The sequence below is a fragment of the Agromyces mediolanus genome, assembly GCF_044917495.1.
Taxonomy (GTDB): domain Bacteria; phylum Actinomycetota; class Actinomycetes; order Actinomycetales; family Microbacteriaceae; genus Agromyces; species Agromyces mediolanus_B.
This window is the reverse complement of sequence record NZ_JAVSSI010000003.1, coordinates 171684-227302: the sequence shown is the minus strand read 5'-3', so window position 1 is coordinate 227302 and position 55619 is coordinate 171684. Positions and strand designations below refer to the sequence as shown.

At 71.9% G+C, this 55619-nt stretch carries 53 protein-coding genes, 3 tRNA genes and 1 other RNA gene (2 of these 57 cut by a window edge); 19 read left to right on the top strand and 38 right to left on the bottom strand.

The window, feature by feature from the left end; translation table 11 throughout:
• Positions 1-168, bottom strand: partial view of an RDD family protein gene (locus ROT00_RS06400; RefSeq protein ID WP_404773265.1) — the 5' end (the start) only. Its footprint begins 270 nt before the window's first position; only the first 168 of its 438 coding nucleotides appear in the window; the start codon lies at positions 166-168; its stop codon lies off the left edge, out of view.
• A gap of 147 nt (positions 169-315) precedes the next feature.
• Between ROT00_RS06400 and glnA the strand changes: the two genes are divergently transcribed.
• Positions 316-1740, top strand: a complete 1425-nt coding sequence (glnA, locus tag ROT00_RS06395; RefSeq protein ID WP_404773263.1) for a type I glutamate--ammonia ligase — start codon at positions 316-318, stop codon at positions 1738-1740.
• A 99-nt stretch (positions 1741-1839) separates the two neighbouring features.
• On the opposite strand, the gene ROT00_RS06390 is transcribed toward glnA, so the two are convergent.
• Positions 1840-2217 (bottom strand): cupin domain-containing protein, encoded by a 378-nt coding sequence (locus tag ROT00_RS06390; protein ID WP_404773261.1) that lies wholly within the window; start codon positions 2215-2217, stop codon positions 1840-1842.
• Between the two features lie 138 nt (positions 2218-2355).
• On the opposite strand from ROT00_RS06390, the gene ROT00_RS06385 reads away from it, so the two are divergent.
• A complete protein-coding gene (locus ROT00_RS06385) occupies positions 2356-2532 on the top strand; it encodes a YegP family protein (protein ID WP_404773260.1) in 177 nt (58 codons plus the stop codon).
• A gap of 70 nt (positions 2533-2602) precedes the next feature.
• On the opposite strand, the gene ROT00_RS06380 is transcribed toward ROT00_RS06385, so the two are convergent.
• Both ROT00_RS06380 and ROT00_RS06375 read right to left on the bottom strand, forming a co-directional pair.
• Positions 2603-5653, bottom strand: a complete 3051-nt coding sequence (locus ROT00_RS06380; protein WP_404773258.1) for a bifunctional [glutamine synthetase] adenylyltransferase/[glutamine synthetase]-adenylyl-L-tyrosine phosphorylase — start codon at positions 5651-5653, stop codon at positions 2603-2605.
• 4 nt (positions 5654-5657) lie between these two features.
• Positions 5658-6995, bottom strand: coding sequence for a glutamine synthetase family protein (locus ROT00_RS06375; protein ID WP_404773256.1), 1338 nt, complete (start codon positions 6993-6995; stop codon positions 5658-5660).
• Between the two features lie 75 nt (positions 6996-7070).
• Between ROT00_RS06375 and panB the strand changes: the two genes are divergently transcribed.
• The gene (gene panB, locus ROT00_RS06370; protein WP_404773254.1) at positions 7071-7913 is read left to right on the top strand and encodes a 3-methyl-2-oxobutanoate hydroxymethyltransferase; all 843 of its coding nucleotides are present in this window, start codon (positions 7071-7073) and stop codon (positions 7911-7913) included.
• Between the two features lie 66 nt (positions 7914-7979).
• On the opposite strand, the gene ROT00_RS06365 is transcribed toward panB, so the two are convergent.
• A complete protein-coding gene (locus ROT00_RS06365) occupies positions 7980-8165 on the bottom strand; it encodes an SPOR domain-containing protein (protein WP_189086408.1) in 186 nt (61 codons plus the stop codon).
• Positions 8166-8176: 11 nt separating this feature from the next.
• On the opposite strand from ROT00_RS06365, the gene map reads away from it, so the two are divergent.
• Entirely contained in the window at positions 8177-9040 is an 864-nt protein-coding gene (gene map / locus ROT00_RS06360; protein WP_404773252.1) for a type I methionyl aminopeptidase, read from the top strand.
• Positions 9041-9093: 53 nt separating this feature from the next.
• Entirely contained in the window at positions 9094-9846 is a 753-nt protein-coding gene (gene ppgK, locus ROT00_RS06355) for a polyphosphate--glucose phosphotransferase (protein WP_404773251.1), read from the top strand.
• 34 nt (positions 9847-9880) lie between these two features.
• On the opposite strand, the gene rnpB is transcribed toward ppgK, so the two are convergent.
• From rnpB to ROT00_RS06335, 4 genes are all read right to left on the bottom strand, one after another.
• Positions 9881-10256: RNase P RNA component class A (gene rnpB / locus ROT00_RS06350), an RNA gene on the bottom strand.
• Between the two features lie 70 nt (positions 10257-10326).
• Positions 10327-11064 carry a zinc ribbon domain-containing protein gene (locus ROT00_RS06345; protein WP_404773249.1) on the bottom strand — a complete coding sequence of 246 codons (738 nt, stop codon included), beginning with the start codon at positions 11062-11064 and terminating at the stop codon, positions 10327-10329.
• A gap of 40 nt (positions 11065-11104) precedes the next feature.
• Positions 11105-11923: a Nif3-like dinuclear metal center hexameric protein gene (locus ROT00_RS06340; RefSeq protein ID WP_404773248.1), complete on the bottom strand. Its 819-nt coding sequence runs from the start codon at positions 11921-11923 to the stop codon at positions 11105-11107.
• Positions 11924-12126: 203 nt separating this feature from the next.
• Positions 12127-12456 carry a YciI family protein gene (locus tag ROT00_RS06335; protein ID WP_404773247.1) on the bottom strand — a complete coding sequence of 110 codons (330 nt, stop codon included), beginning with the start codon at positions 12454-12456 and terminating at the stop codon, positions 12127-12129.
• A gap of 237 nt (positions 12457-12693) precedes the next feature.
• Here ROT00_RS06335 and ROT00_RS06330 point away from each other — a divergent pair, with 237 nt between their 5' ends.
• Positions 12694-13161: a winged helix-turn-helix transcriptional regulator gene (locus ROT00_RS06330; RefSeq protein WP_404773245.1), complete on the top strand. Its 468-nt coding sequence runs from the start codon at positions 12694-12696 to the stop codon at positions 13159-13161.
• 14 nt (positions 13162-13175) lie between these two features.
• Here ROT00_RS06330 and ROT00_RS06325 read toward each other — a convergent pair.
• Positions 13176-13248, bottom strand: a tRNA-Val gene (locus ROT00_RS06325).
• Between the two features lie 65 nt (positions 13249-13313).
• On the opposite strand from ROT00_RS06325, the gene ROT00_RS06320 reads away from it, so the two are divergent.
• The gene (locus tag ROT00_RS06320) at positions 13314-14045 is read left to right on the top strand and encodes a hypothetical protein (protein ID WP_404773244.1); all 732 of its coding nucleotides are present in this window, start codon (positions 13314-13316) and stop codon (positions 14043-14045) included.
• A 45-nt stretch (positions 14046-14090) separates the two neighbouring features.
• Here the strand turns inward: ROT00_RS06320 and ROT00_RS06315 are convergent, their stop codons facing one another.
• A complete protein-coding gene (locus tag ROT00_RS06315) occupies positions 14091-14549 on the bottom strand; it encodes a peroxiredoxin (RefSeq protein WP_404773242.1) in 459 nt (152 codons plus the stop codon).
• A gap of 161 nt (positions 14550-14710) precedes the next feature.
• Between ROT00_RS06315 and aceE the strand changes: the two genes are divergently transcribed.
• The 6 genes from aceE to ROT00_RS06285 all read left to right on the top strand — a co-directional run bounded on the left by aceE (position 14711) and on the right by ROT00_RS06285 (position 22390).
• Complete coding sequence (gene aceE / locus ROT00_RS06310) at positions 14711-17437, top strand: pyruvate dehydrogenase (acetyl-transferring), homodimeric type (RefSeq protein ID WP_404773241.1); 2727 nt, start codon at positions 14711-14713, stop codon at positions 17435-17437.
• 13 nt (positions 17438-17450) lie between these two features.
• Positions 17451-18668, top strand: a complete 1218-nt coding sequence (locus tag ROT00_RS06305; RefSeq protein ID WP_404773239.1) for a PucR family transcriptional regulator — start codon at positions 17451-17453, stop codon at positions 18666-18668.
• Between the two features lie 125 nt (positions 18669-18793).
• Entirely contained in the window at positions 18794-19714 is a 921-nt protein-coding gene (locus ROT00_RS06300; protein ID WP_404773238.1) for an ACP S-malonyltransferase, read from the top strand.
• Positions 19715-19755: 41 nt separating this feature from the next.
• Positions 19756-20760: a beta-ketoacyl-ACP synthase III gene (locus tag ROT00_RS06295; RefSeq protein ID WP_404773236.1), complete on the top strand. Its 1005-nt coding sequence runs from the start codon at positions 19756-19758 to the stop codon at positions 20758-20760.
• A 67-nt stretch (positions 20761-20827) separates the two neighbouring features.
• A complete protein-coding gene (locus tag ROT00_RS06290) occupies positions 20828-21076 on the top strand; it encodes an acyl carrier protein (protein ID WP_189086421.1) in 249 nt (82 codons plus the stop codon).
• Between the two features lie 78 nt (positions 21077-21154).
• Complete coding sequence (locus ROT00_RS06285) at positions 21155-22390, top strand: beta-ketoacyl-[acyl-carrier-protein] synthase family protein (protein WP_404773235.1); 1236 nt, start codon at positions 21155-21157, stop codon at positions 22388-22390.
• 148 nt (positions 22391-22538) lie between these two features.
• Here the strand turns inward: ROT00_RS06285 and ROT00_RS06280 are convergent, their stop codons facing one another.
• Positions 22539-23060, bottom strand: coding sequence for a DUF3145 domain-containing protein (locus ROT00_RS06280; RefSeq protein ID WP_404773233.1), 522 nt, complete (start codon positions 23058-23060; stop codon positions 22539-22541).
• 212 nt (positions 23061-23272) lie between these two features.
• Here ROT00_RS06280 and ROT00_RS06275 point away from each other — a divergent pair, with 212 nt between their 5' ends.
• Positions 23273-23932 carry a PadR family transcriptional regulator gene (locus ROT00_RS06275; RefSeq protein ID WP_404773232.1) on the top strand — a complete coding sequence of 220 codons (660 nt, stop codon included), beginning with the start codon at positions 23273-23275 and terminating at the stop codon, positions 23930-23932.
• Here ROT00_RS06275 and ROT00_RS06270 read toward each other — a convergent pair.
• Positions 23911-25734: a bifunctional 3'-5' exonuclease/DNA polymerase gene (locus ROT00_RS06270; protein ID WP_404773504.1), complete on the bottom strand. Its 1824-nt coding sequence runs from the start codon at positions 25732-25734 to the stop codon at positions 23911-23913. The two genes, ROT00_RS06275 and ROT00_RS06270, sit on opposite strands and share 22 nt — an antisense overlap.
• Positions 25735-25774: 40 nt before the next feature.
• On the opposite strand from ROT00_RS06270, the gene ROT00_RS06265 reads away from it, so the two are divergent.
• From ROT00_RS06265 to ROT00_RS06255, 3 genes are all read left to right on the top strand, one after another.
• Entirely contained in the window at positions 25775-26527 is a 753-nt protein-coding gene (locus ROT00_RS06265; RefSeq protein WP_404773231.1) for a hypothetical protein, read from the top strand.
• A 183-nt stretch (positions 26528-26710) separates the two neighbouring features.
• Positions 26711-27181: an NfeD family protein gene (locus ROT00_RS06260; protein WP_404773229.1), complete on the top strand. Its 471-nt coding sequence runs from the start codon at positions 26711-26713 to the stop codon at positions 27179-27181.
• An 89-nt stretch (positions 27182-27270) separates the two neighbouring features.
• Positions 27271-28734, top strand: a complete 1464-nt coding sequence (locus tag ROT00_RS06255) for a flotillin family protein (RefSeq protein ID WP_404773228.1) — start codon at positions 27271-27273, stop codon at positions 28732-28734.
• 74 nt (positions 28735-28808) lie between these two features.
• On the opposite strand, the gene ROT00_RS06250 is transcribed toward ROT00_RS06255, so the two are convergent.
• The 4 genes from ROT00_RS06250 to ROT00_RS06235 all read right to left on the bottom strand — a co-directional run bounded on the left by ROT00_RS06250 (position 28809) and on the right by ROT00_RS06235 (position 31651).
• On the bottom strand, positions 28809-29159 hold the full coding sequence (locus ROT00_RS06250) for a metallopeptidase family protein (RefSeq protein ID WP_404773226.1): 351 nt from the start codon (positions 29157-29159) through the stop codon (positions 28809-28811).
• Positions 29160-29239: 80 nt separating this feature from the next.
• A tRNA-Ile gene (locus ROT00_RS06245) sits at positions 29240-29313 on the bottom strand.
• Between the two features lie 9 nt (positions 29314-29322).
• Entirely contained in the window at positions 29323-30573 is a 1251-nt protein-coding gene (locus ROT00_RS06240) for a glycosyltransferase (RefSeq protein WP_404773224.1), read from the bottom strand.
• 160 nt (positions 30574-30733) lie between these two features.
• On the bottom strand, positions 30734-31651 hold the full coding sequence (locus ROT00_RS06235; RefSeq protein WP_404773223.1) for a DMT family transporter: 918 nt from the start codon (positions 31649-31651) through the stop codon (positions 30734-30736).
• A 41-nt stretch (positions 31652-31692) separates the two neighbouring features.
• On the opposite strand from ROT00_RS06235, the gene def reads away from it, so the two are divergent.
• Positions 31693-32259 (top strand): peptide deformylase, encoded by a 567-nt coding sequence (gene def, locus ROT00_RS06230; protein ID WP_404773221.1) that lies wholly within the window; start codon positions 31693-31695, stop codon positions 32257-32259.
• Positions 32260-32279: 20 nt separating this feature from the next.
• Here the strand turns inward: def and ROT00_RS06225 are convergent, their stop codons facing one another.
• The 13 genes from ROT00_RS06225 to ROT00_RS06165 form a co-directional block, all read right to left on the bottom strand.
• A complete protein-coding gene (locus tag ROT00_RS06225; RefSeq protein WP_404773219.1) occupies positions 32280-32585 on the bottom strand; it encodes an AzlD domain-containing protein in 306 nt (101 codons plus the stop codon).
• Entirely contained in the window at positions 32582-33289 is a 708-nt protein-coding gene (locus ROT00_RS06220) for an AzlC family ABC transporter permease (RefSeq protein ID WP_404773502.1), read from the bottom strand. The genes ROT00_RS06225 and ROT00_RS06220 overlap by 4 nt, the downstream gene beginning before the upstream one ends.
• Positions 33290-33391: 102 nt before the next feature.
• Positions 33392-34273, bottom strand: a complete 882-nt coding sequence (locus ROT00_RS06215) for a DUF1684 domain-containing protein (RefSeq protein WP_404773218.1) — start codon at positions 34271-34273, stop codon at positions 33392-33394.
• 70 nt (positions 34274-34343) lie between these two features.
• Positions 34344-35681, bottom strand: coding sequence for an acyl-CoA thioester hydrolase/BAAT C-terminal domain-containing protein (locus ROT00_RS06210; protein WP_404773216.1), 1338 nt, complete (start codon positions 35679-35681; stop codon positions 34344-34346).
• On the bottom strand, positions 35678-36670 hold the full coding sequence (locus ROT00_RS06205) for an Ldh family oxidoreductase (RefSeq protein WP_404773214.1): 993 nt from the start codon (positions 36668-36670) through the stop codon (positions 35678-35680). The genes ROT00_RS06210 and ROT00_RS06205 overlap by 4 nt, the downstream gene beginning before the upstream one ends.
• 11 nt (positions 36671-36681) lie before the next feature.
• Entirely contained in the window at positions 36682-37560 is an 879-nt protein-coding gene (locus ROT00_RS06200) for an ABC transporter permease (RefSeq protein WP_404773212.1), read from the bottom strand.
• Positions 37557-38327: an ABC transporter ATP-binding protein gene (locus ROT00_RS06195; protein WP_404773211.1), complete on the bottom strand. Its 771-nt coding sequence runs from the start codon at positions 38325-38327 to the stop codon at positions 37557-37559. Before ROT00_RS06195 ends, ROT00_RS06200 begins: the two co-directional genes overlap by 4 nt.
• Positions 38324-39370 carry an ABC transporter substrate-binding protein gene (locus ROT00_RS06190; RefSeq protein WP_404773209.1) on the bottom strand — a complete coding sequence of 349 codons (1047 nt, stop codon included), beginning with the start codon at positions 39368-39370 and terminating at the stop codon, positions 38324-38326. Before ROT00_RS06190 ends, ROT00_RS06195 begins: the two co-directional genes overlap by 4 nt.
• Before the next feature lie 251 nt (positions 39371-39621).
• Complete coding sequence (locus ROT00_RS06185; RefSeq protein ID WP_404773208.1) at positions 39622-40191, bottom strand: hypothetical protein; 570 nt, start codon at positions 40189-40191, stop codon at positions 39622-39624.
• 62 nt (positions 40192-40253) lie between these two features.
• Entirely contained in the window at positions 40254-41018 is a 765-nt protein-coding gene (locus ROT00_RS06180; protein ID WP_404773206.1) for an amino acid ABC transporter ATP-binding protein, read from the bottom strand.
• Positions 41015-42016, bottom strand: coding sequence for an amino acid ABC transporter permease (locus ROT00_RS06175; RefSeq protein WP_404773204.1), 1002 nt, complete (start codon positions 42014-42016; stop codon positions 41015-41017). The genes ROT00_RS06180 and ROT00_RS06175 overlap by 4 nt, the downstream gene beginning before the upstream one ends.
• A 7-nt stretch (positions 42017-42023) precedes the next feature.
• The gene (locus ROT00_RS06170; RefSeq protein WP_404773202.1) at positions 42024-42938 is read right to left on the bottom strand and encodes an ABC transporter substrate-binding protein; all 915 of its coding nucleotides are present in this window, start codon (positions 42936-42938) and stop codon (positions 42024-42026) included.
• 57 nt (positions 42939-42995) lie between these two features.
• Entirely contained in the window at positions 42996-44669 is a 1674-nt protein-coding gene (locus tag ROT00_RS06165) for an amidohydrolase (protein ID WP_404773201.1), read from the bottom strand.
• 165 nt (positions 44670-44834) lie between these two features.
• On the opposite strand from ROT00_RS06165, the gene ROT00_RS06160 reads away from it, so the two are divergent.
• The gene (locus ROT00_RS06160; RefSeq protein WP_404773199.1) at positions 44835-45824 is read left to right on the top strand and encodes a LacI family DNA-binding transcriptional regulator; all 990 of its coding nucleotides are present in this window, start codon (positions 44835-44837) and stop codon (positions 45822-45824) included.
• A 335-nt stretch (positions 45825-46159) separates the two neighbouring features.
• Here ROT00_RS06160 and ROT00_RS06155 read toward each other — a convergent pair.
• The 8 genes from ROT00_RS06155 to dnaG all read right to left on the bottom strand — a co-directional run.
• A tRNA-Asn gene (locus ROT00_RS06155) sits at positions 46160-46232 on the bottom strand.
• 69 nt (positions 46233-46301) lie between these two features.
• Positions 46302-47333 (bottom strand): NAD(P)-dependent oxidoreductase, encoded by a 1032-nt coding sequence (locus ROT00_RS06150; protein ID WP_404773198.1) that lies wholly within the window; start codon positions 47331-47333, stop codon positions 46302-46304.
• Between the two features lie 10 nt (positions 47334-47343).
• On the bottom strand, positions 47344-48198 hold the full coding sequence (locus tag ROT00_RS06145) for an ATP-binding cassette domain-containing protein (protein ID WP_404773500.1): 855 nt from the start codon (positions 48196-48198) through the stop codon (positions 47344-47346).
• A gap of 2 nt (positions 48199-48200) precedes the next feature.
• Positions 48201-49889: an ABC transporter ATP-binding protein gene (locus ROT00_RS06140; RefSeq protein ID WP_404773196.1), complete on the bottom strand. Its 1689-nt coding sequence runs from the start codon at positions 49887-49889 to the stop codon at positions 48201-48203.
• On the bottom strand, positions 49886-50965 hold the full coding sequence (locus ROT00_RS06135; protein WP_404773195.1) for an ABC transporter permease: 1080 nt from the start codon (positions 50963-50965) through the stop codon (positions 49886-49888). The genes ROT00_RS06140 and ROT00_RS06135 overlap by 4 nt, the downstream gene beginning before the upstream one ends.
• Position 50966: 1 nt before the next feature.
• Entirely contained in the window at positions 50967-52058 is a 1092-nt protein-coding gene (locus ROT00_RS06130; protein WP_404773194.1) for an ABC transporter permease, read from the bottom strand.
• A gap of 96 nt (positions 52059-52154) precedes the next feature.
• Entirely contained in the window at positions 52155-53789 is a 1635-nt protein-coding gene (locus tag ROT00_RS06125) for an ABC transporter substrate-binding protein (RefSeq protein ID WP_404773192.1), read from the bottom strand.
• Between the two features lie 201 nt (positions 53790-53990).
• Positions 53991-55619, bottom strand: the 3' portion of a protein-coding gene (gene dnaG, locus ROT00_RS06120) for a DNA primase (RefSeq protein WP_404773191.1). 261 nt of this gene lie beyond the right edge of the window; only the last 1629 of its 1890 coding nucleotides appear in the window; its start codon lies beyond the right edge, outside the window; it ends in the stop codon at positions 53991-53993.

Genomic DNA, 55619 nt, shown 5'->3' with positions numbered 1-55619 from the left:
CACGAGCAGCGCGAGGAGCATCGCGCTCGCCCAGTCGATGACGAGCGCGGCGATGCGGCGACCCACCCGGGCGACCGAGCCGCGGCCCGATTCGGGGAGCCCGAGCCGCTCCCCCGGCCATCTGCTCGGCTGGAGGTCTCCGAAGGTGGTGGGCTTCGCGTCGGGCATCCTTCGATCCTAGCGATGGCCGGCTGTGTAACATGCCGGAAACATTCGCGTCACGGCGGGGAAACCGCCCGCGGATACCGTCGGTGACGGCTGCTGGCCGCCCCGGAGATTCCGGACTTCCCGCCCGCCCCCTTGGAGAGTCGTCGCATGTTCACTGATTCGTCTGAAGTCCTCAAGTTCATCACGGAGACCGAGGTCAAGTTCCTCGACATCCGGTTCACCGATCTCCCGGGCGTGCAGCAGCACTTCAACATCCCGGCGTCGACGGTCGACGAGGACTTCTTCACCGTCGGGCAGCTCTTCGACGGCTCCTCGATCCGCGGCTTCGCGTCGATCCACGAGTCCGACATGCAGCTCATCCCCGACGTGTCGACGGCGTACATCGACCCGTTCCGCGCCGAGCGCACGCTCATCATGATCTTCGACATCTACAACCCTCGCACGGGCGAGATCTACGCGAAGGACCCGCGCCAGGTCGCGAAGAAGGCCGAGAAGTACCTCGCCTCCACCGGCATCGCCGACACCGCCTACTTCGCCCCCGAGGCCGAGTTCTACATCTTCGACGACGTCCGCTACGAGGTGAACCAGCACACGAGCTTCTACTCGGTCGACTCCAGCGAGGGCGCCTGGAACTCGGGCCGGGTCGAGGAGGGCGGCAACCTCGCCAACAAGACCCCCTTCAAGGGCGGCTACTTCCCCGTCTCGCCGGTCGACCAGCACGCCGACCTGCGCGACGACATCTGCCTGAAGCTGATCGACGCGGGCCTCCAGCTCGAGCGCAGCCACCACGAGGTCGGCACCGCCGGCCAGGGCGAGATCAACTACAAGTTCGACACGATGGTCCACTCGGCGGACGACATCCTGAAGTTCAAGTACATCGTGAAGAACACCGCCAACGAGTGGGGCAAGACGGCGACGTTCATGCCGAAGCCGCTCTTCGGCGACAACGGCTCGGGCATGCACACGCACCAGTCGCTCTGGAACGACGGCAAGCCGCTGTTCTACGACGAGGCCGGCTACGGCGGCCTGTCGGACATCGCCCGCTGGTACATCGGCGGCATCCTGAAGCACGCCCCGGCGCTCCTCGCCTTCACGAACCCGACGGTGAACTCGTTCCACCGTCTCGTGCCCGGCTTCGAGGCCCCCGTGAACCTCGTCTACTCGGCGGGCAACCGCTCGGCGGCCATCCGCATCCCCATCACCGGGACGAACCCGAAGGCGAAGCGCATCGAGTTCCGCGCCCCGGACGCCTCGGGCAACCCGTACCTCGCGTTCGCGGCGCAGCTCATGGCGGGCATCGACGGCATCAAGAACCGCATCGAGCCGCACGAGCCGGTCGACAAGGACCTGTACGAGCTCCCGGCCGAGGAGGCCAAGTCGATCCCGCAGGTGCCGGGCTCGCTCGACGCCGTGCTCGACGCGCTCGAGGCCGACCACGACTTCCTCCTCGAGGGCGGCGTGTTCACCAAGGAGCTCATCGAGACCTGGATCGACTACAAGCGCGAGAAGGAGCTGAAGCCGCTGGCTCAGCGCCCGCACCCCTTCGAGTTCGAGCTGTACTACGGCGTCTGAGCTCCGGCTCGGTCGCGACGAACGCCCCGCACGCTTCGGCGTGCGGGGCGTTCTCCGTTCGGCGGATGCTCCGGCGGCGGTGGAGCGGCGGCCGAGCCGTCAGGCGGACGACGCAGGGATCTCCCGCACCTCTGCGGTGCGCGCTCCCCCGGCATCGCCGGTGTTCACTGTGCCCTTTGGTTCGATGAGGACCGCGTGCACCTCCGCGTCGGCTCGGGGGCAGTGCTCAACGCCCTTCGGCACCACGAACACGTCGTTCGGGCCGAGGACGACGTCGAGGTCGCGGAGCTGGATGGTCAGCTCGCCCGAGACGACGAGGAACAGCTCGTCGGTCTCGGGGTGGCTGTGCCAGACGAACTCGCCGAGAAGCTTCACCACCTTCACGTCGTAGTCGTTGATGCTCGCGAGGCGGTGCGGCTGCCAGGGCTCGCCGACCGCGGCGAGGGCGGTCAGCACGTTGCGGACGTCGTCGTTCATGTCGCCATCGTAGGGGGCGGCGCGAAGTGGCGGGGATGCCGCTGCCGCGCGTTTGCCCCCTTGTGCGCGAACGGCACTGGACGCCACGATGTGAGCAGGTCGGCGATCGCCGGCGCTCGTTTCGAGAAGGGGCCGCTGATGGCTGGGAAGTTCGAGCTCTACACCGACGCGCGAGGCGAATGGCGCTTCCGTCTGAAGGCCGGAAACGGCGAAACCATCGCGGTCTCCGAGGGCTACAGCTCGAAGTCCGCCGCTCAGAACGGCATCGAGTCGGTCAAGAAGAACGCGCCCGACGCGCCCGTCGTCGAGGTCTGAATCCCGGACTCCGGAACCCCGCGCCGCCCCATGCCGCGCGGGGTTCCGGCCCGTCGGGAGTCGGGTGCCATCAGCGCGTCGGCTCGCGCCCGGGTTCGACCCCGTAGAAGTCGCGGTCGAAGATCGCGCGCGACCTCCTCGTGAGCTGCAGGTAGTCCTGCTCGAGCTGCGCGGCGGAGCCGGGCGGATAGCCCATGAGCCGCGCCACGCCCTCGAGCTGCGTGCGCTCGACGGGCAGCACGTCGGTCGTGCGATCGAGCCAGAGGGTGAGCGCCGACCGGGCGCGGGAGGCGAAGATCCAGGCCGCGCGGAGCGTCTCGGCGTCGTCGGCGCCCACGAGCCCGGCCTCGACTGCCGCCTGCAGCGCGTCGAGCGTCGACGTCGTGCGGAGCGCCGGCACCGCGGCGGCGTGCTGGAGCTGGATGAGCTGCACGAACCACTCCACGTCGCTCAACGAACCGCGGCCGAGCTTCAGGTGCCGGGACGGATCGGCGTTCTGCGGCAGCCGCTCGTTCTCGACCCGCGCCTTGATGCGCTTCACCTCGCGCACGGCCTGCTCGGCGATCGACGCCGGGTAGCGCACGCCGTCGGCGAGCTCTCGGAAGTCGTCGAGCAGCGCGGAATCCCCCGCCACCCCGCGCGCCCGGAGCAGTGCCTGCGCCTCCCACGTCAGCGACCAGCGGGCGTAGTAGGCCCGGTAGGCGTCGAGCGAGCGCACCATCACCCCGTTCCGGCCCTCCGGGCGGAGGTCGGCGTCGAGCTCGAACGGGAGACGGGCGTCCTCCGTGAGGCGGCCGAGCTCGGAGACGATCTTCAGCGCAACCCGGTGCGCGGCGTCGCCCTCCAGCGCCGCCGGACGGTAGACGTAGATGACGTCCGCGTCGGAGGAGATGCCGAGCTCGCGCCCGCCGAACCGGCCCATGCCGATCACCGCGAACTCGATGCCGTCGCCCACCGCGCCCGTGGGCGCGTTCGCGGATGCCTCCGCGGCCCCCGCCCGACGGATCACGGCCACCATCGCCGCCAGGTGATTCTCGGTGACGTCGCTCAGCCCGTGGCCGAGCTCCTCGACGCTGCAGACGTCGAGGATGCCGGCGAGGGCGAGGCGCAGGACCTCGCGCCGGCGGATGGCGCGCAGCACGGTCGCCGCCGCATCCGCCTCGCCGTGCCGGGCGAGCACCGCCGCCGTCTCGTCGCGGAGCGCGGTCAGGGTACGCGGCCGCAGCTCGTCGAGGTCCTCCAGCCAGGCGACCGCCTCCGGCGTGCGCTCGAGCAGCTCGCCGACGAAGCGCGAGCCGGAGAGCACCCGGGTGAGCCGCGACGCGGCGTCGGAGGAGTCCCGGAGCAGCCGCAGGTACCAGTGCGTCGTGCCGAGCGTGTCGGAGAGCCGCCGGAAGGCGAGCATGCCGTAGTCGGGGTCGGCGCCTTCGGCGAACCACGAGATCAGCACCGGCATGAGGTGGCGCTGGATGGTGGCGCGGCGGGAGACGCCCGCGGTGAGCGCCGCGATGTGGCCGAGCGCGCCGCGCGGGTCGCGGAAGCCGATCGCCGCGAGACGGGCCTCCGCCTGCGCGCTCGTCAGCTCGAGCCCGCTCGCCGGCAGCGCCGCCACGGCCGAGAGCAACGGGCGGTAGAACAGGCGCTCGTGCAGGCCCCGCACCCGCTGCCGGGTCGCCTGCCACAGCGCGACGAGGTCGGGCGCGTTGCGGGCCAGCCCGCTCGCCCGGGCGAGCACCCGGAGCTCCCCCTCGTCGCGCGGCATGAGGTGAGTGCGACGCAGGCGAGAGAGCTGCAAGCGGTGCTCCAGCACGCGGAGCAGCCGGTAGTCGTGAGCGAACTCCCCCGCCTCCTCGCGCCCGACGTAGCCCCGGTCCGCGAGCGCGGCGAGCGCCGACAGGGTCGCCCGCTGGTGGATGCCGTCGTCGCTCGCCCCGTGCACGAGCTGCAGGAGCTGCACGGTGAACTCGATGTCGCGCAGCCCACCGGGGCCGAGCTTCAGCTGCACGTCGACCTCGTCGGCCGGGATGTGCTGCGTCACGCGCTCGCGCATCTGCTGCACCGACTCGACGAAGCCGTCACGACCCGAGCTCGCCCACACCATCGGGGCGAGCGCCGCGACGTAGCGCTCGCCGAGCCCCGCGTCGCCCGCGAGCGGGCGGGCCTTCAGCAGCGCCTGGAACTCCCAGCTCTTGGCCCAGCGCTCGTAGTACTGCACGTGCGACTCGAGCGTGCGCACGAGGGCGCCGTCCTTGCCCTCGGGCCGGAGGTTCGCGTCGACCTCCCAGAGCGGCGGCTCCACCGCGGCGTCGTCGATGAGCCGGCTCGCGACGACCGCGAGCCTCGTCGCGATCTCGACCGCGCGCCCGTGCGGCACGGCGTCGGCGTCGGCGGACTCCGCGACGTAGATCACGTCGACGTCGCTCAGATAGTTCAGTTCCCGCGCTCCCGCCTTGCCCATGCCGATGACGGCGAGGCGGGTCGCGCGCACGTCCTCCGCCGGGTAGCGCCCCGGCGCCGCGGGCTCGCCGTCGCGGCGTCCGACGAGCCGGCGGGCCGCTACGAGCGCCGCGTCGAGCGCGGCGCCGGCGAGGTCGGCGAGGCCCGCGGCGATCGTGTCGACCGCTTCGAGGGCGCTCACCCGCGTCAGGTCGTACGCCGCGACGCCGACGAGCAGTCGACGGTAGCGGAGGCGGATGGCCCGTGCCGCCGCGTCGGCGTCGAGCGGACCGGGGCCGAGCTCGTCGATCGCCGCGACGAGCACCGCGCGCGCCTCGGACTCGCCGAGCGGCGGCTCCGGCTCGCGCTCGAGCACGTGGAGCTCGTCGGGATTGCGCAGCAGGAACTCGCCGAGGCCGCGCGACGCCCCGAGCACGCGGGCCGCACGCTCGGCGACCGCGGGCCGTTCGAGGAGGCGGCGGACCGCGGCCGGTGCGCGCTCGTGCAGCCGCTCGAGCGCGGCGAGCGCCTCATCGGGGTCCGCGGCGGCGGCGAGGGCGTCGAGGAGCGCGGGGAGCTCCACCTCCGCCGCCTCGGACAGCCGCGACAGTCCCGCGCGGGCGCGCTCGAAGTCGTCGAAGCCGGCCCGGGCGAGCCCGCTGTACGGCGCCGCCTGCCGAGTCATCCGGTCAGAGGATCTCGAGGTTGCGCGTGAGCTCGAACGGCGTCACCTGCGAGCGGTAGTCCTGCCACTCGGCCCGCTTGTTGGCGAGCACGTAGCGGAACACCTCCTCGCCGAGGGTGTCGGCGACGAGCTCGGAGCGCTCCATCTCCTCGATCGCGTGGTCGAGGCTCGCCGGCAGCGGGCTGTAGCCGAGCGCCCGGCGCTCACGGTCGCTCAGCATCCAGACGTCGTCCTCGGCCTCGGGCGGCAGCTCGTAGCCCTCCTCGACGCCCTTGAGCCCGGCGGCGAGCAGCAGCGAGAAGGCGAGGTACGGGTTCGCGGCGGAGTCGATCGCGCGGTACTCGACGCGCGCGCTCTGCCCCTTGTTCGGCTTGTAGAGCGGCACGCGGACGAGCGCGGAGCGGTTGTTGTGCCCCCAGCAGACGAAGCTCGGCGCCTCGCCGCCGCCCCAGAGCCGCTTGTAGGAGTTCACGAACTGGTTCGTGACGGCGGAGATCTCGCCCGCGTGCCGGAGCAGGCCCGCGATGAACTGACGGCCGATCTTCGACAGCTGGTACTGCGCACCGGGCTCGTAGAAGGCGTTCTGGTCGCCCTCGAAGAGCGAGAGGTGCGTGTGCATGCCGCTGCCCGGGAACTCGGAGAACGGCTTCGGCATGAACGTCGCGTAGACGCCCTGCTCGATCGCCACCTCCTTCACCACGGTGCGGAAGGTCATGATGTTGTCGGCCGTCGTCAGGGCGTCGGCGTATCGCAGATCGATCTCGTTCTGCCCGGGCCCGGTCTCGTGGTGGCTGAACTCCACCGAGATGCCGAGGTCTTCGAGCATGCGGACGGAGCGGCGGCGGAAGTCGTGCGCCGTGCCGCCCGGGACATTGTCGAAGTAACCGGCCGAGTCGACCGGCTGCGGCCCCTCCGGCCCGTACTTCGAGGACTTCAGCAGGTAGAACTCGATCTCGGGGTGCGTGTAGAAGGTGAAGCCGCGATCGGCCGCCCGCGCGAGGGTGCGCTTCAGCACGTTGCGGGGGTCGGACACCGCCGGCTCGCCGTCGGGCGTCGTGATGTCGCAGAACATGCGCCCGGTGGGGTCGATGTCGCCGCGCCACGGGAGCGTCTGGAACGTCGACGGGTCGGGGTACGCGAGCAGATCGGACTCGTAGGTGCGGCTGAGCCCCTCGATCGCCGAGCCGTCGAAGCCGATGCCCTCGGTGAAGGCGCCCTCGACCTCCGCGGGCGCGATGGCGACCGACTTCAGGGTGCCCACGACGTCCGTGAACCACAGCCTGATGAACTTGACCCCTCGTTCTTCAATGGTCCGGAGAACGAAGTCGCGCTGCTTATCCATCCACACCCTCTCTCGCACCTCTCAGCGTACTGGGTCGGGCCGGGCGGGACCGGCGGGCTGTGACAGACTGACGGCATGTCAGAGCAGAACCCCTACGGCGGGGCATCGGCCTCGGGCGGGCCCAAGCGCGTGCGCACCCGGCACTTCCACAACGCCAAGCGCGACGGCATCAAGATCACGGGTCTCACGAGCTACGACCAGCTCACGGCGCGCATCTTCGACGAGGCCGGCATCGACTTCCTCCTCGTCGGCGACTCGGCCGGCAACAACGTGCTCGGCTACGAGACGACGCTCCCCGTGACCGTCGACGAGCTCATCCCCCTCACCCGCGCGGTCGCCGGAGCGGTGCAGCGCGCGTTCGTCGTCGCCGACATGCCCTTCGGCTCGTACGAGAACGGGGCCGAGGAGGCGCTGCACACCGCGGTCCGCTTCATGAAGGAGACGGGGGCGCACGCGGTGAAGCTCGAGGGCGGCGAACGCAGCCACAAGCAGATCCGGCGCATCGTGCAGGCGGGCATCCCGGTGATGGCGCACATCGGCTACACGCCGCAGAGCGAGCACGGCCTCGGCGGACACATCATCCAGGGTCGCGGCGACGGGCTCGAGCAACTGCTCGCCGACGCCGTCGCCGTGCAGGAGGCGGGGGCGTTCGCGGTCGTGCTCGAGATGGTGCCCTCCGAGGCGGCCCGCCAGGTCACCGAGCGGCTCGAGATCCCCACCATCAGCGTCGGCGCCGGCCCGCACACCGACGGGCAGCTGCTCGTCTGGACCGACTGGGCCGGACTCACCCCGGGCCGCATCCCCAAGTTCGTGAAGCAGTACGCGAATCTGTCGGGCATCCTCGGCGACGCGGCGCAGGCCTGGCGGCAGGATGTCTCGGCCGGGGTCTATCCCGGACCCGAGCACTCGTACGAGTAGCCCGAGCCCGAGCAGGCTCGGAGACGAAGGAAGGGCGGGCGCTTCGGCGCCCGCCCTTCCGCGGTCTCAGTCCTCCGCGGCGTCCTCCGCGGCCCACTTCTCGCTGTTGGCGCGCAGCTTCTCGAGCGCGTGCTCGGCCTCTTCGCGGGTGTCGAACGGACCGACGCGATCCGCCGACTGGGAGACGAAGCCCTGCTCGACCTCGCCCGTGCGCATGTTGTACCAGAACCGGTGCTCGATGTCCTCCGTCATAGGCTGATCCTATGCCCAAGGACCCCGCCGGCCATCTGATCCCCGGCCGACTGCCCGCGCCCCGTCAGGTGCCCGCCGCGATCGTCCGCCCCGAGTACGTCGGGCGCGCGGCACCGCGGCCGAACACCGGCGGCGACCGCTACTCCCCGGAGGAGGTCGAGCGGATCCGCGCCTCCGGTCGCATCGCCGCAGGGGCCATCGAGGCGGCGTCCGCGGCCATCCGTCCCGGCGTGACGACCGCCGAGCTCGACCGCATCGTCCACGAGTACGTCATCGGCCACGGCGCCTACCCGTCGACGCTCGGCTACCGCGGCTTCCCCGCGTCGAGCTGCACCTCGGTGAACGAGGTCATCTGCCACGGCATCCCCGACGACACGGTGCTGGACGAGGGCGACCTCGTGAACCTCGACGTCACCGCCTACCTCGACGGCATGCACGGCGACACGAACGCGACCTTCCTCGTCGGCGATGCCGCAGAGGAGACCCGCCTCCTCGTCGAGCGCACCCGGGAGGCCCTCGCCCGGGCGATCAAGACCGTGGCCCCCGGCCGCCGCGTGAACGTCATCGGCCGCGCGATCGAGGCCTACGCCAAGCGCTTCGGCTACGGCGTCGTCCGCGACTACACCGGGCACGGCGTCGGCCGCGCGTTCCACACCGGGCTCGTGATCCCCCACTACGACGCGCCGGAGCACGACACGATCATGGAGCCGGGGATGGTGTTCACGATCGAGCCCATGCTGACGCTCGGCACCACCGAGTGGGATCTCTGGGCCGACGACTGGACGGTCGTGACCCGTGATCGCTCGCTCACGGCGCAGTTCGAGCACACCCTCGTCGTGACCGAGCGCGGCGCGGAGATCCTCACACTGCCCTGATCGGCGTGCCGCCATCGGGCCGCACCCGGCCGTGCCGCGATAGTGTGAACGCCATGACGCAGGACCTCGCGATCGGCATCGACATCGGCGGAACCGGCATCAAGGGGGCCGTCGTCGACCTCGCGAGCGGCGAGCTCGTCTCGCCCCGCCGCAAGGTCGCGACCCCCGAGGGCGGGCGCCCGAGCGACATCGTCGAGGCGACGAGCGCCCTCCTCGAGGAGTTCTCCGACGCCGGCGGCGACGGGCTGCCGCTCGGCGTCTGCTTCCCCGCGGTGGTGAAGCGCGGACTCACCCTGTCGGCGGCGAACGTGTCGCACGAGTGGATCGGCCTGCACGCCGAGGAGCTCTTCGAGCAGGCGCTCGGCCGGGACATCCACTTCATCAACGACGCGGATGCCGCGGGCGTCGCGGAGCTCCGATACGGTGCCGCGCGCGGGGTGGAGGGCCTCGTCATCCTGACGACGCTCGGCACCGGCATCGGCTCGGCGTTCCTCTCCGACGGCGTGCTCGTGCCGAACACCGAGCTCGGGCACCTCGAGCTCGACGGCGACGACGCGGAGCACCGTGCCGCGTACTCGGCGATGGAGCGCGAGGAGCTCGACTGGGCCGAGTGGGCGGCGCGCCTGCAGCGCTACTACGCGCACCTCGAGATGCTCTTCTCCCCCGACCTCTTCATCGTCGGCGGGGGCGTCTCGAAGCACCACGAGCAGTTCCTGCCGCTGCTCGACCTCACGACGCCGATCGTGCCCGCCGTGCACCGGAACAACGCCGGGATCCTCGGCGCCGCATCGCTCGCGGCCGACTGAGCAGCGCCGCCCCTGCGCCCGGGTGGAAGTGGTGCGAGCGGGCCGGCTGATACGCCGGGTTCTGTTCACCGGGCGCTTGCGCGGCACCGGCTGGACGGCCATCTCTCTCGGGACTGCGTTGCCGCAGCCCTCTAGCGGCCTACCCGGGAACGGGACGGGCAGCCCCATCGTTCCCTGTCTGGCCTTGCTCCGGACGAGGTTTACCGAGCCGACCGCGTCACCGCGGCCGCTGGTGGGCTCTTACCCCACCGTTTCACCCTTACCGCGGGCCGAAGCCCGAGGCGGTCTGTTTTCTGTGGCACTGTCTCGCGGGTCACCCCGGGTGGGCGTTACCCACCGTCCTGCCCTGCGGAGCCCGGACGTTCCTCGGCGCCCGATCGCTCGGGCGACGCGACCGTCTTGCCGACCCGCTCGCCGGGCCAGTCTACCGGGCGGCGTCCGACGCAGGTCACCCGGGCCGGATTCAGCCGCCGGATCCGGTCAGAGCCCGGACTCCTCGGTGCGGACGAGGATGCGGTCGCACTCGGGGCACTGCACGACGTCGTCGGGCGCGGAGCGCCGCACCGCCTCGAGGTCGCTGCCGGTGAGCGTCATCGTGCAGCCGCTGCACGTGCGCTGGCGCAGCAGCGCGGCGCCGACGCCCGCGCCGCGCTCGCGTCGCTGCTCGTAGAAGGCGAGGAGCGCCTCGGGGACCTCCGCGGCGACCGTGCCGCGGTCGCGGACGGCGTGCTCCCGGTCGGTCTCGATCCCGGCGGCGGCCTCCGCGCGCTCGGTCTCGAGCCGCTGGAGCTCCACCGCGATGCCCGCGCGCTCGTCGTCGATCGCGGCGACCGCCGACTCGGCGCCCTCGACGCGTTCCATGACGACGAGCTCCTGGTCCTCCAGGTCGGAGAGCCGTCGACGGAGCGAGACGAGCTCGGACTCGAGCGCCGCGACATCCTTCACCGAGGAGGTGTGGGTCAGCCGCTCACCGTCGCGGGCGATGCGCGCCTCGACCATCTCGACGTCGGACTCGAGCCGCTTGAGCTCCGCCCGGGCGTCTTCCAGCACCCCGAGCGCCTCGGCCCGCGACCGTCGGACGCCGTCGTCGCGGCTCGCGAGCTCGGCGAGCGGCGCCGACTGCGGGAGGCTGCCGAGGCGGTGCGTCAGCTGGGCGATGCGGGTGTCGATCGCCTGGAGGCGCAGCAGCGTCTCCTGTTCGGCGGGGCTGGCCTTCACGTGGTGCTCCTCGTGGGATCTGCGGTCGGGGTGGGGTGGATCACTGGACCACCTGGAAGTCCCAGGGGTCGGTGCGGAGTTCGGAGACGACGACGTCGAGCTCGGGCAGCGCCTCGCGCAGCTCGGCGGCCGCGCGGTCGAGCCACAGCCACTCGCTCGCCCAGTGCGAGACGTCGAGGAGGGCGGGGCCGCCGGCGAGGAGGGCCTGCTCGCGGGCCTCGGAGGCGGGGTGGTGGCGGAGATCGGCGGTGACGTAGACGTCGGCGGCGCGGACGGCGGGGTCGGCGAGCAGCGAGTCGCCGGCACCGCCGCAGACGGCGACCGTCTCGACCGGGTCGTCGAAGCCGCCCGATGCGCGCACGCCGGTCGCGGTGGGCGGCAGCAGTTCGGCGAGCTGCCGGGCGAGTCGGCCGAGCGTCGTCGGCTCGGCGAGGCGACCGACCCGGCCGAGGCCGGTACGACCGTCGGCGGACGGCACGATCGGCCGGAGGTCGAGCAGCCCGAGCCGCTCGGCGAGGACGGCGGAGGTGCCGGTCTCGACGACGTCGACGTTCGTGTGGGCCGCGAGGAGCGCGCAGCCGCCGCGGATGAGCCGGGCGAGGATCGCGCCCTTGTAGCGGTCCTCGGCCACGGTGGTGACGCCGCGGAGCAGGAGGGGGTGGTGCGAGATCACGAGGTCGAAGCCGCCCTCGAGGGCTTCGTCGATGGTCGCCTGCACGGCGTCGACGACGAGCAGGATGCGCCGGACCGGGGCCTTCGGGTTGCCGGCGACGAGCCCCGCGGCATCCCATGGCTCCATGCCGGCGATGGGCCAGCGGCGCTCGACGACCTCGAGCACCTCGCCGAGCGTGCGCGTCATACGCGGGCGACCCGGCGCTCGGTGCCGGTGATGATGGCGGGGTCGCGATCGTCCACGGTCGTCCTCACCTTCCCGGCCGCGCCGGATACGCGGGCCCGTGCCTCGGACCATCGTATCGTCAGCGCGAAGGGCTCACTCCGACGGCGCCGGGTCGGCGCACGCCGGGGTGATCCTGCCGCGTCGTCGTCCCGTCGGCGCAGCCGTCAGCTTCCGCTGAGCGGCCAGACCTCCACGACGCCGTGGGCGACGGCGCACGGAGTGTCCGCGACCATGGCGACGGCCTGGTCGAGGCTGTCCGCCTCGATGAGCATGAAGCCCGCGAGCGGCAGTTCGGCACTCATGAAGGCGCCGTCCTGACGCTGAACCCCGCTTCCCTCGGGGTTTCGAACCTGCACCGGGTTCCCCGCGCGTCCGATCCGGGCTCCGCCGCGGCTGAGTCGTTCGTCGTGGGCGTGCGCCTCGTCGCGAACGGATGGCGCCGTCCGGTCGTACCCCGCTTGATCGCCGTACCCGATCGTGATGAATGTCGCCATGGGTGATCAGCCTCTCTGCTTCTCCGCCGTTGATGGACGGGTGCTCGTGGAATCGGAGGGGCATGGATCGACCGCGTCGTCGAGCGGCACCAGACCGTCACCGAACCCGGCATCTGATTGCTGTCTGCAATCGGTAGCAGCGTACCCTACACTGGTTGCATGCCGCTATCGGTTTACGGAGACGCGCCGGTCGAGCACCTCACGGTGCCGGGCGGGCGATCGGGATGCCCCGTCAACATGACCGTCGAGCTGCTCGGGGATCGCTGGTCCCTGATCGTCCTGCGGGACATCATCTTCGGAGGCCACCGGCACTTCCGGGAGCTCCTCGACAATTCGCTCGAGGGGATCGCCTCGAACATCCTGTCCTCCCGCTTGACCAAGCTCGTGGAGGCGGGTCTCCTCACCCGCAACGAAGACCCGAGCCACCGGCAGAAGATCGACTATCGGCTCACCGAAGCGGCGATCGAGTTGATCCCGGTTCTCGCGCAGCTCGGCGAGTGGGGTGCCCGCTGGCTGCCCACGGCGCCGGAACTCGCGATCCGTGCGCAGATCCTCGCCGATGGCGGTCCCGACCTGTGGGACCGCTTCATGGACGAGCTCCGCGACGTGCATCTCCGCGGGAAGCCATCGCCGGCCGGCGGCGTGATGGCGGAGATCTCCGGCGCCTACGCACGCGCGGCGGCGGACGCCTCCGCAGCGGTCTGAGCGACGAGGTGCGGTGGGCCCGGCCGGGCTCGAACCGACGACATCCACGGTGTAAACGTGGCGCTCTACCAACTGAGCTACAGGCCCGCACGCGAAGCGCGGCGAGGCCCAATCCTACCGGCCGGCGCGGCGCCGGGTCGTACACTCGCGGTATGCGCAGCGACGCCGACGACGCGACCGCCTCGACCGACGACGCCCCGGCATCCGTCGCCCAGGAGCGGCGCGCCGAGACCCGGTGGCCGGCGTTCGCCGGCATCGTGGTCGCCGCGGTGCTCACCGCCCTGGTCCAGCAGCCCGAGACGGCCGTCGGCCGGACGATCGGCCTCATCGCGCTGGCGGCGATGGCGGTGCCCCTCTTCGTCATCAACCCGCACCGGCTCGACCGCCAGACCGAGTGGTCGCGGGTGCTCGCGATCGTGTTCTCCGCGGTGCTCGTGCTGGTGAATCAGCTCGGCGTCGCGAACGTCGTCGTCCGGCTCGTGGACGGCAGCGCCGACGGCGCCTCGGTGCTGCTCGAGGCCGCCCAGGTCTGGGTCACGAACGTCATCGCCTTCGGCCTCCTGTACTGGGAGCTCGATCGCGGCGGCCCGGTCGCGCGCGGCACGCTCGCGCGCAGTGCGCTGCCGGCGGCGGACTTCGCGTTCCCGCAGGACGACGAGGAGGACGCCTCCCACGAGGTCGCGGTCGCCTCGTCGAGGCGCGGCGACTGGCGCCCGGGGTTCGTCGACTACCTCTACGTCTCGCTCACGAACACGATGGCGTTCAGCCCGACCGACGCGATGCCGCTGCGCAGCCGGACGAAGCTCCTGATGTCGGTGCAGGCGCTCACGGGATTCGTGCTGCTGGCGCTCGTCATCTCGCGGGCGGTGAACATCCTCGCCTGACAGCCGTCGCTCCGATCCGCCGTCGGGCCGGGACGCCGTCGCGACTCAGAGCCCCGCGATCGCCTCGCGATACGCGGCGAGCGGCCGCGCCTCCCCCGGTGCGCTCGCGAACGAGGCGCGGATCCGGCCGTCCCGCTCGATCACGAAGCTCGCACGCGACGCGGTGCCGGCATCCTCGCGGAACGCGCCGTAGGCACGGGCGACCTCGCCGTGCGGCCAGAAATCCGCGAGCAGCGGGAAGTCGAACCCCTCCTGCTCCCCCCACGCCCGCAGCGCGAACTTCGAGTCGACCGACACGCCGACGAGCTCGACCTTCGCGTCGCGGAAGAGCGGGAGGTGGTCGCGGAGCTCGCAGAGCTCCCCCCGGCAGATGCCCGAGAACGCGAGGGGGAAGAAGACCAGCGCGACCGGCGCGCGGGCCGTCAGGGCGGCGAGCGAGACGGGTGCGCCGTACTGATCGGGCAGGGTGAAGTCGGGCGCCTGGGCCCCGGACGGCAGGATCATTGATAGCGTCGCTTTCGGTGATGGCGCCCGAGCCATGGCCGGTCGGACCGGCAGGCGGCGGGCATAGAATCACTAGGATGGCGTGGTGCCGCTCGGGCGAGGAGTCCGCTCGGCGCGCACACGCACGAACCGCTTCATGAGACTACTGAAAGAGGTCGAGTGTGACTGTCAACGACCAGGACCCTTACTCGGTCGACGCCATGGACTCCGATCCCGAAGAGACGGGTGAATGGGCTGAATCCCTCGACGCGCTCGTCGAGGCGAAGGGCCACCAGCGGGCTCGCGAGATTATGCTGAGCCTGCTCAAGCGCTCCAAGGAGCTGCACCTCGGCGTGCCGATGGTGCCCACCACGGACTACCTCAACACGATCGCCCCGGAGAACGAGCCCGAGTTCCCGGGCGACGAGGAGATCGAGCGCCGCTACCGCGCCTGGATCCGCTGGAACGCCGCCGTGCTCGTGCACCGCGCCCAGCGACCGAACATCGCCGTCGGCGGCCACATCTCGACCTACGCCTCGAGCGCGGCCCTCTACGAGGTCGGCTTCAACCACTTCTTCCGCGGCCAGGACCACCCGGGCGGCGGCGACCAGATCTTCTACCAGGGCCACGCCTCCCCCGGCATGTACGCCCGCGCCTTCCTCGAGGGCCGCCTGAGCGGCGACCAGCTCGACGGCTTCCGCCAGGAGAAGTCGCACGCCCCGAACGGCCTCTCGAGCTACCCGCACCCGCGCCTCATGCCCGAGTTCTGGCAGTTCCCCACGGTGTCGATGGGGCTCGGCCCGATCAACGCGATCTATCAGGCGCAGCTCAACAAGTACCTGACGAACCGCGGCATCAAGGACGCCTCGGACCAGCATGTCTGGGCCTTCCTCGGCGACGGCGAGATGGACGAGGTCGAGAGCCGCGGTCAGCTCCAGGTCGCCGCGAACGAGGGCCTCGACAACCTCACCTTCGTGATCAACTGCAACCTGCAGCGCCTCGACGGCCCCGTGCGCGGCAACGGCAAGATCATCCAGGAGCTCGAGAGCTACTTCCGCGGCGCCGGCTGGAACGTCATCAAGGTCATCTGGGGCCGCGAGTGGGACGACCTCCTCGCCCGCGACCACGAGGGCGCCCTGCGCAACCTGATGAACGTCACCCCCGACGGCGACTACCAGACCTACAAGGCCGAGTCCGGCGCCTACGTGCGCGAGAACTTCTTCGGCCGCGACCCGCGCGCCCTCGACCTCGTCACGCACCTGAGCGACGACGAGATCTGGGGCCTGAAGCGCGGCGGTCACGACTACCGCAAGGTCTACGCCGCGTTCAAGGCGGCGACCGAGCACAAGGGCCAGCCGACCGTCATCCTCGCGAAGACGATCAAGGGCTATGGCCTCGGGCCGGCGTTCGAGGGCCGCAACGCGACCCACCAGATGAAGAAGATGACGCTCGAGAACCTGAAGACGTTCCGCGACTCGATGCGCATCCCCATCACCGACGCCCAGCTCGAGGAGAACCCCTACCTCCCGCCGTACTACCACCCGGGCGGCGAGGACCAGGCGATCCAGTACCTGCACGAGCGCCGGCGCGACCTCGGCGGCTACACCCCGGAGCGCCGCACCTCGCACACCGCGATCTCGCTGCCCGACGACTCGGCGTACGCGATCGCGAAGAAGGGCTCCGGCACCCAGGAGATCGCCACGACCATGGCGTTCGTGCGGCTCCTGAAGGACCTCATGCGCTCGAAGGACTTCGGCCACCGCATCGTGCCGATCATCCCCGACGAGGCCCGCACCTTCGGCATGGACGCGTTCTTCCCGAACGCGAAGATCTACAACCCGAACGGCCAGCACTACACCTCGGTCGACCGCGAGCTCCTCCTCGCCTACAAGGAGAGCCCGCAGGGTCAGATCATCCACGTCGGCATCAACGAGGCCGGGGCGCTCGCCGCGTTCACGAACGTCGGCACCTCGTACTCGACGCAGGGCGAGCCGCTGATCCCGATCTACGTGTTCTACTCGATGTTCGGCTTCCAGCGCACGGGCGACGCGATCTGGGCGGCCGGCGACCAGATGGCGCGCGGCTTCATGATCGGCGCGACCGCGGGCCGCACCACGCTCACCGGCGAGGGCCTGCAGCACGCCGACGGCCACTCGCTGCTCCTCGCGGCGACGAACCCCGCGGTCGTCTCGTACGACCCGGCCTACGGGTACGAGATCGGGCACATCGTGCGCTCGGGCCTCGAGCGCATGTACGGCGGCGCGCACCCCGACCCGAACGTCATGTACTACCTCACGGTGTACAACGAGCCGATCGTGCAGCCCGCCGAGCCCGAGGGGGTCGACGTCGACGGCATCGTCCGCGGCATCCACCGCATCTCGCAGTCGCAGGTGCAGGGCCCGAAGGCCCAGCTCCTCGCCTCCGGCGTCGCCGTGCCGTGGATCCTCGAGGCGCAGCAGCTCCTCGCCGAGGACTGGGGCGTCGCCGCCGACGTGTGGAGCGTCACCAGCTGGTCGGAGCTCAACCGCGACGGCCTCGCAGCCGACTCGCACAACTTCCTGAACCCCGACGCCGAGCGCCGCGTGCCGTACCTCACGCAGAAGCTCTCGGGCGCGGCCGGACCGTTCGTCGCGGTGTCCGACTTCATGCACGCCGTGCAGGAGCAGATCCGCCCGTACGTGCCGGGTCAGTACGCCACGCTCGGCGCCGACGGCTTCGGCTTCTCGGACACCCGCCCGGCGGCCCGTCGCTTCTTCAAGATCGACGGCCCCTCGGTCGTGGTCCGCACGCTCGAGCTCCTCGCGGAGCGCGGCGAGGTCGACCGCTCGCTCGCCGCTCAGGCGATCGAGAAGTACCGTCTGCACGACGTCAACGCCGGCACCACGGGGTCGGCCGGCGGCGAGAGCTGACGGGCGAGCTGCATTGGCGACGAGGCCCCGGACGAAGGCGGAAACGCTCGCGTGGTTGCGCACCATCTCGGGCGAGCTGGCCACTCAGACGCTGAAGCGTCTGGAGGACACGCTCCCCTGGTACGGTGACATGCCGCCGAGCCGCCGTTCGGCCGTGGGCCTCGTCGCGCAGGCGGGCATCACCTCGTTCATCTCGTGGTTCGACGACCCGCGCTCGACGCCCTGGATCGCCGCCGACGTCTTCGGCGCGGCCCCTCGGGAGCTCCTCCGCTCGGTGAGCCTGCAGCAGACGCTGCAGCTCATCCGCGTGGTCGTGGAGGTCGTCGAGGAACGGGTGAAGGACGGCGGCGAGCCGCTGCGCGAGGCGATCCTGCTGTACTCGCGGGAGATCGCGTTCGCCGCGGCGGACGTCTACGCGCGCGCGGCCGAGGCACGCGGCCTCTGGGATGCCCGGCTCGAGGCCCTCGTCGTCGACTCGATCCTCTCGGGCGAGTACGACGACGAGCTGCCGAGCCGGATCGCCGCGCTCGGCTGGCACGGGCACGGCGAGGTCGCGGTGCTCGTGGGCACGGCGCCGAAGCAGTTCGATGTCGACCAGATCCGTCGCGCGGCCAGGCACATGCACGCCGACGTACTGATCGGCGTCCAGGGCAATCGGCTCGTCGTCGTGATCGGGCGCGCCGACCCGCAGGCCCGCGAGGGCGGCGAGGAGACGATCGGCACCGCTCCCGCGCTGAGCTTCCTCGAGATCGCGACGCAGCTCGAGCCGCAGTTCGGCGCCGGGCACCTCGTGCTCGGTCACGAGGTGCCGAACCTGGTGGATGCCTCGAAGAGCGCGAAGGCGGCGCTCGCGGGCTTCGCCGTGGCGCGCTCGTGGCGGCACGCCCCGCGCCCAGTGCACGCCGACGATCTGCTTCCCGAGCGGGCGCTCGCGGGCGACCCGCTCGCCCGGGCGACCCTCGTGCACCGCATCTACCGGCCGCTCCAGGCGCACTCCACCGAGTTGTTGACGACGCTCTGGAGCTACCTCGACAACGGCCGCTCGCTCGAGGCGACCGCGCGCGAGCTCTTCGTGCATCCGAACACGGTGCGCTATCGCCTGAAGCGCGTCTCCGATGTGATCGGCTACGACGCCACCGGCGCCCGTGAGGCGCTCATCCTGCAGTCGGCGCTCATCGTCGGCTCGATGAGCGATCACGAGGCCCAGCCGCGCCGTCGCGCCTCGAGCTGAGCCCGGCGTGCGATCGGATGAGCCCGGCCGCCATCGAAGCTTCTGTACCCCGCGCACAAGGGTTCTTCGCAGACCTTGTGGCGTGTGCACACCCATGACCGTCCAGGCGTTGGCAGACTAGTCGGGTGATCGTCGTCGTCTGCCCTGGACAGGGCTCGCAGACCCCCGGATTCCTCACCCCCTGGCTCGAGGACCCGGCGCGCGCCGCGCGCCTGGCCGAGCTCTCGGCCGCCGCCGAGCTCGACCTCGCCGAGCACGGCACGGTGAGCGACGCCGACACCATCCGCGACACGAAGGTGGCGCAGCCGCTCATCGTCGCGGCCGGCATCCTGACGCTCGAGGCGCTCTTCGAGGGCGGCCGGGCGAGCGGCGTCGGCGGCATCGCCGGGCACTCGGTCGGCGAGATCACCGCGGCCGCGGGCAGCGGCGTGCTCGACGCCGCCGAAGCGATGCGTTTCGTGGCGGCGCGCGGTCGGGCGATGGCGGATGCCGCGGCCGAGGTCGCGACCGGCATGAGCGCCGTCCTCGGCGGCGACGAGCAGGAGCTGCTCGCCCGCCTCGCCGAACTCGGTCTCGAGCCGGCGAACTACAACGGCGGCGGGCAGATCGTCGTCGCGGGCGCGATCGACGCGCTCGAGCAGCTGAAGGCGGAACCGCCGGCCGGCTCGCGGGTGATCCCGCTCCAGGTCGCGGGCGCGTTCCACACCCGCTACATGCGACCGGCCGTCGACCGGCTCGCCGAGGTCGCCGCGACGCTCGCGCCCGCCGACCCCGCCCTCCCGCTCTGGACCAACCGCGACGGCAGCGCGGTCGCGTCGGGCTCCGAGTTCGTGGAACTCCTGGTCGGGCAGGTCTCCTCCCCGGTGCGCTGGGACCTCGACATGGCCGCGTTCGCCGAGGCCGGCGTCACGGGCATCATCGAGCTCGCCCCCGCCGGTGCCCTCGTCGGTCTCGCGAAGCGTGCGCTGAAGGGCGTGCCGACCGTCGCGGTGAAGACGCCCGACGACCTCGCCGCCGCCGCCGAGCTCATCGCCCAGGCCTCCTGAGCCCCGACCCCCCGAGTAGAAGCAGAGAAGAGCCGAACCGCATGACCAAGCCGACCCTGCAGCAGTCGCACGGCCCCGCCTACACGCGGATCTACGCGATGGGCGCCGCCCGCGGCGAGCACGCGGTGCCGAACGACGAGCTGATCGGCCCGATCAACTCCTCCGACGAGTGGATCCAGCAGCGCACCGGCATCGTCACCCGCACCCGGGCGAGCGCCGCGGTGAGCGCCCTCGATCTCGCGACCGAGGCCGCGGAGGAGGCGATCGCCAAGTCCGGCATCTCCCCCGAGCTCATCGACCTCGTCATCGTCGCGACGATCTCGAACGTGCAGCAGACCCCGTCGATGGCCGCCGTGCTCGCCGACCGCGTCGGGGCGAACCCCGCGGCCGCGTACGACACGAACGCGGCCTGCGCGGGATACGCCTACGCCGTGGCCCAGGCCGACGCCCTCATCCGCACCGGCGTCGCCCACTACGCGCTCGTCATCGGCGCGGAGAAGCTCTCCGACGTCGTCGACCCGACCGACCGCAGCATCTCCTTCCTCCTCGGCGACGGCGCCGGCGCCGCAGTGATCGGCCCGAGCGACTTCCCCGGCATCGCACGCACCGTCTGGGGCTCCGACGGCTCCAAGGCGGGCGCGGTCGGCATGAACCGCACCCTCGTCGAGTTCCGAGACGGAGACGGCGAATGGCCGACGCTCCGCCAGGAGGGCCAGACCGTCTTCCGCTGGGCGGTGTGGGACATGGCGAAGGTGGCGAAGCAGGCGCTCGACGCCGCCGGCGTCACGAGCGCCGACCTCGCCGCGTTCATCCCCCACCAGGCGAACATGCGCATCATCGACGAGTTCGCCAAGCAGCTGAAGCTGCCCGAGTCGGTCGTGATCGCCCGCGACATCGCGACGACGGGCAACACCTCGGCCGCATCCATCCCGCTCGCGACGCACCGCCTGCTCGAGGAGCACCCCGAGCTCTCCGGCGGCCTCGCGCTGCAGATCGGCTTCGGCGCCGGACTCGTGTTCGGCGCCCAAGTGGTGGTTCTTCCCTGAACCACCGGTCCCAGTCCCTCTAGACTGTGTCTCGGTCAAACGAGACACCCCTGCAAGGAGAAGAACCATGGCATTGTCCAACGAAGAAGTGCTGGCCGGCCTGGCCGAGCTCATCAACGACGAGACCGGCATCGCGACCGACACGGTGGAGCTGGACAAGTCGTTCACCGATGACCTGGACATCGACTCCATCTCGATGATGACGATCGTCGTCAACGCCGAGGAGAAGTTCGACGTCAAGATCCCCGACGAAGAGGTCAAGAACCTCAAGACCGTCGGCGACGCCGTCAGCTTCATCGTCAAGGCTCAGGCCTAGGCATCGCGACGAGCGGGCCGCTTCCGGCGGCCCGCTCGCACGGTCCTCGTCCCGTTTCCTCCCCGGAGTGTTTTCGTCATGACCAAGAACATCGTCGTCACCGGCATCGGTGCGAGTTCCCCGCTCGGCGGCACCGCGCCCGAGAGCTGGGACGCCCTGCGCGCCGGCGTGTCCGGCGCCCGCAGTCTCGAGCACGAGTGGGTCGAGAAGTACGAGCTTCCCGTCACCTTCGCGGCCGAGGCCATCGTGCGCCCCGAGGCCGTCCTCGAGCGCCCCGTCGCCAAGCGACTCGACCCCGCCTCGCAGTTCGCGCTCATCGCCGCCAAGGAGGCGTGGGCCGACGCCGGTGCGCCGGAGGTCGACCCCGAGCGCCTCGGCATCGACTTCGCGACCGGCATCGGCGGCGTCTGGACGCTCCTCGACGCCTGGGACACGCTGCGCGAGCGCGGCCCCCGCCGGGTGCTCCCGATGACCGTGCCCATGCTGATGCCGAACGCCGCCGCGGGCAACCTCTCGCTGCACTTCGGCGCCCGTGCGTACGCGAGCACCTACGCGAGCGCCTGCGCCTCGAGCACCGAGTCGCTCGTGAACGCCGTGAAGCACCTCCGCGACGGCCTCGCCGACATCGTCATCGCGGGCGGCACCGAGTCCGCCATCCACCCGATCACGATCGCCTCGTTCGCCTCGATGCAGGCCCTCTCGCGGCGCAACGACGACCCGGCGCACGCCTCGCGGCCGACGAGCGTCGACCGCGACGGCTTCGTCATGGGCGAGGGCGCGGGCGCGCTCATCCTCGAGACCGAGGAGCACGCGAAGGCCCGCGGCGCGAAGATCTACGCCTACGTGGTCGGCGGCGGCGTCACCGCGGACTCGTACCACATCACCGCCAACGACCCCGAGGGTCGCGGCGCGGCTCGTGCGGTGGAGCTGGCGCTCGCCCAGGCGGGCGCCTCGCCGGACGAGGTGACGCACATCAACGCCCACGCGACGTCGACCCCGGTCGGCGACCCGAACGAGTACCAGGCGCTGAAGACCGTGTTCGGCGACCGCATCGACGACATCCCCGTCTCGGCGACGAAGGCCTCCACCGGCCACCTCCTCGGCGGCACGGGCGCGCTCGAGGCGATCTTCACGATCCTCGCGATCCGCGACCGCCAGGCGCCGCCGACGATCAACCTCACCGAGCAGGACCCCGAGGTCCCGTTCCGGGTGTCCGGCGAGCTGCAGGACCTCGGCGCGACGGACCAGCTCGCGATCTCGAACTCCTTCGGGTTCGGCGGGCACAACGCGGTCGTCGCGTTCCGCTCGGCGTAGCACCTCCGCCTCGACCGAGGCGCATGACGAAGGCCCCGGTGGGTTCCCACCGGGGCCTTCGTCATCGGGTCGCCCGCTTCGCTCGTACGGCCGCCGGGATTCCTCGTCCGACCTCCGCGTCGCGCCGCGAGCGACCCGCGGCATCCGCTCATCCCACCTGGTGCATCCAGACGACGGGAGCGAAGTCGCTCGCATGGCGGAAGGGCTCGAGCTCGTCGTCCCACGCCTGCCCGAGCGCGAGCCGGAGCTCGCGGTGCAGCTCGAGCGGGTCGTGGCCCGCGAGTTCCATGGCGTAGCGCACGCGGTCCTCGGGGACGACCGCGTTCCCGGCGCTGTCGGTCTGTGCGAAGTGGATGCCGAGCGCGGGCGTGTGCATCCAGCGGGCGCCGTCGCTGCCGGGCCCCGGGTCCTCGCTCACCTCGAAGCGGACGTGGTCCCAGCCGCGCAGCGCGGAGGCGAGCCGCGCGCCGTCGCCCTGGGCGCCCTCCCAGACGAACTCGGCCCGCATGCTGCCGCGCAGGACCGGCTGCTCCTGCCAGTCGAAGTTCACGGGCACGCCGAGGGTGCGGCCCGCCGCCCACTCGAGGTGGGGGCAGATCGCTCGAGGCGAGGAGTGCACGAACAGCACGCCTCGCGCGGCGCGCGTGGCCCGCGTGAGCTGTTCAGCCATCTCTACTCCGTTCTCTAGGTGCGTCTTCCCCTACGACCTCGGAACGAAACGGGTGGCTTCTTCGATTGTGCGACGGCATGGCCGTCACCCGCGATTATGCCCCGCATCAGGGCGGAAGACAAGAATCACGGCGCGTCGCGCGGGAAGCGCGCCCTCGGCCGGTGAACTGTATGCTCGGTGAGGAGTTCTCTCACCTCGATCGGAGGCGCACGATGGCCGTTCGCGAAGCACTCCTCGCGATCCTCGGACTTGGTCCCGCCTACGGCTTCGCGCTGCACGGCGGGCTCGCCGAGCGCACGGGCGGACGGCGGGCGATCAACGTCGGCCAGACGTACGCCACCCTCGACCGCGCCACGAAGTCGGGGCTCATCGCACCCGCCGGCACCACCGACGACGGCCTCCCGCTGCACGCCCTCACTCCGGCCGGGCAGGCCCTCGCGGACGCCTGGGTGTCGGGCGCCGACGCCGCCGGCGCGGACGCCTGGGACGAGACCGTCGACCGCGTCCTCATCGCCGCGTCGCTGCCGGGGACCGCGCTCGCGCCCATCGTCACCGCGGAGCGGGAGCGGTGGCTCCGACGACTCGAGACCGCGCACGCGGATGCCGCGGCGGCGTCGGGCGCGGACAGCTCCCCCGCGACCGAGGCGCCGGGCGATCCGGAAGCGACCTCGCAGGCGCACTCGGCGAAGTTGCGGGGGCTCGCCGCGGCTGCGGATGCCGCACGCGCCCGGGCGGCACTCGCCTGGCTCGACGAGGTCGCGGCCGTCGCGGCATCCGGCGATCCAGCGTTCGCGCCGTCCCTCGTGCGTCCGCGACGCGGCCGCCGACGCACGGCGACCCGCGAGGACGTTCAGCCCTCCGCCAGCGCGTAGCTCTCGACGACGGCGAGATCCAGCGGGAAGTCGATCGGGAAGTCCCCGAACAGAAGCCTGCCGGCCTCCGCGGCGCAGGCGGCGACCGCGGCGGCGACCTCGTCGACGCACTCGGCCGGGGTGTGCACGATGATCTCGTCGTGCAGGTAGTAGACGAGGTGCGGGACCGCCGCGAACACGGGCCCGGACGCCTCCGCGCGCCGGCCGCCGGGCGCCATCGCGGCCAGCCGGGAACGGAGTGCCGCCATCCAGCACAACGACCACTCGGCCGCGCTGCCCTGGACTACGAAGTTGCGGGTGAACCGGCCCCAGTCCCGTGCGGAGCTGCGGGCACGCCGTTCATCGCTCGGACTCGCGTCCGGCTCGCTGGCCCGGTGCTGCACCTCGCGCCAGCTCGACGGCGGAAGCGGGGACGAGCGGCCGAGGTTGGTCGTCACGGCGGCGCCGCGCTCCCCCTGCGCCGCCGCCCGATCGACGAGCGCCATCGCCCGCGGGAAGGCCCGAGCGAGCCGGGGCACGAGTCGTCCGCTGTCGCCCGTCGTGGCACCGTACATGGCGCCGAGCACCGCGATCTTCGCCTGATCGCGCTCCTCGACGACGCCGGCTTCGACGATGCCTCGGTAGACGTCGCGGCCGCGTGCCGCGTCGGCCATCGCCTCGTCATGGGCGAGCGCCGCGAGCACGCGCGGCTCGAGCTGCGCGGCGTCGGCGACGACGAGCCGCCAACCGGGATCCGCGACGACGGCGCTGCGCACGAGCTTCGGCAGCTGCAGGGCCCCGCCCCCGGACGTCGCCCAGCGGCCGGTCGCGGTGCCGCCCGGCACGTAGTCGGGCCGGAACCTGCCGTCGACGATCCACTCGTCGAGCCAGGCCCAGCCGTTCGCACTCGCGAGGCGCGCGAGCTTCTTGTAGGCGACGAGCGGCTCGATCGCGGGGTGCTCGTGCTCGCGCAGCTCCCAACGGCTCGTGGACTCGACGGGGATGCCCGCCGCGCGGAGGGCGCGCAGCACCTCGACCTGGGAGTCGAGGTTCAGCCCCGGCGCCTCGAGCTCCCGGCGGACCTCGACCGCCAGCCGCTCCATGCGCTCGGGCTTCATCCCGGGCCGCGGCCGTGGCCCGAGCGCGCTCTCGAGCACCGCTTCGTGCACGTCGCGGCTCCACGGCAGCCCGGCGGCGTGCAGTTCGGCGCCGATCAGCGCCCCGGCCGACTCCGCCGCGAGGAGGAGGCGCATCGCCCGCGGCCTGGCGCTGCCGGCGGCGAGCCCGCGCTGCCGCACGTCCTCGGCGAGCACCTCCTCGATGCTCGGCCCGGTCGACGCGGTGCCGCGGTCGCCCCCGTCGAAGTCGTCGAACTCGAACAGCGCCGTCCCCGCGGCGACCGGAGCGGGGGCGAGCTGACCGGCGCGGAGCCGGGCGATCCAGGCGGGAGCGGGGGGCGAGCCGGCCTCCCGAGCGGCCGCCGTGTCCGTCGAGTGGTCGAGGATCGCGGCGGAGAGGAGGAGGTCGTCGCAGCGTTCGACGCGCACGCCGGCCGCGAGGAGCTTCGGGTACCACTGCCGGGTGTCGCTCCAGACCCAGCGCGGCGAGGCATCCCGCTCGAACGCGGCGACGGCCGTCGCGAGCTCCGCCGCCGCGACCACCGCGAGCGGCGCAGCGGGCGCGTCGGGGTCGACGAGGGCGATCAGGCCGTCGTCGCGGGGGCCGATCGCGATGCGCACCTCCCCAGTGTGGCGGACGCCGGCGACATCGGCCCGCCGCCGCGACCCTCCGCGCACCGGGCGCGTGTCGGCGGTCGGAGGCATCATGTCCGCATGACGACGAGCGCGAACCCGGAGGCCGGGCATGGCTGAGGTGAGCTTCCGCTGCGGCCACGGCGGCGACCCCGAGCGGGGCGCCGTGCGCCTCTCCCGCGTGTGCCCGCTGTGCATGCTGATCGCCGAGACCCAGCGCTCGCGCGGCGAGCTGCTGCGCCGGGCGGCACCCCCGGAGCGCGCGCGGCTCGGACGCGAGACGCGCATCGGGGCCGAGTACGAGTGGCGGTGCGAGCGCGGGCACGACCGCTACCGGGCGACCGTGCGCGAACAGCTCACCGGCACCGCGTGCGCGAAGTGCCGGAGCAGCGCCGGAGCGCCCGCGGCCCGCCGAGAGGCCGGTGTCGCGTTCATGAACCCGGGCCTGCGCACCCGCACCTCGATGACGGAGCAGCGGCTCCGGGCCCTCCTCGGGGCGCGCATCCGGCTCCACCACCGGGTGAACGCCGTCCGGGTCGCGCGCACCTTCTTCGGGCGCAGCGAGGTCTGGCCCGACATCCTCGTGCCCCAGCTGCGCATCGCGATCGAGTACGACGACCCCGGGCGCTCGCGTCGCGCCCACCTGGGGCTGAAGGAGGCCTCCGACCGGGAGAAGGACGAGGCGCTCGCCGAGGTCGGCTGGGACGTCATCCGGGTCCGCGGCGGCGGGCTCGAGGCGCTCGGCCCGAACGACGTGGTGTGCCGCACCGTCGACGCCCGTGTGGCCGACGAGATCGTCGCCCGCATGGTGGGCCTCCGCGGTGCCGCCGCCGTCGACGCGCTCGCCGTGGCGGAGTCCGCGTGACGCGGGTGCAGGCACGGGTGCGGCCGTGGGTGCGGCCTGACGCGACCGCGGCCGCGGGCGCCGTCGCGGGCGCGGGCGCGGGGGTCATTCGCGCCGGCTCGTCCGATGAGCGATGCGGCGGGTGACCGGTGCCGATAGGGTGAACGCACTCCCGTTTCCCTGCCAGCCGAGAGGTTCCGCGACGTGCTGCTCCCCTTCCTCATCGTCGGAGGCGTCGGGCTCGCCCTCCTCCTCGTCTCGCTGATCCTCGGCGACATCCTCGACCACTTCGAGATCGGCGACGGCGCGATCTCCGGCACGGCCCTCGCCGTCGGTCTCGTGGTCTTCGGCGCTGCCGGCACGCTCACCGCGTCGCTCGGCCTCGAGCTCGTGTGGGCCTACGTGCTCGCCGCCGTGCTCGCGGTCGTCGCCTACCTGCTGAGCGTGCTCGTGGTGCGGAACCTCACCCGCAGCTCCGACGGCGCCCCGGTGTCGGCGCTCGGCCTCACCGGCGTCGCCCGCTCCGACATCTCCCCCGCGGGCGGCGAGGTCAGCCTCGACGGTCCCGGCGAGATCGAGCGCCGCCTCGCCTACTCCGAGCAGCCGATCGCCGAGGGCGCGCGAGTGCGCGTCGTCGAGCACGCGGGCAGCCGGGTCAAGGTCGTCGCCGACTGATCCGCCGGGCGAGCCGGCCTCGGCGCGCCCCACGAACTCCCCCAGGCGCCCGACGCGCCGACCCCCATCCCGAACCGAGAAGGAACCACATGCTCGACCCGACACTCATCCAGGTGATCGCGATCATCGCGCTCGTCATCGCCCTGCTCGGCCTGCTCGTCTTCATCGCCCGCCGCATCCGGCGCGTCCCGCCGAACGAGGCGCTCGTCATCGTCGGCCGCGGCGCCGGCCGCGCCTCGCCGGAGCAGGCGAGCGGCCAGCGCGTCGTGATCGGCGGCCGCACTTTCGTCTGGCCCATCCTGCAGCAGGGCTTCTCGATCTCCCTCGAACAGCGCCAGATCGGCATCACCGTCGAGGGCGTCGACAAGAACCGCATCAAGATCGCGATCAAGGCCTCCATCAACTTCAAGGTCTCCGGCAACGAGGACGGGGTCCGCCGCGCCGCGCAGCGCTTCCTCTCCCAGCAGCAGCTCCTCACCGAGATCATCAAGGAGTCGCTCGAGGGCTCGCTCCGCTCGATCGTCGGCGACATGACCATCGAGCAGATCATCTCCGACCGCAAGAGCCTCTCCGACCGCGTCGTCTCCGAGACGAAGACGGACCTCGTCGAGCAGGGCCTCCAGGTCGACCTGCTGAACATCTCGGACATCTCCACCCCGGGCAGCGACTACCTCGCGAACCTCGGCCGCGCCGAGGCGGCCCGGGCCCGCCAGGTCGCCGAGATCAGCGAGGCCGAGGCCGCGCGGGCGAGCGAGTTCGCCCGCATCGAGGCCGCCGAGCAGATCGCCGAGCGCCAGAAGGCGCTGAGCCTGCGCCAGGCCTCGATCAAGGCCGAGACCGACCGCGCGAACGCCGAGGCCGAGGCATCCGGCATGCTCGCGAAGGCCGAGCAGGACAAGCTCGTCGCGACGGAGGAGCGCTCGGCGCTCGCCGAGCAGGCGCTCGTCACCCAGGAGCGCCTCGACATCGATGTGCGCAAGCCCGCCGAGGCAGAGGCCTACGCCGAGGTGCAGCGGGCCAACGCGCAGCGCGACGCCGCCAACGCGGCGACCGAGGCCGACGCGTACAAGCGCACGAAGATCGCCGAGGCGAACAAGGTCGCGGCGGTGCAGGATGCCGAGGCCGCAGCGACCTCGGTGCGCTTCGCCGGTGAGGCCGAGCGCGACCGTCAGGTGGCGCTCGCCGCCGGTATCCGGGCCGACGGCGAGGCGAAGGCCGCGGCCATCCAGGCCGAGGGTCTCGCCGAAGCGGCAGCGACCGACGCCAAGGCGCAGGCGCTGAAGAAGTACGGCGAGGCCGCCCTCGCGCAGGAGATCATCTCCCGGCTCCCCGAGATCGTGCGGGCCGCCGCCGAGCCGATCTCGAATATCGACACGCTCACCGTCGTCTCGACCGACGGCGCGAGCGCGGTGACGAAGACCGTCGGCCAGGTGCTCGGCGAGGGCACCGAGGTCGTGAAGTCGCTCACCGGGCTCGACGTCTCGTCGATCCTCGCCGGCCTCGCCGGCGGCGCGGTCGTGAAGCAGGCCGAGGAGCCCGCCGCGGCGAAGTAGCGAGCCGCAGGCGCAGCGCGGGCTCCGGCGACGATCGTCGCCGGGGCCCGTTCGCGTCCGTCACGACCGCGCGGCTACGCCCAGCCGAGCTCCCCGAGCTTGGCGTCGTCGAGCCCGAAGTAGTGGCCGATCTCGTGCACGAGCGTGATGCGCACCCGGGCGCGGAGCGCGTCGAGGTCGGCGCTGTGCTCCTGCATGGTGTTGCGGAACAGCGTGATGCGGTCGGGCAGCTCGCCGAAGCCGTAGGTGCCGCGGGTCTTCAACGGGCGGCCGCTGTACAGACCATAGAGCCGAGGCCGCTCCCCCGGTGGCTGGTCCGCGACGAGGATGGCGACGTTCTCGAGGCCGCGCACCATCTCCTCGGGCAGCGAGTCGTAGACCTCGCCGACCATCCGCTCGAACTCGTCCTCGGAGATCTCGACCATGACTCGATTCTGCCCCGGCGCGGGCCGCAGGGCGAGCCGAGCGGCGCTGCGTGCGACGCATTGCCTCCCGCTGCACTCCGTAGGGCGGACGGGACTTGAACCCGTGACCGATGGATTATGAGTCCACTGCTCTGACCAGCTGAGCTACCGCCCCCTGCGCCGGTCAGTCCTCGCGGGCCGCCGACGCGGGATCGGTGGCCGGGTCGGCCACCGTCTCCCCACGATACAGACTCTCGAACGTCGTGAGCGTGCGCTGGATGTCGTGCGCCTCGATGAGGCGCATCGAGCCCTCCTTCAGACGCAGGAGCTCCTCGGGCTCGGCCTCGAGCACCGTGCGGAGCTTCGCCGCCAGGTCTTCGGGGTTCGACGGTTCGAAGAGGTAGCCGTTCTCGCCGTCGTGCACGAGGTGCGGGAGCGCCATCGCGTTCGCGGCGACGACGGGCAGGGCGGACGCCATGGCCTCCATCGTCACGATCGACTGCAGTTCGGCGATCGAGGGCATCGCGAGCACCGTCGCGCGATGGTAGGCGTCGCGGAGTTCCTCGTCGGTCACGCGTCCGGTGAACGTCACGCGGTCGCCGAGCCCGAGCTCCTCCGCGAGGTGCTGCAGGTTCTTCAGCTGGTCGCCGCCGCCGACGATCTCGATCTTCGCGTCGAGCTCGGCCGGCAGCAGGGTCGCGGCGCGCAGGAGCACGTCGATCTGCTTCTCGCCCGTCACCCGCCCGACGAAGAGGATGCGGTTCTCGGTGCGCGGCGCCCAGTTCGGCGAGTACTTGTGCGCGTCGATGCCGCAGGAGATCGCGTGGACGCCGCGGAGCCCGGTGTAGCGCTCGAGGAACTCGGCCGCCCGGCGGGTGGGCGTGGTCACGGACTCGGCGCGGCCGAAGGTGCGCCCGGCCGCCTTCCAGGCGAGGCCGACGGCCCAGACCTGCCACGCCTTCGGGATGAGCGTGAACTCGAGCATGTTCTCGGGCATGAAGTGGTTCGTGCCGACGAGGCGGATGCCGCGCTTCTCGGCCTCGATCGAGAGCCCGCGGCCCACCACGATGTGCGACTGGAAGTGCACGACGTCGGGCTGGACCTCGTCGAGGATGCGTGCGGAGTTGCGCTTGATGCGCCACGGCAGCGCGAATCGCAGCCAGTCGTGCGGGTACCAGCGCCAGCTGTAGAGCCGGTGCGCGACCATCTCCTGGCCCTCGTGGACCTCGTTCCAGGTGCCGTGCTTGCGGCTCGCGGCGGGTGCCACGACGTGCACCTCATGTCCGCGCTCGACCAGTCCGGCGGCGAGCCGCTCGGCGAAGCGGGCGGCACCGTTCACGTCGGGGGCGAAGGTGTCGGCTCCGATCAGGATGCGGAGCGGTCGCTTCGCGGCGGTGCCGAGCTCGGCGGGCGCCGGATCGGAAGAATCTGACACGTGGGAGGTTCCTCACAGTTCGAGCGTCGGGACGGTTCGTCCCCCTGGTGGGCGCGCGAGGGTCAGCGCGGCTGCAACCGACCTTAGTCTACGCATCCCGCGGCAGCCCGCCCGGCGCGCGCATGTCATCCGCGGGGATGACCTCGTCGGTCCTCGGGGCTCAGAGCTTCGTCTGCGGATGGTTCCGCGCGAGCATGAAGACGCCGAACACCGCGATCGCCCCGGCCAGGATGAACACCGGGATGGCCCAGATCGGCGCCTGCGATGCCTCCCCGAGCACGACGATGCCGATCGCGACGGCGACCATCGGGTCGACGACGGTGAGGCCCGCGATCACGAGGTCCGGCGGGCCGGACGCGTAGGCGTTCTGCACGAAGTACGCGCCGAGGCCGGTGGCCGCGAGCAGCGCCACCACGCAGAGGAGGGTGATCCACTCGAAGTCGCCCTGCTGGATGCGCCCGAGCACCACCTTCGCGAGCGTCGCGACGAAGCCGTACACGACGCCGGCCATGATGACGTAGAAGATCGCGCGCACCCGCTGGCGGAAGAGGAAGAACGCGAGCCCGGCGAGCACGAGCACGACGGCGAGGATCACGAGGATCGTGATGAGCTGCTGCTCGGTGACGGGCTTGTCGACGGCCGTGAAGGCGGCGACGCCGACGAAGAGGAACACGCCGCCGACACAGAGCGCGATCGCCGTGATCGCCTTGCGGTTCAGCTTCACGTGGTTCACCTTCGAGTTCACGATGGAGGTGATCACGAGGGCGATCGCGCCGAGCGGCTGCACCACGATGAGCGGGGCGAAGTAGAGGCTCGACAGCTGGAAGACGACCGCGAGGCCCAGCATGAGCGTGCCGAGCACCCAGGACGGGCGCGCGAGGAGCAGCGCGAGCTGCTTCAGGTTGAGTCCCTTGCCGAGGCTGTCGGTGGTGTGCGACTCGACCTTGACCACGCCGCGGTGCTGGAACTGCGCCCCGAGCGACAGGAACACGGCGCCCGCGAGCGCGAGCGGGATGCCGATGAACTGGTGCGGGTCGAGGGCGATCTGCTCGGTGAGTTCGCTCAGGTCCGGGTCCACGACCTCGACCCTACCTGCTCGTGCCTCGATATCCTTGCCGAATGGCCGTGCTCCCCATTCGAATCACCGGCGACCCGGTGCTGCACTCCCCCGCCCGTCCCGTCGAGGCGATCGACGACGAGATCCGCACCCTCGTGGCCGATCTCTTCGAGACGATGGACGCCGCCCCCGGGGTGGGGCTCGCCGCGCCGCAGGTCGGCGTCGACCTGCGGGTGTTCACCTACGGCTGGACGGATGAGGAGGGCACCCGCTGGCGCGGGGTCGCCATCAATCCGGAGCTCCTCGTCTCGCCGCCGCCGCCCGGCGAGCCCGACCTCGACGAGGAGTCCGAGGGCTGCCTCTCCTTCCCCGGCGAGCGGTTCGGGCTCCGTCGCGCCGAGCGTGCGGTGCTCCGCGCCACCGACCTCGACGGCGAGCGCTACGAGATCGACGCGCACGGCTGGCTGGCGCGCATCTTCCAGCACGAGTACGACCACCTCGACGGCGTCCTCTACACCGACCGGCTCTCCCACGCCGACCGCAAGATCGTCGCGAAGCTCACGAAGAAGCTCGGCTGGGGCCGTCCCGGCGTCTCCTGGATGCCGGGCGTCGACGACCTCGAGGGCTGAGCGCGCTCAGGTCGACGCGCTCAGGTGAAGGCGCGGATGGCCGCGGCGACCGCCGCCGCGGCCACGACGGCGACGATGAACGGCGCCCGGATGGCGTAGAGCGCCGCCGCGACGATGAGCGCGGGCACCCGCGCGTCGATCACGACCGCCTGGCCCGCGCCGAGCGTCTGCACGACGATGAGCGCCGCGAGGAGCGCGACCGTCAGGAGGTCGGCGATGCGCGCGGGGCGCTCGCGCTCGAGGAAGCCGACCGGCACGAGGTAGCCGCCGAGCTTCAGCGCGAGCGTCGCCGCGGAGGCGATCAGGATGAGGTGCCAGGTCGTCATGCGCGGCGCCTCCGATCGAAGAGGTCGAACCAGCCCACGACGAGGGCGACGACCGCCGCGATCAGCACGGGCAGCCCCGGCATGACGAACGGCATGACGACCGCCGCGACGACGGCGGCGCCGACGGCGACGGCGCCGGCCTGGAAGCGCTTCAACCGGGGCCAGAGCAGGCCGAGGAAGGCCGCTCCGGCCGCGGCATCCAGCCCCCAGGCCCTCGTGTCGCCCATGGCGTCGCCGATCAGGGCGCCCGCGAGGGTCGTCAGGTTCCAGCCGATGAACACGATCGCGCCGGTCAGCCAGAAGCCGAGGCGCGCGTTCTGCGGCAGCTTCTGGGCGAGGGCGACCGCCGTGGACTCGTCGATCGTGATCCACGCGGCGAAGACGTTCTTCGCCGGGCCGCCGCCGACGAGCGGCTTCATCCGCATGCCGTAGACGACGTTGCGGATGCCGAGCATCGCCGCGGTCGCGATGGCCGAGCCGCCCGCGGCCGCGCCGCCGGCGGCGAGGACGCCGACGAGGGCGAACTGCGAGCCCCCGGTGAACATCACCAGGCTGAGGAACACCGTCTGCCAGACGTCGAGGCCGGCCGCGACGGAGAGCGCGCCGAAGGAGATGCCGTAGATCGCGGTCGCGACGCCGACGGCGACGCTCTCGCGGATCGCGCGGCTGCGCTCGACCGCTCCGTCGACGACGTCGTCCGGCACGAGCTCCGCCGCGTCATCGCCGGCTGGGCGTTCCTCCACTGCACCTCCTCGCGCGCGTGCGCGCCGGTTCGCAGCATACCCCGGCGCCGGATGCCGTCCGGCTCAGGCGGCCGGCGCCCCGAACGTCAGCACCCGGGCGATGTCCTCGGCGGGGCGCTGCTCGCCCGCGAGCACCTCGAAGTCGAGGTGGTTCTGCTGCGGCACGACCGGGCAGGTGACGAAGTTCGTGAAGGCGCACGGCAGCGCATGCAGGTAGTTGAAGTCGATCACGTCGATGCGCTCGCCCGCCTCGTCGGCGAACTGCAGCTCCACGACCCGCCCCGCGCCGTAGGTGGTGCGTCCGCTCGTGAGATCGCGCAGATGGGCGACGGGCTGCACGCCGTGCGCCGTGTCCTTGCCGATCAGCGCGAGCTCGTACGTTCGAGCGTCGTGCTCGAACCGCAGCGTGCCGATCCGGGCCGTCGTCTCGCGGACGCCGGTCTCGACGGTCGGCTGCTCGACGTCCTCGCGCGCCGCCGGCGTGAAGCTCGCCGGGATCCGCCACGCGGGGTCGTAGTCGTAGGCGGTGAGGCCGGAGAGGTCGGTCTGCGCGGAGACCTGGGGGTCGCGCACGCGGATCGCGTACAGCGGGTCGCCGCCGTCGCTCGTGCGGACGATCGTCTCGACCTCGTTCCGGCCGAAGTACACCGCGGCGCTCCGTCCGTGCCCGTAGGTCTGATTGCGACCGGGGCGGATCTCCACGGGTCCCGACGGATACTCGCCGTCGATGGCCAGGTTCTCGCCCTCGGCCGGCGGCGTGTAGATGATCCGGCCCGCGTCGACCGACCAGCTCCCCGGCAGCAGCTCGAACGTCTCGTCGCGCGAGGCGTCGGTCAGCCAGTACTGCGCGACGAGCGCGGTCCAGCCGTAGGGCCGGCCGAGCTCGGCCACGCGCGCGTGGCGCCACTCGCGCCACTGTCCCTCGAGGTGTTCGATCGCTGGCATCGGGGTGGTTCCTTCTCTCGTGGTGGTGCGTGGTGTGCGTGGTGTGCGTCGTGCGCCCGGGCTCGGGCGGTCAGCTCGCGGCGGCGGCCGCGCGGTGGATGAACCCGCAGATCTGCTCGAACGAGTCGGCGCTCGCCCGGGCGTTGCCGCGCGGGGTGCCGCCGTTCGAGTAGTGCACTCCGGAGACCGGGTGCACGCGCTCGATGTCGGTGCTCGGCAGGTGCGGGAGGCCGATGCCGTGTCCGGCGTCCTCGTAGTCGAGGTGCAGCCGCTCGGCCCGGTGGCCGTGGCGCGCGAGCGTCGCGAAGACGATCCGGGATGCACCGCTCGAGGGCCAGGCGCGGTCGTCGAGGCCGGACACGCAGGCGACGGGGCCGGCGAAGCGCTCGATGGGGATCCGCGAGGCGAGCGCGAGCCGGCGGTCCCGCAGCCCGTCGACGTAGACGTCGGCGTGCCGTGTGGGCGGCGGCGCGTCGTTCCACGGCTGCCAGGCGACCTCGGCGTTGTCGTGCCAGAGGTGCTCCAGCGGCTCGCCGCGGAGCGTCCAGCTCGGTCCGTCCCAGCCCTCGGCGGGATCGGCCGCGCCCTGCGCGCCGAACACGTACGCACCCGGGACGAAGCCGGCGACGGCGAGGATCCGCTCGGGGAAGGTCGCGGCGAGCAGCAGCGACAGCTCGCCGCCGCGCGACTGCCCGGTGACGACGGGCGCGCCGCCCGCCGGATCGAGCTCGCGGCGCACGAGCTCGATCGCCCGCTCGAAGTACTCGAGCGGCGTGCGGGAGAGGAAGTCGGGCAGGCCCGGTCCGCGGAAGTAGCCGAGCGCGAGGGCCTGGATGCCGCGGGCCGCGTACTGCGCGGCGCGCGCCTCGTTGATTCCACCGCCGGACCCGTTCAGCACGATCGCGGTCGGGAACGGGCCCGAACCCGCGGGACGGAAGAGCGTGCCGACGAGCCCGTCGTGACGGAGCTCGCGGCGCTCGACGCCCGGGACGAGGAGCTGCTGCACGAGCTCGGCGTGCGCCTCGGCTCCGCCGGCGCCGGTCGCGCCGAGCTCCGGGATGCCGGTGCCCGGCTCCTCCCGCGCGTGCAGGCGAGTCACGAGCTCCGCACCGACGTCGAGCGGCTCGGCGGAGCCGGTCGTCCCGGGCTCCCGCCGCTGCGCCCAGCAGAGGCCCATGGCGTCGGCCGTGCGGAAGTCTCCCGAGACGGGGGCGTCCCGGTCGAGGTCGATCCGGCCGGAGGCGTCGGCGAGGTAGCTGGCCTGCGCGGCCCAGTCTCCGCCGGCGCGCCTCGTCGTCCCCCGGATGGTCACGAGCGCACCGGGCGCCGCCCCGCTCACCACGATCGTGCGGCGCTGCCAGAGGGGCGCCACCCGCGGATCCACCCGGAGCTCGAGGGCGGCGCTCATCGCGCACCGCCCGGGGCATCCGCGTCGGCCTCGAGCCAGGCCGCGGTCGATCCGTCGACGGCGACCCGGCCGGCGAGCAGCGCCGTGCGGGACGGCAGCGCGTCGAAGCGGGCGGGCAGGTGGCCGCCCGCGGCCCGCCACTCCTCGGCGAGCCGCGCCGTGCCGGCGGCGACGTCCATGCCGCCGATCGCGGCGGCGTCCACCGCGATCAGCAGCGCGCCGCGCGTGCCGTCGGCCGCGCCGCGGCCGCCGGTGGCGACCCCGGCCAGGAGCTCCACGACGAGGCCGGTGAGTGAACCGAGCAGCGTCGGCGGCACGAGTGCGGCGAGGCGGGAGGCATCCGTCGTCGGCGTCCCCTCGGCGTCGATCCCGAGCCCGTCGGCGAGCGGAGCACCGTGCTCCCGATGGCGGCGCAGGGTCGCCATCGTCGCCGGCGCGGTCGCGTAGTCGACGACGAGGGGCGGGCCACCGTCGCGCGGGACCGCGATCGCGAGCGGATTCGTGCCGACGACGGCGGCAGTGCCGCCCCACGGGGCGACGATCGGCGGGGCCTGCGCCGCGAGGAGCGCGACGAGGCCCTGCTCCGCCAGCTCGCGCCCGGCGAGTCCGAGCACGCCGAGCGCCCCCGCAGCGCGGATCCCGACGATCGCCGAGCCGTGCGCGCGCGCCCGCTCCGCGGCGGCGCGGGTCGCCCGGGCGAGGGCCAGGATGCCCGGGCGCCCCGTCGCGTCGACCGTCGCCGCCGTGAGCGCCGACGGCTCCGCGCTGACCTCGTCGGCCGCGTCCGGGGTCGCCGCGGTCACCGGCGCGAGTCGCTCGAGATCCCGGCGGAGCATCCCGATACCGAAGTCCGGCAGCCCGAGCAGCTCGGCCTCGACGAGCCAGCGCGCCGCCCGATCGAGCTCGGCGGGCGCCGCGTCCGGTGCGGCGCGGCGCAGGCGCTCGCGGACGAGGAGCTGCGCGGCCTCCGCCTCGAGGTGGTGCGTCATCCCGGCCCCGCTCAGTACTTCACCCACGGCACGAGCTTCCGCTCGAGGTACCCCTCGAGTGCGGTCGCCGCGTAGCCGAGCGCCGAGATCGTCACGATGCCGACGTACATCTTCGAGACCGCGAACGTCGACCACGAGCTCCAGATGAGGTACCCGAGTCCGCTCTGCGCGCCCACGAACTCCGACGCGGCGATGATCACGAAGGCGCCGCCGGTCGCGAGCTTGATCCCCGTGAAGATCGACGGCAGCGCGTACGGCAGCGACACGGTGAGCCGGCGCTGGATGCGCGAGGCGCCGTTCGCCCGCGCGACGTCGTCGAAGAGCGGCGGAGTCTGCATGACCCCGCTCATCGTGTTGAAGAAGAGGTAGAAGAACACGCCGATCGCGACGATGACGTACTTGCTCGTCTCGCCGAGGCCGAAGATGAGGAGCAGCAGCGGGTAGATCGCGACCTTCGGGATCGGCAGGAGGCTCGAGAACACGGGCTCCAGCAGCAGGCGCACCGAGCGCACCGAGCCGAGGAGGAGACCGAGCAGCACGCCGGGGATCGCGCCCAGGACGAAACCGACGGCGATCCGCGAGAGGGTCATCAGGATGTCCGTGACGAGCTGCCCGGAGACGAGCAGGGTCACGAAGGTCTCGACGATCGCCGTCGGCGCCGGGAAGAAGCGCGCGTCGAGGATGCCGAGGCGGCTGAGCGCCTCCCAGACGACGAGCAGCAGGATCGGCGTGTACGGGCCGATGCGACGGATCCAGGGCGATCCCCGCTCGGCCGCGACGGCGGCGGCGAGACGCTCCCGGATCTCCGCCCGGTCGGCGTCGGTGACGGGGACCGCGGCGGCGGCCGGGGCGCCCGCCGGATCGGCGGTCGTGGTCGACTCGGTGCTCACTGCGGCACCACCTCCTCCGCCGCGGCATCCCCCTCGAGCAGGTTCCACAGCTGGTACGTGATCTCGCCGTAGCGCGGGTCGCGGCGCAGCTCGATGATGTCGCGCGGCCGGCCGAAGGGGATGTCGACCTCGGCGATGATGCGGCCGGGGCGGTGCGACATGACCACGACCCGGTCGGCGAGCGTCAGGGCCTCGTCGACGCTGTGGGTGATGAAGAGCACCGACTTCTCCGTCTGCTCCCAGATGCGGAGCAGCTCCTGCTGGAGCGCGACCCGGGTCTGCTCGTCGAGCGCGCCGAAGGGCTCGTCCATCAGCAGCACGCTGCCGTCGTCGGCGAGCGCTCGGGCGACCGAGGTGCGCTGCCGCATGCCGCCCGAGATCTGCGACGGGTAGTAGCGCGCGAACTCGGTGAGCCCGACGAGGTCGAGGAGCTCGGCCACCCGCTCGCGCCGCTTCGCCCGGGGGACCCGGCGCAGGCGCAGCGGGTAGGCGACGTTCTCCTCGACCGTGAGCCAGGGGAACACGCCGTGCTCCTGGAACACCACGGACGGCCGGCTCTGCGTCTCCACGGTGCCGAGACTCGGCTTCTCGAGCCCGGCCGCGATGCGGAGCAGCGTGCTCTTCCCGCAGCCCGACGGGCCGAGCACGCAGACGAACTCCCGCTCGCCGACCTCGAGCGAGACATCCTCGAGGGCGACGAGCACCTCCTCGCGGTCCTCGGCGCTCGGGTAGGCCTTCCAGAGCCCCTGGACGGAGATGCCGCTCAATTGGAGGCGGCCGCCGACGAGGCCTCGGCCGAGGCCTCCTCCAGCAGGTCGGCGCGGAACACCTGCTCGATGCCGGAGTCGCCCTGGAATTCGAGTGCACCGCGGTCGCGGAAGAAGGCCTCCTGACGGGCGACGTCCTTCCAGTCGATCGCGCCCTCGGGGTCCTGCACGGTGAGGCCGATCGAGGTCAGCGTCTCGACGGGGAGATCGGTGTACTGGGCGATGATCTCCTGGTCGGCGGCGTCCTGCCAGCCGCCGTCCGCGAGCTCCTGCACGGCCTTCAGGTACGCGGAGGTGAACGCCACGACCGCGGCCGGGTGCTTCTCGACGTAGTCGGTGTTGAAGACGAGGGCGCCGAGCTCGACGCCCGCCTGGTAGTCGACGTCGAGGATCTCGTGGCCGAGGCCCTGCGCGATGACCGCGGAGGAGATGGGCTCGATCGACCAGGTGGCGTCGATGGAGCCGTTCGCGAGCGCCGGCGGGATGTCGCCGGGGCTGAGGTTCACGAGCTCGACGTCGTCGAGGGAGAGGCCCGCCGACTCGAGGGCGAGGTGCACGGAGTAGATGCCGAAGCCGCCGTCGCCGGGGATGCCGATCTTCTTGCCCTTGAGCTGCTCGGCCTCGGTGATGCCCGACTGCTCGGAGGCGAGGAGGGGCGAGGGGTTCTTGCCCGACTCGGGGATGCGCGAGACGCTCGCGATGACCGAGAGGGAGGCGCCGGCCTTCGTCGCGTTGAAGAGCCCGGCGCCCCAGGTCGCACCGCCGGCGACGATGTTGCCGGTGGAGACCTGCTGGTACGTCTCCCCCGAGCTGCCGCTTTTCGAGATGAGCTCCACCTCGACGCCCGCGTCCTCGAAGTAGCCCTTCTCCTCGGCGAGGAAGAACGGCGCGTAGTCGGCGTAGGGCGAGTAGAGGAAGGTGATCTTCGGCGCGTCCTCGGCGGTCTCGCTCGCCGGTTCTCCCCCGCCCGCGCTGCACGCGGTGAGGAGGGCGGCGCTGGCGAGGAGGGCGATGCCTCCGACGAGACGGCTGCGGGTGCGCATGTGGAGCTCCTGGGGTTCGGGGGGACCGCGGGCGGGGGCCCGACGGCGAACCGCCCCAGCGGGGCGGACCCGGCGCGTGGAGCGGACACTCAGGAATGTACCGATCGCACGGCCGCCCCGCTGGCGGGCTCGTCACATTGGGTCACGCGCCGGAACGTTCCTTCAGCGACGGCCCGGCGCCCGAACCGCGCGGCGCCCGAGCCGCGCGGCACGCCTCGCGCGGACGAGCGGCGCGCAGGAAGCCCGGCGCCTCAGCTCTCGGTGAGCTGGCAGACCAGGTCGGCGACCCAGCCGTACTCGTAGTCGTCGTTCCCGAAGACGACCGGCGTCGCGTCGTAGGCGATCACGTCGCGGAGCTCGATCGTCTCCATCCGTTCCGGTTCGAGGGCGGTCGGGTCGTTCGAGAAGCCGAGCCGCACGAGCACGCTGCCGCAGTCCGCCTCGGTGAAGACCGCGCTCTGCCAGCACCCCTCGACGTAGCTCGCCGGGCAGAGCGCGCCGTAGCGCCCGTCGCCGTAGTTCTCGAGCGCCGCCGGGAAGGTGTACAGGGTCTCGCCGGACTGGAGCCGGTCGACCGGATCGATCTCCGGCCCCGCCCACGACGTCGCTTCCGAGTCCGCGAGCACCACCGCGAGCTCCTCGCCGAAGGTCGCGGCGGCGATGCCGACGGGCACCGAGAGCACCAGGAAGAGCGCGGCGGCGCCACCGGCGATCGCCGCGATCGCGCCCCCGCCCACCCCGTGCGCCGGGCGGCTCGGCGGCGTCGGTGGCGTCCACTCCGTCGGCGGCACCGCTCCGGGCGGTGGGAAGTACGGGTCCATCCCGCGATCCTATGACCCCGGGGGCGCCCCGCGCCCTCACCCGAGCGCGGGGCACGCCGGAGTCAGAGCACCTTCGAGAGGAAGGCCTTCGTACGTCCGTGCCGGGGCGCGACGAGCACCTCGTGCGGGGTGCCGTGCTCGACGACGACGCCGCCGTCCATGAAGGTGACGGTGTCCGCGACCTCACGGGCGAATCCCATCTCGTGGGTCACGACGATCATCGTCATGCCGCTCTCCGCGAGCGACTTCATCACGTCGAGCACCTCGCCGACGAGCTCGGGGTCGAGCGCGGAGGTCGGCTCGTCGAAGAGCATGAGGTCCGGCTTCATCGCGAGCGCCCGGGCGATCGCGACGCGCTGCTGCTGCCCGCCGGAGAGCTCGCGCGGGTAGGCATCCGCCTTGTCCGCGAGCCCGACCCGTTCGAGGAGCTCGAGCGCGCTCTGCCGCGCCTCGGCGCGCCCGGCGCGCTTCACGAACACCGGCGCGCAGGTGATGTTCTCGAGCGCCGTCATGTGCGGGAAGAGGTTGAAGCGCTGGAACACCATCCCGATGTTCTCGCGCTGCGCCGCCGCCTCCGCGGGCCGGAGCTCGTGCAGCCGATCGCCCTGCTCCCGGTAGCCGATGATCGTGCCGTCCACCTCGATGCGCCCGGAGTCGATCGACTCGAGGTGGTTGATGCAGCGGAGGAACGTCGACTTGCCGGAGCCCGAGGGCCCGAGCAGGCAGCTCACCTCGCCCCGCCGCACCTCGAGGTCGATGCCCTTCAGCACGTGCGTGTCGCCGAACGACTTGTGGACGTCCTGGGCGCTGACCTTGATCTCGGTCATCGACCGTCTCCTTCCGAGGTTCCGGTGCCGCCGGCGCGCGCCGCGGCGTCGCCCGCTGCCGGGGCCGGCGCACCGGGCCCGAGGGGGGCCGCCGCCTCGGCGACGCGCCTCCGCCGCTTCGACGGCGCGGCGTGCCCGAGCTGACCGCGCGAGAAGTGCTTCTCGAGCCGGCTCTGGCCGACCATCATGATCGAGGTGAAGAAGAGGTACCAGACCGAGGCGACGAGCAGCAGCGGGATGGGGTTCAGCGTCGCCGCCGAGATGTCCCGCGTGCGCGTGTACAGGTCCCAGCTGAACGGCACCGCGGTCACGAGCGAGGTGGTCTTCAGCATCGAGATCACCTCGTTGCCGGTCGGCGGGATGATGACGCGCATCGCCTGCGGGATGACGACCTTCCGCATCGTGAGCCACCAGCCCATGCCGAGCGCGGAGGCGGCCTCGGTCTGCCCCGGGTCGATCGAGAGGAGCCCTGCCCGCACGATCTCCGCCATGTAGGCGGCCTCGTTCAGCGCGAGGCCGAGCACGGCGATCCAGAACAGCGGGATCACGTCGACGGTCTCGAGGACCACCCACGGCTCCATGAACGGCAGCCCGAGGTTGATCGTCTGGTAGATCGAGCTCAGGAGCCCCCAGAACACCAGCTGGACGTACACGGGGGTGCCCCGGAAGAACCAGATGACGCCCCAGGCGATCGCGCGGAGCACCGGATTGTCGGTCTCGCGCATCACGGCGAGCACGATGCCGACGATCACGGCGCCGAGCATCGCGAGGAAGGTGAGCGCCAGGGTCACGCCCGCAGCCTGGATGACGCGGACGTCGAACAGGTAGAGCGCGAAGGCGGGCCAGTCGTAGGCCTCCCGCTGCGCCGCGTCGATGACGAACGCGAGCAGCAGGAAGATGAGCGCGAACGCGAGCAGGTTCCGCCACGGATGCCGGAGCGGCACCGCCTGGATCGGCTTCGGTCGCGCCACCGGGACGGCGCGGGTGATCTCGGTCACGACGGGACTACTCCGTGCCGGCGTTCACGGTGATCGCGTCGAGCCGACCCGCCTCGACGCCCCAGAACTCGAGGATCTGGTCGTAGGTGCCGTCGTCGTGCAGCTCCTGCATCGCCGCGGCGAAGGCCGCCACGAGCTCATCGTTGCCCTTCTTGAAGGGGGCGCCCGCGGGGAGCGTCTCGTAGATCTCCGAGCCGACGAGCTTGTCGCCGCTGTTCTTCACCGCGTAGCTCACGACGGGCGAGTCGGCGACGAACGCGAAGGCGCGCCCGAGGGTGACGGCGGCGACCATCTCGTCGGTCGTGTCGTAGCCCATGATCTCGATCGTGCCCTTGCCCTCGGCGACGCAGCGCTTCTCCACCTCGGGGAGGTAGTAGAGCGGCGCAGACCCGCCGTTCGGCACGGAGATCTTCTGCCCGCAGATGTCGAGCTCGTCGCTGATCGGGTTCTCCTTCAGCGAGCCGAACTGGTTGCCGGCGAGGAAGAAGTCGACCATGTCGAAGTTCTCCTGGCGCTTCACGGTGTCGTAGTAGCCCGCGATGCCCGAGTCGTACTTGCCGAGCTCGATCTTCGGGATGATGTTCTCGAACTTCGAGATCTGGTTGTCGGGCTCGAGCCCGAGCTTCACGATCGCCGCGTTCATGAGGTCGACCTCCCACCCGATGGGGTTCCCGGCGTCGTCCTTGAACTCGTTGGGCGGGTAGGTCGCGTCGACCGCGAGCACGAAGGTGCCGCGCTCGGCGATGTCGACCGGCAGCAGCTTCGCGGCGGCGTCGCTCTTCTCGATCGTCGAGAGGTCGACCGCCGTGTTCGCGGACTCCGCGGCGCCCTCGGCCGCCTGCTGCTCGGCGTCGGCGGCTGCGGTGCATCCGCTCATGGCCAGCACGGTGAGGGCGGCCGCGGCGATGAGGCTCTTCTTCATTTCGGTTCCTTCGGTTGGGGGATGGATCGGGCGATGGATGGTGGGGCGGGATGCCGCTCAGGCGGGAACGACGTCGGCGGCGTGCACGAGCGCCCCGTCGACGTAGACCTGCGCGGCGCGGGTGAGGTGGATCTCCTGCGGCGGCGCCGCGAACGGGTCGCGGTCGGCGACGACGAGGTCGGCGAGCTGGCCGGGCGCCACGCGCCCGAGCTCCTCGGCCCGGCCGTTCGCCTCGATGCCGCCGAGCGTGTAGGCGCGGAGCGCGACGTCGAGGGCGAGGCGCTCCTCCTCGAGGAAGACCCGCTCGCTGTAGTCGGGGTGGTCGGCGGGCACCTGGCGGTTCACGGCGACGTGGATGCCGAGCCACGGGTCGGCGGAGGTGACGGGCCAGTCGGAGCCGCCGCAGAGGTGGCTGCCGGCGCGGTGCAGGGAGCCGAAGGGGTACTGGTGGCGCACGCGCTCCTCGCCGAGGAACGGCACGGTCAGCTCGACCATCTGGGGGTCGTAGCTCGCCCAGAGCGGCTGCATGTCGGCGGACGCGTTCAGGGCGGCGAAGCGCGGGACGTCGGCGGGGTTGATGATCTGGATGTGCGCGAGCAGGTGCATCGTCGTCGACGCCTCGCCGTTCGCGCGCCGGGCGGCCTCGATCGCGTCGAGGGCGCCGCGGACGGCCTGGTCGCCGAGCGCGTGGAAGTGTACCTGGAAGCCGAGCCGGTCGAGCTCGGTGACGTACTCCGGCAGCTTCGCCGGGTCGACGAAGGCGATGCCCGCGTTGTCGCTGTGCCGGCACTCCTGGCCGGGGACGAGGTAGGGCTCGATCATCGCGGCCGTCTGGTTCTCGGCGACGCCGTCCTGCATGATCTTCACCGTGTCGGCGCGGAAGCGGCCGCCGGCGACGGCGGCGCGCTTCTCGAGGAAGGCGGGGATCTGCTCGAGGCCGCGCGAGCGCTCCCACCAGAGCGCGCCGTTCACCCGGGCGATCAGCTCGCCGCGCTCCTCGGCCTGCCGGTACACGTCGTAGAAGAGCGGGCTGTGGTTGCCGTACTGCCCGATGAGCGCGTCCTGCCAGCTCGTGATGCCGTACTCGACGAGCTTCCGCTGCCCGACGCGGAAGCCGGCGTACATCTCCTCGAAGCTCGGTTCGGGCGCGTGCTTCAGCGCGAGCATGCGTGCGCCCTCGTGGAGCGTGCCCGTGGGCTCCCCCGCGGCGTCGCGCTCGATGCGACCGTCGGCGGGATCGGGCGTGTCGCGGTCGATGCCGCATCGGCGGAGGGCCTCGGCGTTCACCCAGGCGCTGTGGTGGTCGCGGTTCGAGAGGATGATCGGGCGGTCGTCGCAGATCGCGTCGAGGTCCGCGCCGAGCGGGGCGCCGCCGGGGAAGGCCGCCTGCTGCCAGCCCGCACCGATGATCCACTCGACGTCGGGGTTCCGCTCGACGTAGCTGCGGACGAGCTCCAGGTAGTCCTCACGGGTGTAGCCGTCGGAGAGGTCGCAGCCGAGCATCTCCATACCCGCCTCGACGGGGTGCACGTGCGCGTCGTTCATGCCGGGGTGGAGGAGGCGGCCGTCGAGGTCGACCACCTCGGTGTCCGGTCCGATCGCCTCGAGCACCTCCTCGCCCACGAGCGCGATGCGGCCGTTCACGACGCCGACGTGCGTCGGCCCGGCGTGGTAGCGCTCCCCGTCGAACAGCGCGCCGTTCGTGAACGCGAGATCGAGTGCGTCGGTCAACCCTGACTCCTTGGTACTCTGACAACCGTTGGCATTCCGACGAACTTAATCGTTTAAGGAATGACGGGTAGCCTATTGTCGGGCACCAGGCTTGTCAAAGCGCGCGACGACGCGCCTCCGGCTTCGCGCCCCCACTTCGACGACGGCACACCCCGGAAGGCAGGCGTGGGAACGACACTCAAGGACCTCGCGACGCACCTCGGCATCTCGGCCGCGGCCGTGTCGATGGCGCTGAACGGCAAGCCCGGCGTCTCGGACCAGACGCGCGACGAGGTCCGGCGGGCCGCCGACGAGCTCGGCTACCGCCCGAATCGCACCGGGCAGGCGCTCCGGCTGAACCGCACCAACACGATCGGCGTGTACTTCCCCTCGACCGTGATGGAGTACTCGCTCTACTTCGCCGAGATCATGCGCGGCGTCGTCGCCGGCCTCGCCGACACGGAGCTGTCGCCCCTGCTCCTGCCCTCGGCCGGGGAGACCGGCAACGTGCGCGACTTCCCCGACGTCGACGGCGTCGTCGTGGTCGAGCCGCACGCCGACGACCTCGGCATGTTCGAGCTCCTCCGGAGCGACCGGCCGACCGTCTGCATCGACCCGCCGCCGGCATCCGCCGCACCGCCGTGGGGCATCGTGGAGGCGGACGCCCCGGCGGCGACCGTCGACAGCCTGAGCCACATCGTCGCGCGCGGCGCCGCGCGACCCGGCCTGCTCTCGATCGAGTCCGTCTCCGAGTGGAGCCGCACGATCGACGCGAGCTACCGGGACTGGTGCCGCGCCCGCGGCATCGCCCCCGCCGTCATCGCCATCACCGCCCGCCAGAGCAACGAGGAGATCCTCGAGCTGCTCGAGCGCGAGCTCGCCGCCGAACCGCCGTGCGACGGGCTCTTCGTCTCCGGCGACGCCGTCGCCCCGCGCATCGCGGGTCTGCTCCGGACGATCGGCCGCGCCCCCGAGGACGGCTTCCCGCTCGTCTCCGGCGTCGACAGCACGATGATGGAGTTCCACACGCCGCCGATCACCGCGATCGATCTGAATCCGTACGGCTACGGCATGCACGCCGCACGGATGATGGCGACCCTGCTGGAGGAGGCGTCGCGTCCGGCGGAGCCGCGCGTCGAGAAGCTCCCGGCCCCGCTCGTCGTCCGCGGCACCTGACGTCATCCCGCGGTTCGGCGCCCACCGCCGGCGGACGACCGCGCGGCCATCGGCTCCGGGTGCCGGGCGCGAGCGAGCGCCGTGCCCTCCCGGATGATCGGGGGATGCAGCCGGAAGGGGCACGGCGGGCCGGTGAACGGCCCTGCGGGGCGGTGTCGGCCACCCCGCCACCCGCTCCGCAGCGTAGTCCTTTCAGCCCGCCGCCGACACGGGCGAATGCCACTCGTCCGCGCAGGCGCTCACGCCCGCCGGGCGCCCGTGCACGGCGGAAGGCGGCCTTCGGCACCCGGGCGAAGAAAAACGGCCCGGCCTCCGAAGAGACCGGGCCGCAGGTGCTCCCCCACTTGGACTCGAACCAAGAACCTATCGGTTAACAGCCGATTGCTCTGCCAATTGAGCTATGGAGGATCGCTTGTTCAGCGACGACTACTCTAGCAAAACCCCGCCCACTCTCCCAATCCGAGCGAAGCTCGCCACTCAGTAGCCGTGCTCGAGGTCGATCCGCCCGACGAACCGTCCGTCGCCGAGGAAGGCGCGCACGTTCTCGGCGACCCGCTCCGCGTAGAGCGGCGCAGTCATCTCCTCCGTATCGGCGACGTGCGGGGTGACGAGGCAGTGCTCGATCGCCCACAGCGGATGCCCCGCGGGCAGCGGCTCCGGATCGGTGACGTCGAGCCCGGCGCCGCCGAGCCGGCCGTCCTCGAGGGCGGCGACGAGCGCCTCCGTCTCGATGACCGCGCCGCGCCCGACGTTCACGACGATCGCTCCGGGCGCGAGCGCGGCGAGCACTCCGGCATCCACGATCCCGCGGGTGTCCTCCGTGAGCGCCGCCGCGACGAACAGGAGCTCGGCGCCCGACACCGCCTCGGCCAGCCGATCGACCGTCACGGTCCGCTCGGCCCCCGGAACCGCCCCTGGACGACGGCGCACGACCGTCGCGCGCACGCGGAACGGTTCGAGGAGCCGCAGCAGCTCGACTGCGACGCCGCCCGCACCGAGGACGACCACTTCCGCGCCGTAGAGGCTCCGGCCGCGTTCGTCGGGTTGCCACGTGGTCGCCGCGGCGCGCCGAGGCAGCTCGCGCAGGAGCGCGAGGGCGAGCGCGAGCGCGTGCTCCGCGACCGGCTGCGCGTACGCGCCCTTGCCGCTCGTCCACGTGCGGCCGTCGCCGCGCGCCTCGCCGAGGAGGCCCGCGAAGGCGTCCACGCCGGCCCACGGCAGCTGCACCCAGCCGATCCCGCGCCGCTCCCGGAGCACGGCCGCGAGTTCGGCGGCGCCGTCGTTCGCGGTCCAGACGATCCCACGCGTCTCGTCGCCGAGCGGTGCGAGCACGCCCCCGGCCGACTCGACGGCCGCCACGAGTTCCGCCGAGGCATCCGGGAGCACCGCGATCGGGCCGGGCACGGGACGCGCCGCAGCCGCGTCGGGCCCGCTCGTGGCGTCGAGCGGCGCCGCATCGGCGGCGCCCCGGACCGAGCGGTGCCGCGCTCCCCCGTCGTGCCCGCTCATGCGAGGCCCGTCATGCGAGCGGCGAGTCGAGGTCCTCGATGACCGCGTGGCCGCCGTCGAGGGCGCCCGCGAGCGCCTTCACGTACGGATGGCGCGGGTCCGAGAGCACCTCGTCGATCGTGCCGAGCGCGACGAGCGCCCCGTGGTCGAGCACCGCGATCCGATCGGCGATGCGCCGGAGCACCGGCAGATCGTGCGTGATCACGATCGCCGAGAACGTGCGGCTCTGCCGGAGCTCGTTCACGAGCTGCGCCACCGAGTCGCGCACCGTGAGATCGATGCCCGCCGTCGGCTCGTCGGCGATCAGCAGGCGCGGGTCGAGGACGAGCGCCTGCGCGAGGGCGACGCGCTGGCGCTGCCCGGCGGAGAGCTCGTACGGGTACTTGTCGAGGAAGCCGAGCGGCAGCCGGACCGCGTCGACCATCGTCGCGACCCGCGTCGCGAGCGCCCGGGCGTTGTAGTGGTGGTCGCGCTCCAGGATCGGCTCGGCGACGATCTCGCGCACCGAGCGGTCGGCGGGCAGCGCGTCCGCGGCGCCCTGCGCCAGATACCCGACGTGCAGCGAGAACGCGCCCTGCTTGCGCCGCGGGAGCTTGCGCAGACCGTGCCCGAGCACCGTGGCGTCGCCACCGGTGATCACCGGCTGCCCGTCACCGGCGCGCGGGTCGAGGAACGACCCCGACAGCACCCGCGCGAGCGTCGACTTGCCGCTCCCGGCGCTGCCGAGCAGGCCCAGCACCTCCCCCGGCGCGAGCTGCAGCGAGAGCCCGTGCAGGGCCACGTGCGCGGGGCTCGGGCCCTTCGCCGGGTACTCGACCGACAGATCGCTCAGAACGACGGGCTTCGTGTGGGCCGCGTTGCGCATGCTCACCCGGCCTCCCGGAGGCGACGGAGCTCGGCGCGGCGCGCCGCCTGCTCCACCGGGTCGGGGACGGGCAGGGAGGCCAGCAGGCGCTTCGTGTACGGGTCGCTCGGCGCGCCGAGCACCTCGGCACCGGTCCCCTCCTCGACGAGCTCGCCGTGGTAGAGCACGGCGATGCGATCGGCGAGCAGGTCGACGACGGCGAGGTCGTGGCTGATGAACAGCGAGGCGAAGCCGAACTCCCGCTGCAGCTCGCGGAACAGCTCGAGCACCCGCGCCTGCACGGACACGTCGAGGGCGCTCGTCGGCTCGTCGGCGATCAGCAGCTCCGGCTCGAGCGCGAGCGAGCGGGCGAGGCTCGCCCGCTGACGCTGCCCGCCGGAGAGCTCGTGCGGGTACCGATCGCCGTACGCGCGCGGCAGCTGCACCGCCTCGAGCAGCTCGTCGACCCGGGCGCGGGCGTCGGCGGCATCCGCTGCCCGCCCGTGGATGACGAGCGGCTCGGCGACGCACTCGGCGATGGTGAGCAGCGGGTTGAAGCTCGACGCCGGGTCCTGGAAGACGAAGCCGATCCGGCTGCGGCTCGGGCGGAACTCCCGCTCGCGGATGCCGTTCATCTCGTGACCGAGCACCTGCAGGGAGCCGCCGGTCACCTTCGTGAGGCCCGCGATGGCGCGGCCGATGGTGGTCTTGCCCGAGCCCGATTCGCCGACGAGGCCGAGCACCTCCCCCGGGCGGATGACGAGATCCACCCCGTCGACCGCGCGGAAGCCCGGACGGCCGAACCGGCCCGGGTAGACGATCTCGAGCCCGCGCGCCTCGACGACGGGCGTCGCGCCCGCCCAGCCCTCCGCGCGGGCCGCGACGCGCTCGGCGGCGCTCGCCGTGCCGTGCCCGACGTGCGGGACCGCGGCGAGCAGCGCCTTCGTGTAGTCGGCCTTCGGCGCGGCGAACAGTTCCCGCACGCCCGCCTGCTCGACGAGCTCGCCCTGGTACATCACGGCGACCCGGTCGGCGAGATCGGCGACGACGCCCATGTTGTGGGTGATGAGCACGATCGCCGTGCCGAACTCGTCGCGGCAACGACGCAGCAGGTCGAGGATCTCGGCCTGCACCGTCACGTCGAGCGCCGTCGTGGGCTCGTCGGCGACGATGAGCCCCGGGTCGAGCACGAGCGCCATCGCGATCACGATGCGCTGCTTCTGCCCGCCCGAGAACTGGTGCGGGAAGTGGTCGACGCGGGTCTCAGGGTCGGGGATGCCGACGCGGCCGAGCATCTCGATCGCCTTCGCCCGCGCCTCCTTCTTCGAGACGCCGCCGTGCGCCCGAAGGCCCTCCATGATCTGCCAGCCCACGGTGTACACCGGATTCAGCGCCGTGGAGGGCTCCTGGAAGACCATCGCCACGTCGGTGCCGCGGATCTCCCGCAGCTGCTGCTTCCCGAGCGAGATGACGTCGCGCTCGCGCGTGCCCTCCCGGTTCGAGAGCAGGACCGCGCCGCTCGTGGTGGCCGTCTCGGGCAGGAGCCCGAGGATCGTCTTCGCGGTGACGGTCTTGCCGCTGCCGGACTCGCCGACGATGGCGAGCACCTCGCCGCGCGCGACCTCCAGCGACACGTCGTCGACGGCCTTCACCGCTCCGGCGTCGGTGGCGAAGGACACGCCCAGGTGCTTGATCTCGACGACCGCGCTCATCGCTTGACCTCGATTCCGTGTTCGTCGAACGTTTCGCCGTTCTCGAGGCCGCCGAGGCCTCCGGGTCCGGCCGAGAGGGTGCCGCCGGGGACGACGGAGGTCTCCGCCACCTCGCCGGCGGCCTGAGCGACCCGGCGCCGGCCGCGCAGCCGCGGGTCGGCCAGGTCGTTCAGGCTCTCGCCGACGAGCGTGATGCCGAGCACCGCGAGCACGATGGCGAGACCCGGGTAGAGCGAGGTCCACCAGATGCCGCTCGTGACGTCGGAGAGCGCCTTGTTGAGGTCGTAGCCCCACTCCGCGGCCGCCGTCGGCTCGATGCCGAAGCCGAGGAAGCCGAGGCCCGCGAGGGTCAGGATCGCCTCGGAGGAGTTCAGCGTGAAGATGAGCGGCAGGGTGCGGGTGGCGTTGCGCAGCACGTGGCGGAACATGATCCGGCCGTTCGAGGCGCCGAGTACCTTCGCCGACTCCACGTAGGCCTCCGCCTTGATCCGCACGGTCTCCGCGCGGATCACCCGGAAGTACTGCGGGATGAACACCACGGTGATGGAGAGCGCCGCGGCGAGGATGCCGCCCCAGAGGCTCGACTGACCACCGGAGATCATGATCGACAGCGCGATCGCGAGCAGCAGCGAGGGGAACGCGTAGATCGCGTCGCAGACGACGACGAGCACCCGGTCGAACCAGCCGCCGAAGTATCCGGAGACGAGTCCGAGGAGCACGCCCGCGATGATCGAGGCGATGACAGCGACGATGATCACGAGGAGCGCGGTCTGCGCGCCCCAGATCACCCGGGACAGCACGTCGTAGCCGCCGACGGTGGTGCCGAACGGGTGCTCCGCCGAGGGGGCCTGCTGGCTGCCGAACGCGCCGTCGGCGCCGCGCAGCTGGGCGAAGCCGTACGGCGCGAGGAGCGGCGCGAAGATCGCCGTGAGCACGAAGATGCCCGTGATCACGAGGCCGGCGACGAGCATGCCGCGCTGGAGGCCGACGCTCTGGCGCAGCTGGTGCACGACGGGGAGCCGGTCGCGGAGGCGCCGCTTCGGCGCGGCGACGGGCGTGGCGGTGGTGGCGGTCATCTCAGTACCTCACCCTCGGGTCGATGAGCGCCGCGATGATGTCGACGACGAAGTTGGTGAGCGCGACGATGACCGCGAGCATGGCGACGATGCCCTGCACGGCGGCGAAGTCGCGGGCCTTCAGGAACTCGGCGAGCATGAAGCCGAGCCCCTTCCACTCGAAGGTCGTCTCGGTCAGCACCGCGCCGCCGAGGAGCAGCGCGATCTGCAGGCCGATGACGGTGACGATGGGAATGAGCGCCGGACGGTAGGCGTGCTTCGTGACGAGTCGGCGCTCGGCGACGCCGCGCGAGCGGGCCGCGTCGACGTAGTCGGTCGAGAGCGTGCCGATCACGTTCGTGCGCACGAGGCGCAGGAAGACGCCGGCGGTCAGGAGGCCGAGCGCGATCGCCGGGAGCACGGCGTGCCGGAGCACGTCGCCGATGACGGCCGGATCGCCCGTGAGGAACGCGTCGATCGTGTAGATGCCGGTGCTGAACGGCAGGAACTGCATCTCAAGCTCCGAGCCGGTCGACGCCCGCCCCGCGACGGGGAGCACGCCGAGCCACACCGAGAAGACGAGCTTCAGCAGCATGCCGGCGAAGAAGACCGGGGTGGCGTAGCAAAGGATCGCGAAGACCCGCAGCACCGCGTCGCCCCAGCGGTCGCGCACGTAGGCGGCGACCATGCCGAGCGGGATGCCGACGATGAACGCCACGAGCAGCGCGTAGACCGCGAGCTCGAGGGTCGCCGTGCCGTACGTCACCAGGATCTCGACGACGGGCCGGTTGTCGCCCGTGGTGCCGAAGTTGCCGGTGAAGATCTGACCGAGGTACTCCACGTACTGCACGAACCACGGCCGGTCGTAGCCGGCGTTGTGGATCGCCTCGGCGAGCTGCGCGGGCGGCAGCTTGTCGCCGAGCTTCGCGGTGATCGGGTCGCCGGTCGCCCGCATGACGATGAAGACCACCGTCACGAGGATGAATACGGTCGGGATGATCAGCAGGGCGCGCATCGCGATGTACCTGCCGAGGCTGCTGCCGCCGGAGGATCTCTCCTGGCGCCGGGGGGCGCCGCCCTGGGTGTTCGGCGGCGCGGTCGTCGTTGAGCTCATGTTCGCCTATCGTCGGGACGGAACGAAAGGCGGCCCGCCCTCGAAAGAGGCGGGCCGCCCGTTCGGTTCTTCGGAAACCTTACCGGCTGTCGGGGATCAACCCTTGGCCAGCGCGGCGTAGCGGAACTTGAACGACGCGTCGAGGGTGTCCTCGGCGCCCGTCACGTCGGCTCCGACGACCGCGACCTGCGCGCCCTGGAGGTACGGCACGGTCGACAGGTCGGCCGCCACCTTCTCCTGGATCTGCTCGATGAGCGCGGTGCGCTCGGCCGGGTCGGCCGTGACCGCCTGCTGCAGGATGAGGTCGTTGACCTCCTGGTTGTTGTAGTGGTTCGCCAGGAAGTTCTCGATCAGGAAGAACGGCGTGAGGTAGTTGTCCGCGTCCGAGTAGTCCGGGAACCAGCCGAGCTGGTAGGCCGGGTACACGTCCGAGCTGCGGTCCTTCGAGTACTGCACCCACTCGGTGGTCTGCAGGTTCACCTTGAAGAGGCCGGATGCCTCGAGCTGGTCCTTGATGAGCGCGTACTCGTCACCCGACGACGGGCCGTAGTGGTCGTTCGAGTACTGCAGGTTCAGCTCGACCGGCACGGTCACGCCGGCAGCCTCGAGGCTCGCCTTCGCCTTATCGGCGTCGGGGCCGCCGTTGCCATCGCCGTAGAGCGGCTTCAGCGCGTCGACCTGGCCGGTGAGGCCCGCCGGGACGTAGGAGTACAGCGGGGTGTAGGTGCCCTTGTAGACCTGCGTGGCGATCTCGTCGCGGTCGATGAGGTCCGCGACCGCCTGGCGGACGGCGAGCGCCTTGGCCGGGTCGGCCTCAGGCGTCGTCGCACCGTACGGCTGGGTGTTGAAGTTGAAAACGATGTAGCGGATCTCGCCGCCGGGGCCGTCGACGACCTTCACCTTGTCGTTCTTCTTGAGGTCGTCGATGTCGGTCGCGGAGAGGCTCCGGAACGCGACGTCGATGTTGCCCTCCTGCACGTCGAGCTTCAGGTTCGACGAGTCGGCGTAGTACTTGACGTTGACCTTGTCGGTCTTCGGCGCGCCGAGGATGCCCTCGTAGTCGGGGTTCGCCGCGTACGAGATCAGCTCGTTCATCTTGTAGCTCGTGATGACGTACTGGCCCGCGAAGGCCTCGCCCTTGACGATCTCGTCGTCGGTGGTCAGCGCGTCGGCCGAGAAGACGTCCTCGTCGACGATCGGACCCACCGGGCTCGAGAGGATCTGCGGGAAGATCTGGTCGTTCTCGCTCTTCAGGTGGAAGACGACGGTGGTGTCGTCGACCGCCTCGACCGAGTCGAGGTTGTAGAGCAGCGACGACGGGCCGTTCTCGTCGGCGATCTTCAGCTGCCGGTCGAACGAGAACTTCACGTCCGAGGAGGTGAGGTCGTTGCCGTTCGCCCACTTGAGGCCCGGCTTGAGCTTCACGGTGTACTCGGTCGGCGCGGTGAACTCCGCGGACTCCGCGATGTCGGGCTCCACGTCGGGGCTGCCGTACGGGGTGTTCATGAGGAACGGGAACACCTGGTTCATGACGGCGAAGGAGCCGTTGTCGTACGAGCCGGCCGGGTCGAGCGTCGTGATCTTGTCGGTCGTGCCGATGGTGATCGAGTCACCGCCGCCGCCCGATCCGTTCGAGCCGCCGGCGGAGCAGCCCGCGAGGGCGAGCGCCGCGATCGAGAGGCCGGCGACGGCGACGATGCCGCGACGCGCGGTGGTGGATGCGGATGTCATATCCGGGTCCCTCTTCCTGTCAGAGTTCATCGCGGGCTCGCGCCTGGTCCGGCGCACGCCCGCGATTCGATATCCCCAACACCTAGCACAGTGGGAATGGAAACATGCACGGCCGGGTGCGCAGGCGGAGGAATGTTTACCGATCTGCAACCAAGCGCGCAAGGGATGCGCGTGTTTGCACGGATGGACGGATGGCCCGGCTCACTCCGCGCGGAGTGCCACGCGTTCGCGGTCGATCTCGACGATCGCGCGCTGGAGCATCTCGTAGCTCGCCCGGTCCTCGCCCGCGAGCCGGGTGAGCCGCCCCATGAGCTCGACCTTCTGCCGCAGCAGCTCCCGGTCGACGAGGGAGGAGAGCACGCCGCGCACCCAGCCGGCGATCGCCGCCTCGTTCCGCTGCGGCACGGGGAGCACCGCCAACTGCTGCACGATCCCCGCGAAGGGGGCCGGCACCTGCGCGATGACGCGATCGACGGAGATCGCCTCGACTCCCCCGGCGAGGACCGCCGCGATGCCGTCGCGGACGACCGCGAGCGAGGGGTTCTCGAAGCGGGCCTCGACGGCGTGCCCGAGGAGCGCCGGATCGGCGGATGCCGGGTACTGCAGCATCGCCTGCAGCACCTCGCGCTCCAGCCTGGTCGAGGGGTCGTTCGGGAGGTCCGTGATCGAGAACGGGCGCACCGGGGCATCCGCCTGCTCGCCGCGCTGCTCGCCGCCCGGCGCGCCCGAGGGGCGACGCTCGCCCGGCCCGCGCTCCCGCTCCCCCGAGCGGCTGCGGCTCGTCGCCGCGCGCACGGCCCGACCCACCTCGCCGAGGTCCATGCCGAGCATGCGCGCGAGCTCGCGCGAGTAGCCGGGACGGAGCGCGGGGTCGCGGATCTCCGCGACGACGGGGGCCGCCTGCCGGAGCGCGGACACCCGGCCCTCGACGGTGTCGAGGTCGTAGCGCCCGACGATCTGGCGCAGCACGAACTCGAACATCGGCACCTTCGTGTCGACGAGGGTGCGCACGGCATGATCGCCACGGGCGAGCCGCAGATCGCAGGGGTCGAGCCCGTCGGGGGCGACCGCGACGAAAGTCTGCGCGGCGAAGCGCTGCTCCTCCGCGAAGGCGCGCATGGCCGCCTTCTGCCCCGCCTCGTCGCCGTCGAAGGTGAACACGACCTCGCCCACCCCGGAATCGTCGCCGAGCACGCGGCGCAGCACCTTGATGTGGTCGACGCCGAACGCGGTGCCGCACGTCGCGATCGCGGTCGTGACGCCCGCCAGGTGGCAGGCCATGACGTCGGTGTAGCCCTCGACGACCACGACGCGCTGCGAGCGGGAGATGTCGCGCTTGGCGAGATCGAGCCCGTAGAGCACCTGCGCCTTGTGGTAGACCGCCGTCTCCGGGGTGTTCAGGTACTTCGGCCCGTTGTCGTCCTCGAGGAGGCGCCGGGCGCCGAAGCCCACCGTCTGACCGGTCACATCGCGGATCGGCCAGACGAGCCGCCCGCGGAAGCGGTCGTAGACGCCGCGGTCGCCCTGCGAGACGAGCCCGGCCGCGGCGAGCTCCTCGGTCGAGAAGCCGCGCCCGCGGAGGTGCTTCGTCAGCGCGTCCCAGCTCTTCGGCGCGAAGCCCACGCCGAAGCGCTTCGCCGCCTCGGCGTCGAAGCCGCGCTCGCCGAGGAAGCGCCGGCCCACCTCGGCGATCGGCTGCAGCAGCTGCTCGGCGAAGAACTCCGCCGCCGCCTGGTTCGCGGCGAGGAGCCGGGCCCGGTTGCCGTGGTCGCTCGCCTGGCCGCCGTCCTCGTAGTGCAGCTCGTAGCCGATGCGCCCCGCGAGCCGCTC

What these genes read in the sequence shown, in the direction of transcription:
- glnA (WP_404773263.1), top strand. Translation starts at nt 316, where the DNA reads ATGTTCACTGATTCGTCTGAAGTCCTCAAGTTCATCACGGAGACCGAG.
- ROT00_RS06390 (WP_404773261.1), bottom strand. Translation starts at nt 2,217, where the DNA reads ATGAACGACGACGTCCGCAACGTGCTGACCGCCCTCGCCGCGGTCGGC.
- ROT00_RS06385 (WP_404773260.1), top strand. Translation starts at nt 2,356, where the DNA reads ATGGCTGGGAAGTTCGAGCTCTACACCGACGCGCGAGGCGAATGGCGC.
- ROT00_RS06380 (WP_404773258.1), bottom strand. Translation starts at nt 5,653, where the DNA reads ATGACTCGGCAGGCGGCGCCGTACAGCGGGCTCGCCCGGGCCGGCTTC.
- ROT00_RS06375 (WP_404773256.1), bottom strand. Translation starts at nt 6,995, where the DNA reads ATGGATAAGCAGCGCGACTTCGTTCTCCGGACCATTGAAGAACGAGGG.
- panB (WP_404773254.1), top strand. Translation starts at nt 7,071, where the DNA reads ATGTCAGAGCAGAACCCCTACGGCGGGGCATCGGCCTCGGGCGGGCCC.
- ROT00_RS06365 (WP_189086408.1), bottom strand. Translation starts at nt 8,165, where the DNA reads ATGACGGAGGACATCGAGCACCGGTTCTGGTACAACATGCGCACGGGC.
- map (WP_404773252.1), top strand. Translation starts at nt 8,177, where the DNA reads ATGCCCAAGGACCCCGCCGGCCATCTGATCCCCGGCCGACTGCCCGCG.
- ppgK (WP_404773251.1), top strand. Translation starts at nt 9,094, where the DNA reads ATGACGCAGGACCTCGCGATCGGCATCGACATCGGCGGAACCGGCATC.
- ROT00_RS06340 (WP_404773248.1), bottom strand. Translation starts at nt 11,923, where the DNA reads ATGACGCGCACGCTCGGCGAGGTGCTCGAGGTCGTCGAGCGCCGCTGG.
- ROT00_RS06335 (WP_404773247.1), bottom strand. Translation starts at nt 12,456, where the DNA reads ATGGCGACATTCATCACGATCGGGTACGGCGATCAAGCGGGGTACGAC.
- ROT00_RS06330 (WP_404773245.1), top strand. Translation starts at nt 12,694, where the DNA reads ATGACCGTCGAGCTGCTCGGGGATCGCTGGTCCCTGATCGTCCTGCGG.
- ROT00_RS06320 (WP_404773244.1), top strand. Translation starts at nt 13,314, where the DNA reads ATGCGCAGCGACGCCGACGACGCGACCGCCTCGACCGACGACGCCCCG.
- ROT00_RS06315 (WP_404773242.1), bottom strand. Translation starts at nt 14,549, where the DNA reads ATGATCCTGCCGTCCGGGGCCCAGGCGCCCGACTTCACCCTGCCCGAT.
- ROT00_RS06295 (WP_404773236.1), top strand. Translation starts at nt 19,756, where the DNA reads ATGACCAAGCCGACCCTGCAGCAGTCGCACGGCCCCGCCTACACGCGG.
- ROT00_RS06290 (WP_189086421.1), top strand. Translation starts at nt 20,828, where the DNA reads ATGGCATTGTCCAACGAAGAAGTGCTGGCCGGCCTGGCCGAGCTCATC.
- ROT00_RS06285 (WP_404773235.1), top strand. Translation starts at nt 21,155, where the DNA reads ATGACCAAGAACATCGTCGTCACCGGCATCGGTGCGAGTTCCCCGCTC.
- ROT00_RS06280 (WP_404773233.1), bottom strand. Translation starts at nt 23,060, where the DNA reads ATGGCTGAACAGCTCACGCGGGCCACGCGCGCCGCGCGAGGCGTGCTG.
- ROT00_RS06275 (WP_404773232.1), top strand. Translation starts at nt 23,273, where the DNA reads ATGGCCGTTCGCGAAGCACTCCTCGCGATCCTCGGACTTGGTCCCGCC.
- ROT00_RS06270 (WP_404773504.1), bottom strand. Translation starts at nt 25,734, where the DNA reads ATGCCTCCGACCGCCGACACGCGCCCGGTGCGCGGAGGGTCGCGGCGG.
- ROT00_RS06265 (WP_404773231.1), top strand. Translation starts at nt 25,775, where the DNA reads ATGGCTGAGGTGAGCTTCCGCTGCGGCCACGGCGGCGACCCCGAGCGG.
- ROT00_RS06255 (WP_404773228.1), top strand. Translation starts at nt 27,271, where the DNA reads ATGCTCGACCCGACACTCATCCAGGTGATCGCGATCATCGCGCTCGTC.
- ROT00_RS06250 (WP_404773226.1), bottom strand. Translation starts at nt 29,159, where the DNA reads ATGGTCGAGATCTCCGAGGACGAGTTCGAGCGGATGGTCGGCGAGGTC.
- def (WP_404773221.1), top strand. Translation starts at nt 31,693, where the DNA reads ATGGCCGTGCTCCCCATTCGAATCACCGGCGACCCGGTGCTGCACTCC.
- ROT00_RS06225 (WP_404773219.1), bottom strand. Translation starts at nt 32,585, where the DNA reads ATGACGACCTGGCACCTCATCCTGATCGCCTCCGCGGCGACGCTCGCG.
- ROT00_RS06215 (WP_404773218.1), bottom strand. Translation starts at nt 34,273, where the DNA reads ATGCCAGCGATCGAACACCTCGAGGGACAGTGGCGCGAGTGGCGCCAC.
- ROT00_RS06210 (WP_404773216.1), bottom strand. Translation starts at nt 35,681, where the DNA reads ATGAGCGCCGCCCTCGAGCTCCGGGTGGATCCGCGGGTGGCGCCCCTC.
- ROT00_RS06205 (WP_404773214.1), bottom strand. Translation starts at nt 36,670, where the DNA reads ATGACGCACCACCTCGAGGCGGAGGCCGCGCAGCTCCTCGTCCGCGAG.
- ROT00_RS06190 (WP_404773209.1), bottom strand. Translation starts at nt 39,370, where the DNA reads ATGCGCACCCGCAGCCGTCTCGTCGGAGGCATCGCCCTCCTCGCCAGC.
- ROT00_RS06185 (WP_404773208.1), bottom strand. Translation starts at nt 40,191, where the DNA reads ATGGACCCGTACTTCCCACCGCCCGGAGCGGTGCCGCCGACGGAGTGG.
- ROT00_RS06180 (WP_404773206.1), bottom strand. Translation starts at nt 41,018, where the DNA reads ATGACCGAGATCAAGGTCAGCGCCCAGGACGTCCACAAGTCGTTCGGC.
- ROT00_RS06170 (WP_404773202.1), bottom strand. Translation starts at nt 42,938, where the DNA reads ATGAAGAAGAGCCTCATCGCCGCGGCCGCCCTCACCGTGCTGGCCATG.
- ROT00_RS06150 (WP_404773198.1), bottom strand. Translation starts at nt 47,333, where the DNA reads ATGAGCGGGCACGACGGGGGAGCGCGGCACCGCTCGGTCCGGGGCGCC.
- ROT00_RS06145 (WP_404773500.1), bottom strand. Translation starts at nt 48,198, where the DNA reads ATGCGCAACGCGGCCCACACGAAGCCCGTCGTTCTGAGCGATCTGTCG.
- ROT00_RS06140 (WP_404773196.1), bottom strand. Translation starts at nt 49,889, where the DNA reads ATGAGCGCGGTCGTCGAGATCAAGCACCTGGGCGTGTCCTTCGCCACC.
- ROT00_RS06135 (WP_404773195.1), bottom strand. Translation starts at nt 50,965, where the DNA reads ATGACCGCCACCACCGCCACGCCCGTCGCCGCGCCGAAGCGGCGCCTC.
- ROT00_RS06130 (WP_404773194.1), bottom strand. Translation starts at nt 52,058, where the DNA reads ATGAGCTCAACGACGACCGCGCCGCCGAACACCCAGGGCGGCGCCCCC.
- ROT00_RS06125 (WP_404773192.1), bottom strand. Translation starts at nt 53,789, where the DNA reads ATGACATCCGCATCCACCACCGCGCGTCGCGGCATCGTCGCCGTCGCC.